This is a genomic window from Methylobacterium sp. Leaf111 (assembly GCF_001423285.1).
In the GTDB taxonomy this organism is placed as follows: Bacteria; Pseudomonadota; Alphaproteobacteria; order Rhizobiales; family Beijerinckiaceae; genus Methylobacterium.
This window is the reverse complement of the sequence record NZ_LMNE01000045.1, coordinates 210,585-267,830: the sequence shown is the minus strand read 5'-3', so window position 1 is coordinate 267,830 and position 57,246 is coordinate 210,585. Positions and strand designations below refer to the sequence as shown.

Genomic DNA, 57,246 nt, shown 5'->3' with positions numbered 1-57,246 from the left:
CCGGCCAGCCTTCGAGCGCAGCGGCTACCTCAAGGGTTTCCCGAACCTCGCCGGGACCATTCACAGCTTCTGCGGCAACGAGGCGGAGCATGCCGAGCTTCTCGCCTGCGTCGAAGAGCGGAGCGACTGGACCGGTCACCAGCAGGCGACGGACATCGTGCTCACCCCCGCGGCCTGCTACCCCCTCTACCCGGCCGCCGCAGCGCGCGGCCGCCTGCCCGAAGAGGGCGGCCTGTTCGACCTGCAATCGTACTGCTTCCGGCGCGAGCCTAGCCTGGAGCCGACCCGGATGCAGCTCTTCCGGATGCGTGAATACGTGCGCATCGGCAGCCCGGAGCAGGTGCTGGCCTTCCGTGAATCCTGGCTCGCCCGCGGCACCGAGATGATCCGCAGCCTCCTGCTGCCGCTGGCGATCGACGTCGCCAACGACCCGTTCTTCGGCCGGGCCGGGCGGATGCTCGCCAACAACCAGCGCCAGCAGAACCTGAAGTTCGAGCTGAACGTGCCGGTGAACAGCGTCGAGAAGCCGACCGCCTGCCTCAGCTTCAACTACCATCAGGACCATTTCGGAACGACTTGGAACCTGTGCCAAGCCGACGGCAGCGTCGCGCACACTGCCTGCGTCGGCTTCGGCCTGGAACGGATCACCCTGGCGCTCCTGCGCCATCACGGCCTGGACCTTGCCGCCTGGCCGGATGCCGTGCGCATCACTCTGTGGGGCTGATCCGGTGACCGCCGCACGCCTCCGACCGGCGCAGGGGCTCGCCCCCGAGACGCCCTACGCGCCGCACCTGCTCCATGCGGCCGACCGCAACTGGCCGGAAACGAACTGCTACGTCGATCTCTGGATCGAACTCCTGCACGGGCGCGGCCTCGTGCCGGAGGCGATGCTGGGCTTCACCCTGCGGCAGGATTTCGAGGGCGACCAGTTCACGTTCTTCAAGCCGCCGGCGGCCGATCTCGAGCGGCTCTACGGGATCGAGGTGCTGGAGCTCGCGGTCTACGACACCCTCGAAGCGCAGGCCCTGATCCAGGTCCAACAGGGCCGCCCGGTGCTGGTGGAGGTGGACGCGATCCACCTGCCCGATACTTCCGGCACCACCTACGGCCGGGAGCACGGCAAGACCACGATCGGTATCCTGGCCCTCGACCCCGAAACCCGGGAGCTCGACTACCTTCACAATGCCGGTCGCTTCCGGCTCTCCGGCGACAATTACCACGGCATCTTCGGACCTGCCGTGCTGCCGCCCTACGCGGAGTTCGTGAAGGCGGTCGCGTCCCCCATGAGCCCGGCCGACCTGCCGGGCGCCGCCCTCGACCTGCTACGGCGCCACCGTACGCGGGCGCCGGCGCACAATCCGGTTTTGGCGTTCCGCGACGCCCTCGCGCGGACGGCGCCTGCCCTGGTCCAGCGCCCCCTCGGGGTCTTTCACGCCTACGCCTTCAACACCACGCGCCAGCTCGGAGCGAATTTCGAGATGCTCGCGAGCCATCTCGCCTGGCTCGAAGCGGCAGCTGCGGGGCCTTTCGCTCCAGCCTGGGACGCGGCCGCGCGCCTCGCCGTCGAGGCCAAGGCCTTCCAGTTCCAGCTTGCACGGGCCTTCCACCGCCGCAGTGCCGACGGTCTCGCGCCGCGTCTCGACCGGCTCGCGGCCACCTACGCGGACGTGTTCGCAGCCCTCGACCGCGCGCTCGATCGATAGGGGCGGAGCGTGGCCAGGATCCGGTCCATCGACGGTGTGGTACCGCAGGCCGTGGACGGCCCCTGGCGGCTCGCCCTGACGCCGCCCGGCGCCTGGGCCGGCCCGGGCGACCTGTCGGAGGCGGCGGACTGGATCCCCGCCCCGGTGCCCGGCACCGTCGCCGCGGCCCTGCGGGACGCCGGAGGCTGGTCGGAGTCGGCACCAACGCCGATTCATGACCAGGACGTCTGGTACCGGACCCGGCTGACCCAAAGCGGTGCCGTGCGCCTGCGCTTCGAGGGCTTGGCGACCCTCGCCGAGGTGTGGCTCGACGGCATGCCCGTGCTAGTCTCCCGCTCGATGTTCGAGGCCTACGCCATCGAGGCCGATCTCCGGCCGGGGGCCGAGCTCGGCCTCTGCTTCCGGTCGCTCAAGACGGAGCTCGACCGCCCGGGCAAACGCGGGCGCTGGCGCCCCCGCATGATCACGCCGGGCTCCCTGCGCCACGTCCGAACGAGCCTCCTCGGCTTCATGCCGGGCTGGTGCCCGGACATCGACCTCGTGGGTCCCTACCGCCCGATCACGGTGGAGCCCTTGCGCCGCGGCCTGGCGGAAGCCGACCTGCGGGCCACCTATGACGGCGACGTGGGCCGGCTGTCCGCGCGCCTGCGGATCGACGGCCATCCCGCATCGGTCACGCTGCATTGCGCCGGGCGCGCGGTCACCCTGACGGAATCCGAGCCCGATCTGTTCACCGGAACCCTGGCGCTGCCCGGCGTGGCGCCCTGGTGGCCCCATACCCACGGCACGCCCCACCTCCATCCCGTGCGCGTGGAAATCGACGGCACGACGGTCGATCTCGGCCGGACGGGCTTTCGCAGCCTGTCGCTGGCACGACCCTTCGCGGAGGGCCTGGCGCTCGCCGTCAACGGCGTGCCGGTGTTCTGTCGGGGTGCCAACTGGACCCCCCCGGACCTCGTCGGCCTCGGCACCGAGGATGGCGCCATCCTCGTCGACCTTGCGCGCGAGGCCGGCATGAACATGCTGCGCGTCGCCGGCGCCACCCTCTATCCCTCGCCCGAGTTCTACGACCTTTGCGACGCCGCCGGCATCCTCGTCTGGCAGGACCTGATGCTGGCGAATTTCGATTATCCGCACGACGCCGCCGGCTTTGCCGCCAGCCTCGACCGGGAAGTGTCGGGGATCCTCGAGCGGACTCAGCTCGCACCCTGCCTCGCCGTGATCTGCGGCGGCAGCGAAGTCTGGCAGCAGGCGGCCATGCTCGGGGCGCCGCGGACGGTTTGGGCCGACGCCTTCTGCACCGGGACGCTGCCGGGGCTCGTCGCCGGCACCCGTCCCGACCTCGTGGTGGTACCGAACTCGCCCTCGGGCGGCGACCTACCGTTCTCGCCGAGCGCGGGCTGTACCCACTATTACGGCGTCGGTGCCTATCGCCGCCCTCTGGAGGATGCGCGCCGGGCCGAGGTGGGCTTCGCCAGCGAATGCCTCGCTTTCGCCAACCCGTCTGAACCGGCGACGCTCGGGCAGATGGGGCCCGCCGATCCGCTCTGGGCTCGCGGCATCCCCCACGACCGGGGCGCCGACTGGGATTTCGAGCAGGTGCGCGACCACTATGTCGCCCTGCTCTACGGGGTCGATCCCGCCGCCCTGCGCGCCGCCGATCCCGAGCGCTACCTCGAACTCGGCCGCGCCGCCGTGGCCGAGGTGATGGAGGCGACCTTCGCCGAGTGGCGCCGGGCGCGCTCGCCGACTGCCGGCGGCCTCGTCTGGTTCCTGCGTGACCTCGGGCCGGGCACCGGCTGGGGCGTGATCGACTGGACCCAAACCCCGAAATCCGGCTGGTACGCCTTGAAGCGCGCCTTCCGCCCGGTGCAGGTCACCCTGTCGGACGAGGGCCTGAGCGGTCTCCACCTCCATGTCCACAACGAGACCGCCCGGCCGGTCGACCTACGCTTGGGGCTGATCTTCGCGGATCGCACCGGCAAAGTCGCGGCCCGGGCCGAACGCGGGATCACGGTCGACCCGCGCGCCTCGCTGACCCTCTCCTCCGCCGAGATGCTCGGCCGCTTCTTCGATGCCACCGACAGCTACCGCTTCGGCCCCCGCATCCACGACCTCGCGCATGCTCGTCTCACCGATGCGGACGGCGCGGTCGTCGCCGAAAGCTTTCACTTTCCGGGCCCCCGGCCGGTCACTCCCGAGGCGATCGGCCTGCAGGTCGAACCCGTGGCCGGTGCATCCGTGCCGACCCTGCGCATCGGAACCGGTCATCTCGCCCTCGGAGTGAGCGTGCGGAGCTCCGCGGCGCGGCCCTGCGACAGCGGCTTCCACCTGGCACCGGGGACAGAGCGGCTGGTTCGCTTCCCCGGGTGCCATCGGCTCCCGCAGGGCGCGGTCGCGGCCCTCAACAGCAGCGAAAGCGTGAGGTTCGGTCATGACGCGTGAGGTCCGCCCCGAGCACGAGACGCACGCGGCGCCCGACGCCGCCATGCCCGTGACCTTCGACGACCTGTTCGGATGGGTCCACCCGGCCGCGGGCCGGCGCGGCGTGCTCCTGTGCGGCGCCTGTGGGTTCGAGCAGATGGCCGCCCATCGCCCCTGGCGCGCCCTGGCGGATCGACTCGCCGCGGCCGGCTGCCCGACCCTGCGGTTCGACTATCCGGGGGAGGGCAACTCCGGCGATCCCGCCGAGGTGCGGGTTTCGGCCAACGTCGCGGCGATCCGCCGGGCGATGCGCTTCCTGCGCGAGACGACCGGCGTCACGGAGATCGCCCTCGTCGGCCTGCGCCTCGGCGCCAACCTGGCCCTGCTGGCAGCCCAGGAGGAGAGCGTCGACCGCCTGGTCCTGCTCGCACCGGCTGCGACTGGACGCGCCTATCTCCGCGAGATGCGGCTTCGCGCCCGGACGGTGGGCGGCGTCGCGGAGGGCGCGGTCCCGAAGGCGGATCCGGACGGCCTGTCGGTCGGGGGCTTTCGCATTGATGCAGCCTTCCTGACCGATGTCGGCGCCCTCGACGCCGGCGCGATCACCCGCGCGCCGGCCCCGCGAACCCTGCTTCTCGCACCGGAGACCCGGACGCTCGCGGGACGGCTGACGGCGCTCGGCAGCGCCGTCGAGACGGGGCCGCTGCCGGGCCTTCCGCTTCTCATCGGCGACCCGATCTTCGCCGAGGTCCCGGAGGCGGATTTCAATCGGATCACCGCCTTCGCAACGGACGGCGTCACAATCGCCGGTCCGGCCATTCCCCTGGATCTCAGCCCGGCGCACCTCGTCGGCCCCGGCTGGTCCGAGGCGCCCGCCCGGTTCCAGCCGGACCTGTTCGGCATCAGCTGTACGCCCCGGCGGCAGGATCCGGGTGCGCCGACGGTGGTGTTCGTCTCCACCGGCATGACCGTGCATTCGGGGTGGGGCCGGCAGACCACCACGCTCGCCCGCAGGCTCGCGGTGGACGGCATTCCGTCCTTCCGCTTCGACCTCGCGGGCATCGGCGACAGCGGCGGCCGGTCGGACGGTCGCAGGCCGCCCTACGCCCCCGACGGGTTCGCGGATGTGGGCCGTGCCCTCGATCACCTTGCCGAGGTCCGAGGCCCCATCGTCCTCATGGGCAACTGCAGCGGCGCCCATGCGGCGTTCCAGGCCCTCTGCCGCGACGCCCGGGTCGATGGGGCGCTCCTGATCAACCCCTACTGCTTCGACTGGGACCCGGATCAGGACGTCGACGCCGTGATCCGCCAGACGTTCGGCAGCACCGGCACCTATGCGGCGCTGCTCAAGCGGGGCGCGACCTGGCGGCGGCTCCTGCGCGGCGAGATCCACGTGCGGGCGATCGGCGCGACCCTGGCCAAGCGCGGCCTCGATGCGGCCGTCCGGCGGCTGCGGCGCCTCGTGAACCCGATCTCCCCCGGCGGCTCCGTCGCCCGACGGGTGGCGCGGCTGCGGCGACGGGGCGCCGAGATCCGCGTGGTCTACAGCGCCGGCGACCCCGGGCTCGCCGCCCTCCACCGCTATCTCGGCTGCGCGCCCGGTCGGGCCGACCGGCGCCTCGGCGCGCCGGTGGCGATCGTGCCCGAGGTCGACCACAACTTCAGCTCGGCCACGGCGCAGGCCCTGCTCGGGCATCACCTGCGCGACCTCCTGACGGCGGTTCAGGAGGCCCGGGCGACCCGCACGGAAGCGCACAAACCCGTCGAGACCGATTCCCGGGCCACCGTTCTGGCGAGCCTGGCGTGAGCGGGCTCACCCGCCGGGCGACCCTGGCCCTGGGGGCGGGGGCCTTCGCATCGCGGATCGAGGCCGCACCCGCGCCGGCGCACCGCTGCGAGGACCTGATCGACGCCATCGGCATCAACGTGCATCTCGGCCATGGCGGCTCGCCCTACGTCGCGCGCTTTTCCGACTGTGCCGCCGCCCTCGACGACCTCGGCGTGCGCCACCTGCGCGACGACATCGTCCTCGTCGGCACGGAGCCGGCCGGGCAGTTCGAGCGGATCGCGGGGCTCGCCCGCCGGGGCTACCGCTTCAGCCTGGTCTTCTACGACGGCCTGACCCCCGGTCCGCGCGTGCCGCCGGAGCGCTTCGCCGAGATCGCCGACTGGGCCGAGGACGGGCTCGTCGTCGTGGAGGGCGGCAATGAGCCGCCGGTGGCCGCGCGTCCGGGCCTTGCCCGCCTGTCCGCGGAGCATCAGGCGGCGCTGTTCCGCGCGGTGCGGGACGCCCCGCGGCACCGAACCGTCCGGGTGGCCGGGCCGAGCTACATCCAGGCCAACATCGCCGCCGCGGAGAACCTGTCCGCCTCGGTCGATCTCGCCAACGTCCACGCCTATCCGGGGCTGGAGCATCCCGAAACCCGAGGGGCGGGCAGTCTCGGCGGTTTCCTCGCGGCCGTTCGGCCGGTCTTCGGCACCGCGCCGGTCATCGTCACGGAGACCGGCTATCACACGGCGCTGGCCACCCGGAGCGCCCACCTGCCGGTCTCGGAAGCTCTCCGCGCCCGCTACCTGCCGCGCCTCCTCCTGTGGAGCTACCTGCAGGGCGTACGCCGGACCTATCTGTACGAGCTGATCTCCGCGTTCGATGGGGGCGATGCCGATCCGGAGAGCCGGTTCGGACTGATCGCCCATGACGGGACGCCGAGCGCGTCCTTCGCCGCCGTTCGGAGCCTGATCCGCCTGTTCGGCGGTCGCGCGGAGGACGCGACGGCGTCCCGAGACCGCATCGGGGTCGTGCTGCCGGTCGATGTGCCCGATCTGGTGGCGACGAGTTTCCAGCGGGCGGACGGCGCCCTGCTGGTGCCGGTCTGGCTCGGGCTCGACGGCTGGGACCGGAACGCCCGGGCGCCGCGCCCGGACAGCGCGCCGCGCCCCGTGGCGCTCCATCTTTCGAGCCCGCCCCGGCGGTTGCGCCTGCACCGCTTCGGCGACGACGGCGTCGTCAGCGTCACGGGACTGGCACCGATGCAGGTCCCCACGGTGGCGGCCACCGACCGCCTCGCCGTCCTCGAGATCTGGTAGCCCGCCGGTCCTAGAGGGCCGGTTCGTCGAGGAACTGGACGCCGATCTCACCCGGCTTGCGCCACGCGACCCGGGCCGGGCGGCGCTCGCCCTGCAGCTCCAGAAGCAGCGTGAAGCGGTCGGGAATGCCGACCACGCTGGCGACCCGGAGGCGGGCGCCGGACGCGGAGCGGTTGCGCAGCGTGCAGTCGATCACGCCGCCACCCTGCAACGCGATCTTGCCTGTCAGCAACGTGCGGGAGCGGGGCTCGGATCGTCTCTCTTCCATCGGGGGTGCCATGTGGTTGTGGTCGAGGCGAAGGTAGAGTCCCAGTGGTTACGACTCGGTATCCACGATCCGCCGGGCGGATCGTCAGCGGAATTGCACACCGATCATTTCGTCGGTGCGCCAGACGACGTGGCAGAGCTTGATCCCGTCCAGCGGTGGCGCCGTCAGCAGGAAGGGACTCGGCACCCGGGTGGCATCCGGAAGGGTGATCCTGACCCCGCCCAGGGAGACATCATGGACCAGGCAGGCGATCTCGGTGTGTTCGTCGAGAGTGATGCTGCCGGTCTCATCGGACAGGATCCGGGGTTCGGCGCGGCGGTCTTGCATGGGACGGATCTCGAGGCAGATCGGACAGCCCAGATTCGGCGGCCCGCGCCAAGGACGGCCTAACCGGGTCGCTCAAATTGCCCGCATTCCCGAGAAAAGTCGGAGCCGGAAACCGCGCAGCGTATACGCCGAGGGTCGCGACGAGGTCGCGCCCCGCGCCAACGCCCCCGGATGACAGCTGCGCGTGGGACACAACCCTCGGCTGGAACCGCCGGGTGCGGCATCCGGTTCGGCAGGGGGACAACCGGAGCCGAGCGCCATGAAGATCGTCACCGTCGCGGACCTCATCGTCGATACCCTGGACCAGGCGGGCGTCCAGCGGATCTACGGCATCGTCGGGGACAGCCTGAACGCGCTGACCGAGTCGCTGCGGGCCCGGGGCACCATCGACTGGGTCCATGTCCGCCACGAGGAGGTGGCGGCCTTCGCGGCGGGGGCCGACAGCCAGCTCTCGGGCAAGCTCGCGGTCTGCGCCGGGTCCTGCGGGCCGGGCCATGTCCACCTGATCAACGGCCTCTACGATTGCCACCGCACCCGCACCCCGGTGCTGGCCATCGCGGCCCATATCCCGTCGTCCGAGATCGGCTCGGGCTACTTCCAGGAGACGCATCCGGGCGAGCTGTTCCGCGAGTGCAGCCACTACTGCGAGATGGTGGGCGACGCCTCCCAGCTGCCGCAGGTGCTGGAGAACGCCATGCGGGCGGCGATCGGCCTCTCCGGCGTCGCCGTGGTCATCATCCCCGGCGACGTCGCCCTGATGGACGCGCCCACCCGCGGCGTCGCCCCCAATGCGGGGCTGATCCCGCCCAGGCCCGTGGTGCGCCCGGCCGAGCCCGAGCTCGACGCGCTCGCGGCGCTGCTGAACGGCTCGGAGCGGATCACCCTGCTGTGCGGACGCGGCTGCGCCGGGGCCCATGCCGAGCTGCTCCGACTGGCCGAGGCCCTAAAGAGTCCGATCGTGCATGCCCTCGGCGGCAAGGACGTGGTCGAGTACGACAACCCCTACGACGTCGGCATGACCGGGCTGATCGGCTTCTCGTCGGGCTATGCCGCGATGATGTCCTGCGACACCCTGCTGATGCTCGGGACCGACTTCCCCTACCGGCAGTTCTACCCGCAGGACGCGACGATCGCGCAGGTCGACATCCGCCCCGGCCAGCTCGGGCGCCGGTGCAAGCTCGACCTCGGCCTCGTCGGCCACGTGGACGACACCCTCCGGGCCCTCCTTCCGAAGCTCACCGTCAAGACCGAGCGCAAGCATCTCGACGCCGCCCTGAAGCACTACGCCAAGGCGCGCGAGGACCTCGACGACCTCGCCACCGGCGCGCCCGCCAAGGGCTGGTTCGGCTTGAAATCGGCAAAGCCGCCGATCCACCCGCAATACCTGACGAAGCTGGTGAGCGAGGCGGCCGATGACGATGCGGTGTTCACGGCCGATGTCGGCACCCCGACGATCTGGGCGGCGCGCTACCTGAAGATGAACGGCCGGCGCCGGCTGATCGGCTCCTGGGTCCACGGCTCGATGGCCAACGCCATGGCGCAGGGCATCGGCGCGCAATCGGCCTATCCCGACCGGCAGGTGGTGTCGCTCTCGGGCGACGGCGGCTTCACCATGCTGATGGGCGACCTCCTCACCCTGCGCCAGCAGAAGCTGCCCCTGAAGATCGTGGTCTACAACAACGGCACCCTCGGCTTCGTCGAGCTGGAGATGAAGGCCGCCGGCTACATCGAGACGGGCGTGTCCCTCGACAACCCGGACTTCGCCGCCATGGCCCGCGGCGCCGGCATCCATGCCGTCCGGGTCGAGGACCCGGCCGAACTCGAGGACGCCGTGCGCGCGGTGATGGCCCATCCGGGCCCGGCCCTCCTCGACTGCGTGGTGGCCCGCCAGGAACTCTCGATGCCCCCGAAGATCGACGGCAAGCAGGTGAAGGGCTTCAGCCTCTACGTCCTGCGGGCGGTGATGAGTGGGCGCGGGGATTCGGTCCTCGACCTGGCGAAGACGAACCTTTTGCGCTGAGGGCGGAGGGCCGCCCGGGCGGCCCGCCCTCACCGCAAGCGCCGCCCGGGCGGCCGGGGTCTCCCAGCCGCCCGAGGCCGTCAGCCCAGGGGGGATCGGCCCTCGAGCGCGCCGAACTGCAGGTAGTGCAGCATCGGGTCGATCTGCTCGGCCCGGACGTCCGGATTGGCCGCCTCGTAGGCGTCGGTGTGGAAGCCGGCGGACGGATCCCGCCCTTCCTTCCAGCCGAAGTCGTGATAGTGCGCCAGGGGATCCATGTTGGCGGCGGCGACGTCCTGGTAGGCCGCCAGATACCCCTGGGTGTCGAAGATCGCGTTCGGATCGCGGCCCTCGTGCCAGCCGTTGGTCTCGTAGTGCTGGTACGCGAAGGCGAAGCTGTCCCCGCCGGCCTTGAGCGCCGCCTGGGCGACGTCGAGGTTGGACAGCAGGTAGTATTCCGCGTCGAAGCCCGGATGCGTGTTCAGGTCGAGCGCGCGGCCCACGGCGGCATAGGTCTCGCGCCCCTCGGCCTGGCCGAAAGCGAGGTAATGGACCAGGGGATTCATGCCCGCCGCCTTCACGTCGGGATTCCGGGCGAGGTACAGCTCGTTGTCGAAGCCGAGCGACGGATCGCGGCCCTCGTTCCAGCCGTTGGTTTCGTAATGCGTCAGGGGATTCACCTTCGCGGCCGCGACGTCCGGATTGGCCGCCAGGTAGCCCGTCGTCGAGAATTCCGCGTTCGGATCGCGGCCCTCCAGCCAGCCGAACTGGGCGTAGTGCGTGTCGGCATCCATGCCGTCCCGCCAGACGTCCTTGTTGCTGCCATAGTAGAACAGGTCGTCGACCAGCGGGCTGGCATCGTTCTCGACGATGGTCCCGTCGGTGAACTTGATTTCGGAGATCCCGGTGACGTCGTGTGACAGTCCGCTCGGATCGATGACGAACGATCGCCCCTGCTCGATCCGGACCTGCGAGGCGTCGAAGGCGAACGCGAACGTGACGGCGTTGCGCGATCCCAGGTCCACGATCGCCCCGAGCGTCTGGGACGCGAGTCCCGGATGGTTCGCACCATCGGTGTAGGTCGCGTCGATGGCGAGCGCCTTGCCGCCATCCTGATAGCCGGGCGTATAGACGCCGGTGTTGTTCGTCTCGACGACGATCCCGTCGAGCTTGAAGTCGTAGGCGACGCTGCCGGCCGCCGGGTCGCCATCCGCATCCGTCACCCGGGCGGTCAGCCTCTGTCCCTCGACGGCCCGGCCATCGCTGAGGCCGGCCAGGAGCAGGCTGCCGGCCCGGTCCCCGTCCGCCACGCTGCCGCCCACGGCCGAGGCGACGTCCGCGTGGCCCTGCGCATCGGTGTAGCTGGCAACCACCGAAAGCACCTTGCCGGCCTCGGCGTAGCCGAGGGTGTACTGGCCGGACGTGTTGGTCTCGACCGTACTGCCGTCGAGCTGGAACGCGTAGCTCACGCCCCCCGGCGCCGGGAGCCCGTCCGGGTCCGACAGGCTGGCGCTGACAGTCTGGCCTTCCGCCACCAGCCCCGACAGGAGGACGCTGCCGGCGCGGTCCACGTCCGTGACGCTCCCGCCCACGGCCGAGGCGATGTCCGCGTGGCCCTGGCCATCGGTGTAGCTCGCGACCACCGAGAGCACCTTGCCGGCATCGGCGTAGCCGAGCGTGTACKCGCCGGACGTGTTGGTCTCCACNCCCTGCGCATCGGTGTAGCTGGCAACCACCGAGAGCACCTTGCCGGCATCGGCGTAGCCGAGCGTGTACTGGCCGGAGGTGTTGGTCTCCACCGTGCTRCCGTCGAGCTGGAAGGCATAAGTCACGCCCCCCGGCGCCGGGACCCCGTCCGGGTCCGACAGGCTGGCGCTGACGGTCTGGCCCTCCGCCACCGAGCCGGACAGGAGGACGCTGCCGGCGCGATTCACGTCCGTGATGGTGCCGCCCGCAGCCGCCACCACACTGTCATGGCCCTGCGCATCGGTGTAGCTGGCAACCACCGAGAGCACCTTGCCGGCATCGGCGTAGCCGAGCGTGTACTGGCCGGAGGTGTTGGTCTCCACCGTGCTGACCGTGCTGCCGTCGAGCTGGAAGGCATAAGTCACGCCGCCCGGTGCCGGGACCCCGTCGGGATCCGACAGGCTGGCGCTGACGGTCTGGCCCTCCGCCACCGAGCCGGACAGGAGGACGCTGCCGGCGCGRTYCACGTCCGTGATGGTGCCGCCCGCAGCCGCCACCACACTGTCATGGCCCTGCGCATCGGTGTAGCTGGCAACCACCGAGAGCACCTTGCCGGCATCGGCGTAGCCGAGCGTGTACTGGCCGGAGGTGTTGGTCTCCACCGTGCTGCCGTCGAGCTGGAAGGCATAAGTCACGCCGCCGGCTGCCGGCACGCCATCGGGGTCCGACAGGCTGGCGCTGACGGTCTCGCCCTCCGCCACCGAGCCGGACAGGAGGACGCTGCCGGCGCGATCCACGTCCGCCACGCTGCCGCCCACGGCGGAGGCGATGGCGGCGTGTCCTTGCTCATCCGTGTAGCTCGCGACCACCGCGAGGACCTTGCCGGCATCGGCGTAGCCGAGGGTGAACTCGCCGGACGTGTTGGTCTCCACCGTACTGCCGTCGAGCTGGAAGGCGTAAGTCACGCCCCCCGGTGCCGGGCCCCCGTCCGGGTCCGACAGGCTGGCGCTGATCGTCTGGCCTTCCGTCACCAGGCCAGACAGCAGGACGCTGCCGGCGCGGTCCACGTCCGTGACGGTGCCACCCACAACCGAGACGATGCCGGCGTGGCCCTGGCCATCGGTGTAGCTCGCGACCACCGAGAGGACCTTGCCGGCATCGGCGTAGCCGAGGGTGTACTGGCCGGACGTATTCGTCTCGACCGTGCTGCCGTCGAGCTGGAAGGCGTAAGTCACGCCCCCCGGTGCCGGGACCCCGTCCGGGTCCGACAGGCTGGCGCTGACGGTCTCGCCTTCCGTCACCGAGCCCGACAGCAGGACGCTGCCGGCCTGGTTCGCGTCCGCCACGCTGCCGCCGGCGACCGAGGCGATGTCGGCGTGCCCTTGCGCATCCGTGTAGCTCGCGACCACCGAGAGCACCTTGCCCGCATCGCCGAAGCCGAGCGTGTACTGGCCGGAGGTGTTGGTCTCGACCGTGCTGCCGTCGAGCCGGAAGGCGTAAGTCACGCCGCCCGGCGCCGGGACCCCATCCGGGTCCGACAGGCTGGCGCTGACGGTTTGGCCCTCCGCCACCGAACCCGACAGGAGGACGCTGCCGGCGCGGTCCACGTCCGTGACGCTCCCGCCCACGGCCGAGGCGATGTCCGCGTGGCCCTGGCCATCGGTGTAGCTCGCNGTGCCGGGACCCCGTCGGGATCCGACAGGCTGGCGCTGATCGTCTGGCCTTCCGTCACCGAGCCCGACAGGAGGACGCTGCCGGCGCGGTCCACGTCCGTGACGCTCCCGCCCACGGCCGAGGCGATGTCCGCGTGGCCCTGGCCATCGGTGTAGCTCGCGACCACCGAGAGCACCTTGCCGGCATCGGCGTAGCCGAGCGTGTACGCGCCGGACGTGTTGGTCTCGACCGTGCTGCCGTCGAGCTGGAAGGCATAAGTCACGCCGCCCGGTGCCGGGACCCCGTCGGGATCCGACAGGCTGGCGCTGATCGTCTGGCCTTCCGTCACCGAGCCCGACAGGAGGACGCTGCCGGCGCGATCCACGTCCGCCACGCTGCCGCCCACGGCGGAGGCGATGCCGGCGTGCCCTTGCGCATCCGTGTAGCTCGCCACCACCGAGAGCACCTTGCCCGCATCGCCGTAGCCGAGGGTGAACTCGCCGGAGGTGTTGGTCTCGACCGTGCCGCCGTCGAGTTGGAAGGCGTAAGTCACGCCCCCCGGTGCCGGGAGACCGTCGGGGTCCGACAGGCTGGCGCTGATGGTCTGGCCTTCCGCCACCGAGCCCGACAGGAGGACGCTGCCGGCGCGGTCCACGTCCGTGACGCTGCCGGCCGAGGCCGAGGCCGAGTCGGCGTGCCCCAGGGCGTCGGTGTAGGTGACCGTGACGGCGATGATCTTGCCGCTGTCGCCGTAGGTCGGCGTGTAGCTGTTGGAATCGGTGGCCTGCAGCACCTGATTCGCGACGATATCCAGGAAGGTGTAGAGCGCCGGCCCACCGGGCACGAGGCCATCGGCATCGGTGAGGGTCGCCACGATGGGCGTGCCTTCGGACGCATTGCCGTCGGTCAGCCCGGACAGCGTCAGGTCTCCGGGCTGATTGGTCTCAGCGATCGTGTAGGGGCCGGCCGCATAATCGCCCGGAATGAAGACCGCGTTGTTGACGTCCGCGAAAACGTTCAGGCTGGTCGGCCCGCCGATCTGGGCCGTCGGGAGGCTGAGTTCCAGCACCGAGCGATCGGCGTTGTAGGCGTGGGTGAGGGGCGTGACCGAGACGAGTGTCCCCCCGTCGACGCCCGTATAGAGATACGGTTGCCCGTCCGGCGCGATGTTGATGTTGAAGTCGTAGCCGCCGTAGAGGTCAAAGATCTGGTATCCGGTCGCCGTGTTGGCATCGGTGTCGAGCCAGATCGTGGTGAAGGTTCCGATGGCGGTCCCGGCGGGTGCCGTGATGGCGAAGGTCGCCACGCCGCCCTCGATGTGCCCGTAGAGGCCGTAATCCATCGGCCCGCCGTCGATGGGATTCAGACGGTCGGAAGGCGCCCATTCCCCGAGATTACCGTCAATCGTATACATGGCGTCCCTGTCTCCCTACGACAGAAAAATACGAACAACGACGACCACAGCTTATCTATCGACGCGGACAGGGTCCGATGCGCGCTCCGGAGAAGCCAGACGAGCGTCAGTAAAGATCAGGCCGCCAGAACAACCGTTCGCCACTAGACGATAACACTGCCGTCTTTTCGTTCAATTTTACGTACCGCAGCGGGACAACGAGTAAAATCAAACCTTTGGTTCTTTGAATAACGAAAAATGATTAGATGCTTCGCGCGAATTCTGGCGGACAGGCGTCCGAGGCTGCGGACGCGGCGCACGGCCCTTCGGCCGCGCCGCCGACCGCGTCCGGTTGATCGCTTCGGTTGGCACGTGCGGAACGGCCCCCCTCCCGTGTGCGGGAGGGTTGGGGTGAGGGGCGCCGCAGGAACCAACCGGAGGGGGGACCCGGCCCATCCGTTCGATCCCTTCGGGAGACCGGATCTGGGCTTCGCTCAAGGGCCGCGCAGGCTTGCCGATCCGGGCACCGCCTCGATCGAGCGGAGCCCGGATCAGGTGCTCAGGTTCAGGCGGTAGCGGTAGGCGTCGCCGCGGAACAGGCCCTCGACATACTCGATCATGACGGTGTCGCGGTTGTAGCTGTGGCGCTTGATCAGCAGGCAGGGGAGGGGCTGGGCGAAGGCGAAGATCTCGCATTCGGCCGCATTCGGCATCGTCGCCTCCACGGTCTGCTCGCAACGCACGAGGCGGCCGCCCGGGTGCTCGGCCAGGAAGGCGTAGACCGAGCCGGAGAGGTCGCCGGTCTCCAGGCTGGGCACGGCCCGGATGTTGTACCAGGCCACCTCCCGGGACATCGGCACGCCGTCGCCGGAGCGCACGCGGGTCAGCCGCAGGAACGGGGCCGTGGAGGGCAGGCCGAAGATCGAGGCGATCGAGCGGTCCTCGGCGACCACCCGCTCCAGGATGCGGGAGGAGGGGATCTTGCCCAGCTCCCGCATCTCCTCGGTGAAGCCCTTGAGGCGGTCCATGCCCGGGCGCACCGGCTCGGGGCGGTGGCGCACGAGGAAGCCGGAGCGTCCGCGGGGAACGAGGAGCTCCTCGTCGCTGAGCTCGGCATAGGCGCGCTGGACCGTGACGCGGCTGACGCCGAGGCTGTCGGCCAGTTGCCGTTCGGCCGGCAGGATGACGCCCGGCGGCAGGGAGCCCGACAGGATCAGCTCGCGCAGCTGGCCCTCGATCTGCCGGTAGAGCGGCATGGCGGTGTCCGCGCGCAGCCGCAGGAGGGACAGCACCGAGGGGCGATCACCGGCCGCCGGATCCGGCGCGACATCGCCGTGTATCGTTGGATTTCTGGGGCGCACGTCCGTCCGACCTCCGGTACGAATACTTATATCGGATCGGGCCGGGGTGCTCCATGCGGGTCTTCGTCATCGGCAGCTTCGTGATCGCCTGCTCGGTCAAGGTCCCGCGGCTGCCGCAGGCGGGCGAATCCCTCGGGGGCTCGGCCTTCCGCGCGGAGCCCGGCGGCAAGGGCTTCAACCTCGCGCTGGCCGCGCACCGGCTCGGCGTCGGGGTGGACGGGCTCTTCGCCGTCGGCGCGGACGTGTTCTCCCCGGTGGTCCGCTCGACCTTCGCGCAGGTGGGCTTTCCCGAGACCATGCTGGTGCCGCATGCGGGCTCGACCGGCGCCGGCGTCGCCTTCGTCGATCCGGCGGGCGAGAACTGCCTCGCGGTCTGCCTCGGGGCCAACCTCGCCCTGACGGCGGCGGATGTCCGGGCGGCGGCCGACCGCGTCGCGGCCGCCGACCTCGTGGCGGCGACCTTCGAATCCCCGGATGCCCCCATCCGCGAGGCCTTCGCCCTGGCCCGGGCGCGGGGCCTGCCCACCCTGCTCAACCCGTCGCCGATGCGCCCCCTCGACCCCGCGATCCTGGCCGGCACCACGCTCCTCGTCGTCAACGGGATCGAGGCGGCCGCGCTCGGCCTCGGCCCGGCCGAGGCCCTGGCCGAGACGCGGCGCCCGACGCCCGCCATCGCCGCCCTCCTCGACGGGGGCCTCGACCACCTCGTGGTCACCCTGGGGGAGCGCGGCGCGGTCGCGTTCCGCCCCGGCCTGCCGCCCCTGCGCCAGCCGGCCTTCCCGGTGGCGTCCGTCGATACGGTCGGGGCGGGCGATGCCTTCGCGGCCGGCCTGATGGCGGCCCTGCTGGCGAAGGCGCCCCTCGGCGCGGCCCTGCGGCGGGCGGCGGCCTGCGGGGCGCTGGCCACCGCACAGTTCGGCGCCTTCGACGCCTTCCCCACCGCCGCCGTGCTGGAGGCCTTCCTGGACGGGGCCGGGCCGGACGCCGCCTCCGGCGACGCGGGCCTCAGCACGGGGCCGACGGCCCGCTGAACATCGAGAGCGAGGCCACGATGCTCAGGAGTTCCGCCTGCCGCTTGGTGCCCGTCTTGTTGAAGATCGAGGTGAGCTGGGTCCGCACCGTGCTGGTCTGGACGCCGACGCTCTCGGCATAGCTCTGCAGGCGCAGGCCCCCGGCCAGGGCCTGGAGCAGGCGCGCCTCCGCCGGGGTCAGGTCGAACAGCAGGTGGAGGAGGCCGTCATCCGGCGCCGCCCGGGCGCCGACCTGCACCAGGATGAGAAGCACCGCCGAGGCGTCGAAGACGTCGCCGGGGTGTCGGTCGAAGCGCAGGATGTGGGCGATGCGGGCGCGGCGGTCGGCGTAGCCGCGCACCGGCATGGTCTGGGCCGCGCGCCGGCCGGCGACCACGTCGGCGATCGCGTCCTGCAGGAGCTTGCTGTTGGCCAGGCTCTTGAACAGGAGGCCGCCATGCTGGCCCGAGGGCAGGATCTCGTCCTGCTCCTCCAGGCGGGCATTCATGGCCAGGACCCGCCCCGAGGCCGACAGGACCGCGGCCGGCAGCCCGATCCGGTTGAGGGCCGTGGTGGTGGTGCGGGCGCGCCCGGAGCCGAATCGCGCCCCGAGCCGGCAGGCGCGGACGAGATGCGGCCGCAGGGCATCGAGGCGCGGCAGGAGGCCGGCCTCGTGCGGACCGGCCTCGGCCCGGCGCTCGGCCGTGACGATCGCCACGTCGCCGGTGGGGAGGGGGATCGTCGTCCCCACCTGCCAGAACGGTTCGTCGACCCGGGAGGACCGGCCGTCATAGGAACCCGGCAGCAGGTCGACGTCGCGGACGAAGCTCCCCTGGGCGAGGGCGCGCCACTGCGCCGTGCGCCCGCTGCCCCGCCAGGACGCGGCGTCGGTGTGATGCCGCAGGCGGCGCTCGAGGGACGGGGAGGCGATCCAGCGCGGCGTGCCCGCGGGTGGCAGGACCATGAGCACGCCGCCATCCGAATGCGCCGTCTCTCCGAAGCATTGGAGGACGTCCGGCCAGAATTCGGGCGTGCCGGCCGCTTCATAGATCCGGTCGATCAGAGTTTCCCGCATCGGCCCGCCCCACTGATGATGTGTCTGATCTTGATAAGACCAATATCAGTCCAAAACCGGCGGCGGTATCCTCCGAATGGGGGATGTCGCCGGCCCGAGCCGGGCGCGGGGCCGGCGGCAGGTCCCTCCGCCCGCGGAGGGCGGTGCGGCGGGCGGTCCCCGGCCGGTCGCGCGGTACGCGGCAAACCCCTGGCGAGACGGTGCTTTTTCGACGGGGCCGGGGCACCGGCCGGAGCCGGCAGCGACCGGAACGGCCGCGGCCGTGCCTTCCGGACCTGCCGAGACTGTCCGCGTTTCGGAGGATCCCGCCATCAGGACCTTCTGCGCCAGCGCCGTCGTCGTCCTGTCCTGCACCGCGACGCGGGCCGACGAACGGAACGACGGGCCCGATCTCGCCTGAGCCCAGGCTTCCTCGGCCCTGAAGCGCGGGCCGATCGGCTCCCCGGAGGCGACCCTCGCGACGGTCGCGCCACGGGCGGGATTCGTCGCCCGCGACCGCACGGAGGTCGACGAGGCGCCCGTGGCGGGCGCCGTGAGCGTCATCGCCACGGCCCTGCCGGCCGGCGCGAGCCGGAGTCTGTCCATCGCCGCGCCCATCGGCCCGACGAGCCTTCTCTGCATCCGGCGCACCCTCGCGGGCGCCCTGCCCACCGGCCTCGCCACCGGGCTCGGCGTCGCAACGGTCCACCTGACCGACGGAACCCTGGCGGCCCGCTGACACGCCGGCCGGACCGCATCCACCCGGGCCGGGCGCCGTTTGTTAAGCGCTTTCGGCCTTACTGAAGCCGGGCGGACACAGCCTCCGGCCGCCCGGGTCGGGACCGTCGTCGCGGCCGCCCGTGCCCCGGAGCGTTCCTGGTGCGTGTGATCGGAATGGCCATGACGGGACGGCACGCAACCGCGCCTGCGCCGCGCGGCGCCTGGCGCGCCGCGTTCGCGGACCTGGTGGGCTCCGATGCGCGCCTCCTGGCCTTTGCCCGGCGCGCCGCCTGGATCCTCGTGCCCCTGACCCTCGGGGTGGTGGCGGTGCTGTACGGCACCGGCCCCGAGCCGCGGCGGAACTGGCGGGGCGACGTGCTCGGCGTGGATTTCAGCCAGATCTGGGTCGCGGGCCGGGCCGCGCTGGAGGGCCGCGCCGGCGAGCCCTACGACCTGCCGGTGCACCTCGCGAACCTGAAGGCCGCGTTCGGGCCGGATTGCCGCTTCGCCTGGCACTACCCGCCGGTGTTCCTGCTGCCGGCCGCCGCCCTGGCGGTGTGGGAGCCGCAGGCCGCCTTCTGGCTCTGGACCGCGCTGTCCGTCGGCCTGTTCGCCCTCGCGATGGGACTCGCGGCCGGGTGCCGCGACGGGGCCGGGATCGCGCTCGCGCATCCGCTCGTCTTCTGCACGCTCGTCTACGGCCAGAACGCCCTGTTCACCGCCGCGCTCCTGACCCTGGGCGCGACCCTGGTGGACCGGCGCCCCTGGCTCGCGGGGCTGTGCTTCGGGCTGCTCTGCTACAAGCCGCACTTCGCGGTGCTGGCGCCGCTCCTGCTCCTGGCCACCGGCCGCCGGGCCTGCCTGGGCGCCTGCCTCGCCACCATGCTCGCCCTCGCCGCCGCCGCCCTGGCGGCGTTCGGCCCGGCGCCCTGGATCGGCTTCCTCCGGACTCTCGGCACCACCAACCAGATCATCCTCCGGGACGCCGGGGCGGGCCTCGACGTCAACGCCAGCGCCTTCGGCGCGGTGCGGCTCGCGGGCGGCACGATGGCCGCCGCCTGGGCCTTCCAGGGCCTCGTCGCCCTGGCGGCGCTGGCGCTGGCGCTGCGCAGCTGGCGCGGGCCGACGCCCGCGCCCCTGCGCGCCGCCGCTCTCCTCGCCGCGGTGCCGCTGCTCTCGCCCTACCTGCCGGTCTACGACCTCGCGCCCCTGGTGCCCGCGACCCTGTTCCTCGTCCTGGCGGCCCGGGACGCCGGCGGCCTGCGCTGGCCGGAGCGGGCCCTCCTGTGCGCGACGCCCCTGTTCGCCCTGCCGCGCCTCGTCGCCGACCTGACGGGGGTGCCCCTCGGGCTCGGGCTGGCCCTGGCCGTGCTCGCCTGCGTCGCCCTCCGGGTGCTCCACCCCGGCGGGGCCCCGACGCGCCCCGGTCCGTCGACGGCCCCGCGGCCGGGCGGCCTGGGGCACCGGGAGTCCGCGCCGCGCGCGTGAGATCCGACCGGCCACCCCGTGCCCGGTCCAGGGGGGACCCCTGACGCACCGCCCGACCCTGGCCCTGCCGGCCGGCGGCGGGTTCGTCCCGGTCTTCGGGCTCGTGGTCACGGGGCCAGGTCGGATCGGGTCGGGACCGTCCGGGACACGGACGATCACGGAGGCGTCCCCCGCGCGCCGCGCCTGACCTTCCCGGGCGCCGGCGCGGACGTCGGCCGGGAGGCCTCCGGGGTTTCGCGGGGGGGGGCTTGAGCGGTTGGATTCGAGCGGCGGGGCGTGAGCGGAGGGCCGATCCCTGAGCCCGACATCCGTTCCGCGCCCGGCGCGGATTTCCGTTTTCCCGGCCCCTCAGCCGCAACGCGGGGGGCAGGGGGCCGCGAGCGATCCCGACGCCCCCTTTCGTGTCGCGCGGCTCCGGCCGGGATCGCCGAGGCAGGGCGCCGACTCGGGCCGGCGCCCGGGACGGACGGTAGCGCGGCGGCGTTCGGCCCCCGCCGTGGCGGGGGCGCCGTAGGGTCCGGCCCGGCCAGCGCCCGGAGGCCGGGCAAACCGGCCTCGCGGATGCCCCCCCCGAGCCCGGCCGCGACGCCTCAGGCGATGAGGAAGTCGCTCAACACGAGCTGGTCCTTGTGGACGCCGAGCAGCGTCACGGTGTCGTGGCTGATGGTGGTCAGCACCACGTCGTTGCCGACGTCCCGCGCCGACCAGATCGGGTTGTCGTGGAGGAAGGCCCCCGCATCGAACTGGAGGACGTCGTGGAGCGAGCTCGTGCCGGCGTTGAAGCCCGAGATCGTGTCGTGGCCGAACCCGCCCTTGAAGACGAAGGTGTCGGCGCCGGCACTGGTGAAGTGGTCGTCCGACGGGGAGGACCCGACCGTGACGCCGCGCGCCAGGACCGTCACGTCGTGGCTGCCGTCGCGGTGCAGCGCGTCGGTGTAGAGCGTGCGCCCGGCGGCGTCGAAGGCCGTGCCCAGCGAGGCGTGCGTCGCGTCCTGCGGCGTGAAGTCGAACACCATCTTGGCGATCGAGGCGCCGGCCGCGTACTTGACGATCTGCTCGTCCAGCACGCCGCCGATGTAGCTTTCCGTGGTCGTCGTGCCGTCCGCGCCGGTCTTCAGCGTCGAGACGAGATGTCCGTCGGCGTCGGTCCGCTCGATCGCGACGACCTTTCCGGCCGCATCGTAGGAGGTGTGGGTGGCCGTGTAGGCGAGGCCCTTGATGCCGGACTCGAAGACCTCCTTGCCGATGGCTTCGCCCGGAGCGTGCGTGACCGTCGTCGACTTGACCGCCGCGCCGTCATAGACCGTCGCGACCGCCGACTTGTCCGCGTGGACCTCGTTGACCGAGGTGACGTGGCCGGCGGCGTCGACCGTGACGGTCTTCGAACTGCCGTCGGTGCCGGCGACGGTGGTCGAGGCCAGGACACCCTTGGCGTCGAAGAAGCGCATCGTCGTCGTGCCGTCCGCCTCGCGCACCGCCTGGTAGTCCAGGCTGCCGTCGGCGTGTGCGGGTCGAGAGCACGAGGTTTCCGGCCGTGTCGTAGCCCTGATAGGTCTCGACGTAGCTTTTCCCGGTGAACCCGTACTGGTGGACCTCTCGGGCATAGGCCGCGTCGGCCTCGTTGTGGACCACCGTCTCCTTGACGAGGCGTCCATCCTTGTAGGAGCGCGTCACCACGTCCTGGAGGGTGCCGGCGGAATCGTAGGACGAGACGGTCTGGTTGTCGGGCGTGCCGCTCTTCACCGCGAAGCTGTAGCCATCGCCCTTGATCGCCTTGAGGGCGGCGCCGTAGCGCTCGACATACTGGGCCACGCGCCCGGCCGGCACGGTGAGGACGTTGCCGTCCGTGAGCCAGACGCCGGCCAGCCCCGCCGTGGCGCCGATCGCCCCGATCTGCTTCACGAATTCCGCGGAGGTCATGACGTAGGCGGCGACCGTGTCGGAGTTCTTGCTCAGGAGGCCGGCCTCGGTGAGCGTCGCGGCGCTGAGCACGTGCGGACCGGCACTGAGTCCGGCCGTCTTGAAGCTGTAGCTGCCGTTGGCCGCGGCCGTCGTCGTGCCGATGGGCTGACCGTTGTCGTAGATCATCACGGCCGAGCCCGCGAGCGCCTCGCCCTTCAGCACCGCCACGAGCGCCCCGCCGACCATCTGGGTCTCCGCCGTCGGCGCAGGGCCCATCACGGGGCCGATTCCCGCATGGGCGCCGCGGCCCTGCACCATGGCCAGGGTCGGCGCCGGCTCGGTGCCCAGCCCCAGGACCGGGGCGAACTTGGTGTCGACCCACTTCTCGGCCACGTATTCGAGCTTGGTCTGCTTGCCCGAGGCGTCGTACCAGCGGTGGATGCTGCCATAGGCCTTGCCGGAGATGCCGAAGTCCCAGGCCTCCTTCGTGCCGTCGGCGCGGGTGATGACCTCGCGGGTCTGCACGCCGGCGACGTAGGTCTTCACATCGGTCGACTTGTCGGCCAGCACGATCTTCTCGGAGGTGAGACGCTGGGCGACGTCGTAGATGCGCGTGCGGGTCGAGCCGTCGGTGGCCAGCCAGGTGATGGTGTCGTACGAGCCGTCCGCCCGGGTCTTGAATTCGGTCAGGAGCTGGTTGGCGGCCGAGTAGCTCTGGTGCAGGGCGACGTAGGACTGCCCCACGATGTTGTAGGTAAACGTCTCCTTCATGACCAGGCTGCCGGCGGCATGCGTCACGAACTCGTTCGTCAGGACACCGTTGGTGAAGATCTGCGTGTCGGTCGACTTGTCGGCGTAGGTCGTGGTCTTGTTCGCGAGGTCGCCGGCGGCGTTGTAGTTGGAAGCGACCGTGACGCCGTCGCTGCCGGCGAGATTCGTGGACTTGAGCTTGCCGGCGGCGTCGTAGACCTTGGTCAGCGTTCCGCTGGCATCCACCTTCGACCAGTAGTCCAGGGTGCCGTCCGCGTGGCTGCGGGTCGTGAGCACGACGTTGCCGGCCTTGTCGTAGGCCTGGTAGATGGTGGTGTAGCTCTTGCCGGTGATGCCGTACTGGTAGACTTCGCGTGCGTAGCTGGCCGCCTCGGTCGCATCGACGAAGGTTTCGCGGACGAGAACTCCGTCCTTGGTCAAGGCCGTGTAGCTGTTCACCAGCGTGCCGTCGGCGTCGTAGCGCGTCATGGTCCGATTGTCGGCCGTCCCGCTCCAGAACTGGAACTGGTATCCGCCGTCGATCTTGGCGAGCACCTCCTTGTCGAGGGCGTTCATGCTCTGCATCTGCGCGACCGAGGACACGGTGAACACGTGCTTGTCCGTCAGGTAGACGCCCGCCAGGTCCGTCTTCGCCGCGATGGCATCGATGCGCCCGAGGATGTCCGCCGCCGTGCCGACCTCGACGACGACCTCCGTCGACACCTTGCTCAGGTGGCCCGCGGCGTCGGTGGCCGTCGCGGTGAAGACATTGCTGCCCGCGGTGACGCCCGGGATCTTGAGGGCGTAGGCGCCGTCGGCGCCGCTCACAGCCTGCCCGACGAGCTGCGCACCGTCGTAGATCTTGACGATCGCACCGGCCGGCGCGCCACCCTTGAAGGTGGCGGTGAGGGTCCCGTCCTTGGCCAGGGTGCCGCTCGAAAGAGCCAGCGTCGGCGCCGCGGCCGCCGCCACATAGGCCGCGCCCGCCTTGGGGATCTCGACCATGTCGCCGATGTTGATCTGCAGGTCGGAATAGGTCGCGGCGATCGTCTCCGCGGCGGGCGAGCGGTAGATGCCCTCCTTCCAGTAGACGCCCTTGGTGTCGGCATAGCCCATCGGGCCGGTGTAGTCGGCGATCACCTGGCCGTCGCGCACGACGACGAGCCGGCCGTTGCCGGTGGGGTCGAACACCGCCTTGATGTCCATGTCGTAGGTGTGGCCGCGCTGGATGTCCTGCGTGTCGAGGAAGACCGCCTTCTCGACGATCGTTCCGTTCGCATCGCGATAGCGCACCATCACGGACATCTTCTCGCCGACCATGTTGATCGACATGCCGGGAGGCGCCCCGGCCTGGCCGTCGGAGGCGTCCTGGATCAGCTGGCCGAAGGCGAGCCAGCCCTTGGCGGTGTTCGCCGCGCCGGGCTCGAGCGTGAACTTGTAGGCAATCTCGGCCGGAACGCCCTGCTTGATGAGTTCGCGACTGGACACCTCGGAGCGCTCGGCGCCGTTCCGCTGCTTGTCGTACCAGTTGCTGTCGCCCGAGCGGACCTCGAAGCGCAGCGTGTTGTTGTCCGTGGAGGTCAGCGCGTAGGAGGCGTTGGTGTCGTAGGAGTAACCCGAGCCGGCATTGAGAACGTCGTAAACGTCATTGCCGAGCCCCATCAGATAATAGATCGGGCTGCCCGCCTTCCAATCCTTCGCGTCGACAATGACCGCGCCCATGCCGTCCTCGCACCGTGACCTGAATTGACCTGATGCGAACGTTGTATCGTCCAAGTTAATACATTCTATTCCTCTCAGTGGCGCAAATCTTGTGTTTGATTTGAAATTTCATTTACCTTTCCGAGGCGTATCAAAACCTTGCCGCGCCCGCATCCCACGCGGCGCGGCCGGAACGGCGCGGGCGCCGGGATCGGACAGCGGGACGGGGCCAGTAGGGCCGCCTCGACCGGCCCGCCCACCCCCTGCGGGGTGCGCCTCGCGGTACCCGTCGACACCCGCGCGCCCGAGAAACCGGTTTCCCCTTTCCGGTCCGATGCTCTAAACCCGACCCCAGAGTAGAACATTTCCAAAGGCGGCCGGCGGGGTGTCCCGGCGGGCGCGGGACCAGGGAACGCCATGCGCATCGGACTGTTCGTGCCGTGCTACGTCGACGCCTTCGAGCCGGAGGTGGGGGTGGCCACCCTGGAGCTGCTGGAGCGCTTCGGGCTCGACGTGGACTACCCCTTCGACCAGACCTGCTGCGGCCAGCCGATGACCAACACCGGCTGCCACGCCGAGGCCGTCGCCACCGAGGCCCTGTTCGTGAAGAACTTCGCCCCGTTCGACTACGTGGTGGCCCCGTCCGGCTCCTGCGTGCACCAGGTGCGCGAGCACCTCACGGCGATCCCGCAGACCGAGGAGGTCAAGGCGGTGCGGGCCAAGACCTTCGAGCTGGTCGAGTTCCTGCACGACATCCTCAAGGTCGATGAATTCCCCTGGGCCGAGTTCCCCCACAAGGTCGGCTACCACGGCAACTGCAACGCGCTCCGGGGCATCCACCACGCCCGCCCGTCCGAGCTGAACGCGCCGTTCTTCTCCAAGCCCCTGGATCTCCTGAAGAAGGTCAAGGGCATCGAGATCGTGGCCCCCGCCCGGCCCGACGAGTGCTGCGGCTTCGGCGGCACCTTCTCGGTGTTCGAGCCCGCCGTCTCGGCCAAGATGGGCTACGACAAGGTCGCGGACCACGCCCAGGCCGGGGCCGCCTACGTCGTCTCGGCCGATTCCTCCTGCCTGATGCACCAGAAGGGCTGCGCCGAGCGGCTCGGCGTGCCGCTCAAGTACATCCACATCGCCCGCATCCTGAATGGAGCGACCGCATGAGCGCCTCCGACGAACTCCGTCCCCGGGAGAACCTTCGACCCCGCGACGATGCCCGCCGCGACGGCGTGATCCATCCCGAGGTGCTGGCCGCGAACGACGAGAGCGAGCGGGGCCAGGACGGCCGGCGCCTGCAGCACGCGGAGGGCGCCTCGCGGCCGATCTCGGCCGAGGCCATCTCCCCGAAGGCGCCCCGCGAGCCGCAGCCGCGCGGCGCCAAGATCCGCGGCGACCGGCCCATCGACCAGGCCGAGGCCGCCGAGCGCTTCCTCGCCGCGCCGCTGCACCAGAAGGCGCACGACGCCCGGCTCTGGGACCTGCGCTCCAAGCGCGACACCGCCGCCTTCGGCATCCCCGAATGGGAGGAGCTGCGCGAGCTCGCCTCCCAGATCAAGACGCACACCCTGGCGAACCTCGACCGCTACCTCGAGCAGTTCGAGGCCCAGGCGAAGGCCAACGGCGTGCACGTGCACTGGGCCGCCGACGGGGCCGAGCACAACCGCATCGTGCACGGCATCCTCAAGGATCACGGCGCCAAGTCGCTGATCAAGTCGAAGTCGATGCTCACCGAGGAATGCGGCTTCCGGCACTACATGGCCGGCACCGGCATCGAAGTGATCGAGACCGATCTCGGCGAGCGCATCCAGCAGCTCGACAACGAGGAGCCGAGCCACGTGGTGGTGCCGGCCGTGCACAAGACCCGCTTCGACGTGGCCGAGGTCTTCTCCCGCACCATGGGAACCGACCCCGAGAACGACGACGCCCACTACCTCGCCGAGAGCCAGCGCATGCACACGCGCCCGCTGATCCTGGAGGCGGATGCGGGGCTCACCGGCTGCAACTTCGCCATCGCCGAGACCGGCACGGTGGTGACCTGCACCAACGAGGGCAATGCCGATCTCTCGGGCAACGTGCCGAAGCTCCAGATCCACTCCATCGGCATCGAGAAGCTGATCCCGCGCATCGAGCATCTCGGCGTGTTCCTGCGCCTGCTCTCGCGCTCGGCGCTGGGCTCGCCGATCACCCAGTACACCTCGCACTTCCGCGCGCCCCGCGCGGGCACCGAGATGCACATGGTGCTGGTCGACAACGGCCGCTCCGAGCGCCTCGGCATGGAGGAGTTCTGGACGTCCCTGAAATGCATCCGCTGCGGCGCCTGCATGAACACCTGCCCGGTCTACCGGCGCTCGGGGGGCCTGTCCTACGGCGCCACCTATTCGGGGCCGATCGGGCTGATCATCGACCCGACCTTCAACAAGCGGAAATACTCGACCCTGCCGTTCTCCTCGACGATGAACGGCTCCTGCACCAATGTCTGCCCGGTGAAGATCAACATCCACGAGCAGATCTTCGCGTGGCGGAAGGTCTTGGCCGAGGAGCACCAGATCCCGCTCCTGAAGCAGGGCATGATGAAGGCGGCGGGCCAGGTCCTGAGCCGCCCGGCCACCTACCGGGCGGCCATCGGCGCCGCCGATTCCGCCCTCAAGGTGCTGCCGCGCTTCGCCGTCTACAACCCGCTCAACACCTGGGGGAAGGGCCGCGAGATGCCCGAGGCCCCGCGCCAGACCTTCCACGCCTGGTACAAGCAGAACCGCATGGGCCAGGCGGGGGGCAGGAAGACCCTCGACACGACCAAGACCGGCGACACGACGAAGACCGACGGCACCACGAAGACCGGCGACACGACGAAGAGTGCGACATGAGCGTCCGCGAAACCACCCTGGCGCGCATCCGCCAGAACCGCCCGGCGGGCGATTACCCCCTGCCGGAGGTGCCGCTCTTCGCGCCGCTGGTCGGCGACGACCACGTGGCCGAGTTCGGCGAGCGCCTGAAGCGCATGGGCGGCCGGCTCGCCGAGGCCGACCCCGGCGGCGACCCCTTCGCCAGCGTGCGCGAGCGCCTGGCCGGCGCGTCGGTCATAGCCTCGGCCGTGCCGGAGATCGCGGGCAACCGCGATCTTGGCGCCGTGGCCCGGCCGCAGGACCTCGCCGACGTCGACGTCGCCGTCGTGCGGGCGGTGTTCGGGGTCGCCGAGACCGGCTCGGTGCTGTTCACGCAGGCCGAACTGCAGGTGAACGCCGTCGCCTACCTCGCCCAGCACCTGGTGGTGCTCCTCGACCCGGCCGACATCCTGGTGAACATCCAGGCGGCCTACCGCCGCCCGGACTTCGCCCGCGCCGATTACGCCGTGCTCCACACCGGCCCCTCGGCCACCGCCGACATCGAGGGCGTGCTGATCCACGGCGCGCAGGGCGTGCGCTCGCTCACGGTGATCCTGGTGCCGCGCCGGGGCTGAAGTCCGGTGCGCGACACCGCGCCCGGAGGCGCGATCCTTGCTATGCCGACCGCCACGACATGCATGCGAGACCTGTCAGCAAGGAGCGGATGGTGCGCTATCAACTGGGCTGCAACTTATCCTACAACATCCTCTCGGACACGACCTTCATCTTCAACCTCGAGGTCGCGCGCCTGCGTAGCGTCGAGATCCTCAGCGAAAGCCTGATCCTGTCGCCGAACCTGAAGCGCGACATCTACATCACGCCCGACCTCCAGAACCGCTACCTCGGCGTCAACGTGCCGGTGGGGCAGTTCGCCCTGGAATACAGCGCCGAGGTCGAGCTCACCGTGCACCGGGCCGACCCGGCGACGGTCAACGAGACGCCGATCTCCCAGCTGCCCCTCGACATCCTGCCGTTCCTGCTGCCGAGCCGCTTCGTCTCGTCCGACCGGCTGACGCCCTTCGCGCTGGCCGAGTTCGGCGCCCTGCCGAAGGGCCACCAGCGGGTCAACGCGATCTGCAACTGGATCCACGACCACCTGACCTACCAGCCCGGCACCAGCGACGGCGAGACCACCGCCGACGAGAGCCTGCTCAAGCGGGCCGGGGTCTGCCGCGACTTCGCCCATATCGGCACCGCCTTCTGCCGGGCGCTCGGCATCCCGGCCCGCTTCGTCAGCTGCTATGCCCACGGCCTCGTGCCGAGCGACTTCCACGCGGTGTTCGAGGCCTATCTCGACGGGCGCTGGTGGCTGTTCGACGCGACCCGCCAGGCCGACCTCGACGGCCTGGTGCGCATCGGCGTCGGGCGCGACGCCGCCGAGATCGCCTTCTCGACGCCCTGGGGCAACATGCAGCCGGTCAACCAGCAGATCCGCATCGTGCGCGCGGACGGGCAGGGCAGCCCGCCCCAGCGCACGGTCGACGCGATCTCCACCGAGGAGCCGGCCCCGCACGCAGGCGCGGCCTGAGACCCGGGGCGAGCGCGCCCCGATCATCCTAGCGCGCCGCGATCGCCGCGCCCTTGCCGAACCGGGCAGGCGTGCGATGTGAACGGTTCACGGAGGGCATCGCGCCATGGCCTATCGTCATACCGTCGGCCCCCGCACCCACGTCTTCGCCGATCTCGCGGCCCTGATGGCCAAGGCGACGCCGGTGCGCTCGGGCGACCGGCTCGCCGGCGTGGCGGCGGAATCCGCCGAGGAGGCGGTGGCGGCCCGCTGGTGCCTCGCCGAGGTGCCGCTCGGCGAGATCCTGGCCCGGCCCCTGATTCCCTACGAAGCCGACGACGTCACGCGCCTCATCCTCGACACCCACGACGCGGGGGCCTTCGCCGAGATCGCCCACCTCACCGTCGGCGACTTTCGCGAGTTCCTGCTGACGGCCTCGTCCGGGACCCTGGCGCGGATCGCCCCCGGCATCACGCCGGAGATCGCCGCGGCGGTCTCCAAGATCATGCGCAACCAGGACCTGATCCTGGTGGCGCGCAAGTGCCGGGTGGTCACGCGCTTTCGCAACACCATCGGGCTGCCGGGGCGCCTCGCCGTGCGGCTGCAGCCCAACCACCCCACCGACGATGCCGCCGGCATCACCGCCTCGATCCTCGACGGCCTGTCCTACGGCTGCGGCGACGCGGTGATCGGCCTCAACCCGGCCTCCGATTCCGTCTCGACCCTGAGCGGCCTGCTCCACCTCTTCGACGACCTGATCCGGCGCCTGGAGATCCCGACGCAAGGGTGCATCCTCACCCACGTCACCACCACGATCGAGGCCATGAACCGGGGCCTGCCGGTCGACCTCGTGTTCCAGTCGATCGCGGGCACGCAAGGGGCCAATGCCAGCTTCGGCGTCACCCTGCCGATCCTCCGGGAGGCGCACGAGGCGGCGCTGGCCCTCAAGCGCGGCACGGTCGGCGACAACTGCATGTACTTCGAGACCGGGCAGGGCTCGGCCCTCTCGGCGGGCCAGCACCACGGCATCGACCAGCAGACCCTGGAGGCCCGGGCCTACGCGGTGGCCCGGCCGTTCCGGCCCCTCCTCGTCAACACCGTGGTGGGCTTCATCGGGCCGGAATACCTCTACGACGGCAAGGAGATCATCCGGGCCGGGCTGGAGGACCACTTCTGCGGCAAGCTCATGGGCGTGCCGCTGGGCGTCGACGTCTGCTACACCAACCACGCCGAGGCCGACCAGAACGACATGGACACCCTGATGACCCTGCTGGGGGCGGCCGGCTGCACCTTCATCATGGGCATCCCCGGCGCCGACGACGTGATGCTGAATTACCAGTCCACATCGTTCCACGATTCCCTCTACCTGCGCGAGGTGCTCGGCCTGAAGCGCGCCCCGGAATTCGAGGCCTGGCTGGAGCGGATCGGGCTCACCGACGCGGAGGGCGCCCTGCTGCCGGAGGGGCCGAGCGCCCGCCTGATCGCCGCCGCGCCGGGGCTCGCCGATCCCGGGCTGGCCGCATGAGCACCGAGGCCGACTTCTGGGCCCGCCTCGCTCGGCTCACCCCCGCCCGCATCGGCCTCGGCCGGGCCGGCTCCGGCCTGCCGACCCGGGAGGTCCTGCGCTTCGGCCTCGCCCATGCCCAGGCCCGGGACGCCGTGCACACGCCCCTCGACGCCGAGGCGGTGAGCGCGGGCCTCGCGGCCCTCGGGTTCGAGACGCTCCGCGTGACCTCCGCCGCGCCGGACCGGGCGACCTACCTGCGGCGGCCGGATCTCGGCCGCACCCTGACGGAGGAGGGCGCCGCGGCGCTCGCCGCCCGCAGCGACGGCCCGGTGGACCTCGCCCTGGTGGTCGCCGACGGCCTCTCGGCCCGGGCCGTGCACGAGGGGGCGGCGGGCCTCCTCGCCGCCTTCCAGCCCCACATCGCGCGGGCCGGCTGGCGACTCGCACCCATCGTGGTGGCGACGCAGGCGCGGGTGGCCCTCGGCGACGGCATCGGCGCGGCGCTCCAGGCCCGCGCCGTGGTGGTGATCATCGGCGAGCGGCCCGGCCTGTCCTCGCCGGACAGCCTCGGGCTCTACCTCACCTTCGCCCCGCGGGTGGGGCGCTCGGATGCCGAGCGCAACTGCCTCTCGAACGTGCGCCCGGCCGGGCTCTCGCACGCGTTGGCCGCGTTCAAGCTCGACTGGCTCCTGACCCAGGCCTTCGCGCTGGGGCTCTCCGGCGTGACCCTCAAGGACGACAGCGGGCCCGCCCTCTCGGCCGCCCCGGGCCCGACCCTGCTGGGCGACGGGTCCGAGCCGGCCTGAGGTTGGCAAAGCCTTCGCGCGGGGACCCGGGACGAACCCCGCCGTCGCCTCAGGTTGTCCGAAAGAAATCCCACCCCAAAGCGTGGCTGTGGCGAGGTCGCAACACCCCGAAAGCATCCCGACTTTGCCTTGGGAGACCCCTCTCGCCGCCGCGATCCCGCCATAAACCGGGACCACCTCAGCAAGCGCGGTAAACGATAGTTCCCCCAACGCTTTACCGCGGAGTTCAGACGCTTTCCGAGAAACGGTCCGGTGGGCCGCGCGCCGTGGGTCCCCACGGAACGCACCCATCTGTTCGCGGTCGCGCCGAACCCACACATGCGTATCAGGCCGGGGCGGTGAGACACACGATGGACGCGAGCAAAACCGACAAGTCGAAGCTTCCGAGCCGCCATGTCACGGAGGGGCCCGAGCGCGCGCCCCACCGCTCGTACCTCTACGCCATGGGCCTGACCCGCGAGCAGATTCACCAGCCGCTGGTGGGCGTCGCCTCCTGCTGGAACGAGGCCGCCCCCTGCAACATCTCGCTGATGCGCCAGGCGCAGGCGGTGAAGAAGGGCGTCTCGGCCGCCAACGGCACCCCGCGCGAGTTCTGCACCATCACGGTGACGGACGGCATCGCCATGGGCCATGCCGGCATGCGCGCCTCGCTGCCCTCCCGCGAGGTCATCGCCGACTCGGTCGAGCTGACCATGCGCGGCCACGCCTACGACGCCCTCGTGGGCCTGGCCGGCTGCGACAAGTCCCTGCCCGGCATGATGATGTCGATGGTGCGCCTCAACGTGCCGTCGATCTTCATCTATGGCGGCTCGATCCTGCCCGGCTCGTTCCGGGGCCGTCCGGTGACGGTGCAGGACCTGTTCGAGGCCGTGGGCAAGGTCGCGGTGGGCGACATGTCCCTCGAGGATCTCGACGAGCTGGAGCAGGTCGCCTGCCCGTCGGCCGGCGCCTGCGGCGCGCAGTTCACCGCCAACACCATGGCCACCGTCTCCGAGGCCATCGGTCTGGCGCTGCCCTACTCGGCCGGCGCCCCGGCGCCCTACGAGATCCGCGACAGATTCTGCATGACCGCGGGCGAGAAGGTGATGGAGCTCATCGCCAAGAACATCCGCCCGCGCGACATCGTCACCCGCAAGAGCCTGGAGAACGCGGCGGCCGCCGTCGCGGCCTCGGGCGGCTCCACCAACGCGGCCCTGCACCTGCCGGCCATCGCCCACGAGTGCGGCATCAAGTTCGACCTGTTCGACGTCGCCGAGGTGTTCAAGCGGACGCCCTACATCGCCGACCTGAAGCCGGGCGGGCGCTACGTCGCCAAGGACATGTTCGAGGTCGGCGGCATCCCGCTCCTGCTCAAGACGCTGCTCGACCACGGCTTCCTGCACGGCGACTGCATGACCGTGACCGGCCGCACCATGGCCGAGAACATGGAGAAGGTTCACTGGAACCCGGACCAGGACGTGGTCCGCTCCGCGGCCACCCCCCTGACGCCCACCGGCGGCGTCGTCGGCCTGCGCGGCAACCTCGCCCCCGAGGGCGCCATCGTGAAGGTGGCCGGCATGTCGGAGGACAAGCAGGTCTTCACCGGCCCGGCCCGCGTGTTCGACGGCGAGGAGGCCTGCTTCGAGGCCGTCCAGAAGCGCACCTACAAGGAGGGCGAAGTCCTCGTCATCCGCTACGAGGGTCCGAAGGGCGGCCCCGGCATGCGCGAGATGCTCTCCACCACCGCGGCCCTCTACGGCCAGGGCATGGGCGACAAGGTCGCGCTCATCACCGACGGGCGCTTCTCGGGCGCCACCCGCGGCTTCTGCGTCGGCCATGTCGGGCCCGAAGCCGCCGTCGGCGGTCCGATCGGCCTGATCCGCGACGGCGACGTCATCACCCTCGACGCCATCAAGGGCACCCTCGACGTGGCGGTCTCCGACGCGGAGTTCGCGACGCGTCGCGCCGCCTGGAGGCCGCGCACCAACTCGGCCACCTCCGGCTACCTGTGGAAGTACCAGCAGACCGTCGGGCCGGCGGTGAACGGCGCGGTGACCCATCCGGGCGGCGCCGAGGAGACGCACACCTATGCGGACATCTAGGACAGCCCTCGGCCGCGCCCCGCGGCCGGTCCGGGCCGCCCGGGATCGGCCGCTCGCCCCGATGGGCCGGCGGCTCGCCGCGGCGGTCGGGCTCGTGCTCCTCGGCGCCCTGCCGGCGGCGGCCCTCGACGCCACCGCCCAGACACCGGTGCCCAGCGGCAATTACCGCAGCGCCCGCGAGGCCCTGCGCATGGGCGTGCGCGACTACAATGCCGGCGACAAGGAAGGTGCCGCCCGCGCCCTCGAATACGCCGCCGAGCAGGGCCATGCCCTGGCGCTGTGGAAGCTCGGCCGCATGTATGCCGAGGGCGACGGCGTGCCCCACGACGACCTCAAGGCCTTCGAGTTCTTCTCGCGCATCGCCGACGACACCACCGACGAGGGGCCGGACGCCCAGAACTCGGGCGTGGTCGCGAGCGCCTTCACGGCCCTGGGCGCCTACTTCCTCGACGGGATCAAGGGCACCTACGTGCGCCCGAACCCCGAGCGCGCCTACGACATGTTCAACTACGCCGCCTCGTATTTCGGCGACCCGAACGCGCAGTACAATCTCGGCCGGCTCTACCTCGACGGCACCGGCGTCGACACCGACGCGCGCCAGGCCGCGCGCTGGTTCAACCTCGCCGCCGAGAAGGGCCATGCCCCCGCACAGGCCCTGCTCGGCCAGCTCCTCGTCAACGGCCAGGGCGTGCCGGCCCAGCGCGCCCGCGGGCTGATGTGGCTCTCGATGGCCCGGGAAGCCGCCCAGGGGCGCAAGGACGACTGGATCGTCGCCCTCTACGAGAAGGCCTGGGCCTCGGCCAGCGAGGAGGACCGCGCCGCCGCGATGGCGCAGGCCTCCCAGACCACCGCCCAGGTCACCGGATCAGCGCGCCGCCGGCGCTGAACGCCGACGGTCGCACCGCTTCGGGTGACCAATTCGGGCGATCAGTTCGGCGACGTCCGGGCCGCCAGCGCCGTGACGAAGGACGGGCGCGCCAGGGTGGCGTCGACGTAGCCGGCAAGCTTGGGCCAGCGCCCGGCATCGACGGATTCGCCGGCCAGGTGCAGGTTGTGGAAGCCCGTGGCCACCGAGATGTCCGCAATGCTGAAGGCGTCGCCGACGAGGTAGGGCCCGTCGATCTGCCCCTCGAGGTAATCGTAGATCTTCGGGAGGTCCTCGTTGAGGGCCTTGGCGACGGCGCCCTCGTCGCCGGGCTGCCCGAGCATCTTCGGCTTCACCACCCGGTTGGCGAAGGGGGCGATGATGACGTCGAACATCTCGGTGTCGCCGTACTTGTCGAACCAGATCGCGCGGCCGCGGGCCTTGGCCTCGGACGGGTACAATGCCGGGCTCGGGAACTTCGCCTCCAGATAGGTCAGGATCGCGGAGGAATCGGCCAGCAGGAAGCCGTCATCGTCGAAGGCCGGGATCTTGCCCAGCGGGCTCGCCGCCTGGAAGGCCGGGTCCTTGTCGTGGAAGAACAGCGGGATGTGCTCCGCCTCCTGGCCCTTCTCGGCCAGGGCGACGAGCACCTTGCGGACGTAGGGCGAGTAGCTGGTGCCGTAGAGTTTCACGCGGGGGGTTGCTCCGTGTTGGGGGGATTCTGGTGGGAGATTGCCGGAGCCCAACCCCCGGGCGCCCGGATCGTTCGCTCACGCGTCCGTGAGATCCGCCGTCACGGGCACGTGGTCGGAGGGTTTTTCCAGGCCGCGCAGGTGCTTCCGCACCGAGGCCGAGGTCAGCCGGTCGGCGGCCTGCGGCGAGAGCAGGAGGTGGTCGATCCGGATGCCGGCGTTCCGGTTCCAGGCCCCCGCCTGGTAGTCCCAGAAGGTGTAGAGGCCGGCCCGCGGATCGCAGGCGCGCAGGGCATCGGTGTAGCCCTCGGCGAGGAGCGCCCGGAACGCCGCCCGGCTCCGGGGCAGGAACAGCGCGTCCCCGCGCCAGGCCTCGGGGTCGGCCGCATCCTCCGGCTCGGGAATCACGTTGTAGTCGCCAGCCAGCACCACCGCCTCCTCGGCCTCGCGCAGGCCCTGCGCATGGCGCCGCAGCCGCTCCAGGAAGCCGAGCTTGTAGGGGTATTTCGGGCTGTCGACCGGGTTGCCGTTGGGCAGGTAGATCGAGGCGACGCGGACCGGCCGCACGCCCTCGCCGGAGATCAGCGCCTCGATGTAGCGGGCCTGCTCGTCGGTGTCGTCGCCAGGCAGGCCGCGGCGGATTTCGGACATCGCCAGGGGCGCGCGCACCAGCAGGGCGACGCCGTTATAGGCTTTCTGCCCGAGGGTCTCGACGGCGTAGCCCGCCGCCTCGATCTCCGCCCGGGGAAAGCCCTCGTCCTGGCATTTCAGCTCCTGCAGGCAGACCACGTCGGGCTTGGCCTCGTCGAGGAAGCCGACGAGGTGACCGACGCGCTGCTTGATCGAATTGACGTTCCAGGTGGCGATCCGCATGGGCAGGGAGTCTCTGGGAGCTGGGGCGCGTGGATGCCCGTCATCGGGCCTTCGCCGCGGGCTGGCAAGGCTTCGACGGCGAGGCTCGGGTTGAGGCGTTGCGCTCCGCAGGCGCGACGGGCGATGACGGGGAGGTCCGGATGGACCGGGACTGGCTGACGCCGATCTGCGCCTATTGCGAGCGCAGCGATCCCGGCTTCTGGGCGGAGCCGGTCAACGCCCTGTCGAACGGCGCCTTCCTGATCGCCGCCGCCCTGGCGGCGGCGCGCGTGCGCCGCGCTCGCACGGGCGACAGGCCGGCCCTCCTGCTCAGCGCCCTGGTGGCGGTGGTGGGCGTCGGCTCGTTCCTGTTCCACACCCTGGCGGTGCGCTGGGCGCTGCTGGCCGACGTCATCCCGATCGCGCTCTTCATCTACGCCTACTTCCTCCTGGCGATGCGGCGCTACTTCGGCCTCGGGACCGGGGCGGCGCTGGCCGCCACCCTGGCCTTCGCGGCCGTCAATCTCGGCCTGGAGCCCGCCCTCGACGGGCTCACCGGCCGGTCGACGGACGCGCTCACCAACGGCTCGATCGCCTACGCCCCCGCGATCCTGGCGCTGGCGGGCGTCGCCGCCGGCCTGCTGGCGCCGCGGGGCGGTCCCCCGGATCCCGCCCGGCGCGAGGCCGGGCTCGGCCGCCATGATCCCGCCCGGCGCGAGGCCGGGCTCGGCCTCTTGGGAGTCGCCGCCCTGTTCGCCGTCTCGCTCGCCTTCCGCACCCTCGACCGGGCGGTGTGCCCGGTCTGGCCCCTGGCACCCACGCCCTCTGGCACATCCTCAATGCCGGGGTGCTCTGCGCGCTCATCGCCATCGCGGTCCGCTACCGTCGGCGCCGATCGTAACGCCGCGTCACCCCGACGGCCGGCCGTTTTGTTGCGCCCCCCGGCAAATCGTTGCAGAAGATCGGGCCGCGCCGAGCGCGGCATTCGCCTCCGCCGATCGACGCCGGGCCCGCACCGCCGCCGGACGCGGCAGGTCCCGGACCCGGCAGGTCCACGGCGCGACAGAGTGACGGAACACACCCATGACACAGAGCCTTCGCCTCGGCGTTGCCGGCCTCGGCACCGTCGGCGCCGCCGTCGTCCGGATGGTCGCCCGCCGGGCCGAGGACCTCGGCCAGACCAGCGGGCAGGCGATTCGCGTCACCGCCGTCTCCTCGCGTGACCGGAGCCGCGACCGCGGCCTCGACCTCGCCGGCGTGACTTGGTTCGACGATCCCGTCGCCCTGGCGACCTCCGGGGAGGTCGATTGCGTGGTCGAGCTCATCGGGGGCGCCGAGGGGCCGGCCCGGCAGACGGTGGAGGCGGCCCTGGCCGCCGGCAAGCACGTGGTCACCGCCAACAAGGCGCTGCTGGCCAAGCACGGCGCGGCCCTCGCCCGGCAGGCCGAGGCGGCGGGCGTGGCGCTCGCCTACGAGGCCTCGGTCGCCGGCGGCATCCCGGTGATCAAGGCCCTGCGGGAGGGCTTGACCGGCAACGCCGTGTCGCGCGTCTACGGAATCATGAACGGCACCTGCAACTACATCCTGACCCGGATGGAGCGCGAGGGCCTGACCTTCGAGGCCTGCCTCAAGGACGCCCAGGCCCTCGGCTATGCCGAGGCCGACCCGACCTTCGACGTCGAGGGCTTCGACACCGCCCACAAGCTCGCGATCCTGACGAGCCTCGCCTTCGGCACCGAGGTCGACGCCGAGGGCGTTTCGGTCGAGGGCATCTCGGCGATCCAGCCCCTCGACCTGACCATGGCCGAGGAACTCGGCTACCGGATCAAGCTCCTCGGCGTCGCACAGGCGGCGGCCGGGGGCATCGAGCAGCGGGTCCATCCGACCATGGTGCCGAGATCCTCCGCCATCGCCCAGGTGATGGGCGTGACCAACGCGGTCACCATCGACGCGGATGCGGTGGGCGAGCTCACCCTGATTGGTCCCGGTGCCGGCGGCGAGGCCACCGCCTCGGCCGTGGTCTCCGACATCACCGACATCGCCGCCGGCACCCGCCGCCCGACCTTCGGACGCCCCGCCGCCGCCCTGAGCCCGTCCCAGCGCGTCGCCATGCAGCGGCACGAGGGCGGCTACTACATCCGCCTCACCGTGCACGACCGCCCCGGCGTCGCCGCGGGCGTCGCCACCCGCATGGCCGAGCGCGACATCTCCATCGAGAGCATCCTGCAGCGCCGCTCCGAGAGTGCGGCCTCGAAGGACCCGCATGGCCGCTCGGGCCAGCCGGTCCCCCTGGTGCTGATCACCTACGCCGCCACCGAGGGCACGATCCGGGACGCCCTCGACGCGATCGCGACCGACGGCCTGCTCGCCGAGGCCCCCCAGCTGATCCGGATCGAGCGCGAATAGGGGCCGTGCGCACGATCTGGGGATGAACGAAGAAAACTGCGCGCGCGGCGCGAAACTTCATGCCAAACGCGCATTTTAGTTCATAAGGAGCGCCCGAGAGAGGCGCAGGGGCGCGAGGCTCACATGTCTGGTGGCAATTTGGAATCGCGCGCGCCGGTGGCCCGGTCCCTGACGCTGGAGCTGGCGCGGGTCACGGAGCGGGCCGCCATCGCCGCGGCCCGCCTGCGCGGACAGGGCCGCGAGAAGGAGGCCGACCAGGCCGCCGTCGACGCGATGCGCCTGGAGCTCAACCTGCTGCCCATCGACGGCACCGTGGTGATCGGGGAGGGCGAGCGCGACAACGCCCCGATGCTCTACATCGGCGAGCGCCTGGGCACCGGCGACGGCCCGAAGGTCGACATCGCCGTCGATCCCCTCGAGGGTACCACCCTCTGCGCCAAGGACATGCCCGGCGCCATCGCGGTGACGGCCCTGGCGGAAGCCGGCTCCCTGCTCGCCGCCCCCGACGTCTACATGCAGAAGATCGCCATCGGGCCCGGCTACCCGGCCGGCCTCGTCGATCTCGATGCCAGCCCGGCCGACAACATCGCTGCGCTCGCCCGTCACAAGGGCGTCGACCCGGCCCAGATCACCGCCATCATCCTCGACCGACCCCGCCACATGCAGCTCGTCGCCGCCGTGCGGGCGACGGGGGCGGGCATCCGCCTGATCTCGGACGGCGACATCGCGGGCATCATCCACACCGCCAATGCCGAGGCGACCGGAGCGGACATCTATCTCGGCATCGGCGCGGCTCCCGAGGGCGTGATCGCGGCCGGCGTGCTCCGCTGCATCGGCGGGCACATGCAGGGTCGCCTGATCCTCGACAGCTACGACAAGCGCGAGCGCGCCGCCCGGATGGGCATCAGCGACCCGAACCGGAAGTACGAGCTGCACGACATGGCCCGCGGCGACGTCATCGTCGCCGCCACCGGCGTCACCGACGGCGCCCTGCTGCGGGGCGTCCGCTTCCGGCCGGGCCTGATCGAGACCGAGACCGTGGTCTACCGCTCGGCCAGCGGCACCGTCCGGCGCATGCTCTGCGAGCACCGCCTGCTGGGCGACGCCTGAGCGGGACACGTCCGGGGTCGGATCGGCGGGGACGCTCTTCGAGCGCAGCCCTGCAGATCGCCGCAGGATCGCGGGAAGATCGCGCGCAGCCGCGACGACTCCGTCCCATCGCGTGCGAGCGATCTTCGCTTCGGCCATTACCGGGCGAACCCGTTCGGCGGAGGATCGATGCCGCTCTGGTGGACCCGGCATCCGCATCCGCTGGCATCTCCGCGATCGGAAACCACCGCTTTCGGGACAGGTCGCTGTGGATCCAGGATGCCGCTATCCTGCGCCGGGAATCTCCAAGTCTACGCTGGACGAATGGACGGATCGGTCGCGCCCGCCCACGACCGACCCGCATCGTCTGCGCCGACGACTATTGGCTCTCTCGAAACCGTGATGGAACCAAAGAGAGTAACTCTGAAAATGCTGTGGTTGTCTCGCAAGAGCTTCACGAAGATTTTTACGGACACGCCAAAGCATTCGGATTGGAAATAAAGCGACCTTTCATCACTTCGCCGGAGAAGCTCGGTGCAGAAATCCCGAGCCTCCCGCCGAACCGATGGGAGATCGGACACCCGACTCTCCCATCCGGCAGATCACCGCATGCGCACCACCATCAAAGGCCGCTTGGTCACGCTGCTCGGCGTGATGGGCTTTCTCCTGCTCCTCTCCACGGGGATCGGCACCTTCGCCCTGTCGGAAAATCATCGGAGCTTCAATTCCGTCTTCGGCGACCGCATCGTCCCGCTGCGGCAGTTCAGCCTGATCCGTGATGCCTACGACGACCTGCTGGCGACGTCGCGCGCGCTTCGGAACCGGCAAGGGGAAGCCGGCCGGGCGACCGCGAAGATCGAGGCGGATCTGGGCAACATCCAGACCCAGTGGTCGGCCTACCTGGCGACCTACCTGACCCCGGAGGAGAAGGAGATCGCCGCCGAGATGCAGCGGCGCATCGACCACAACGCCGCGGTCGCGGCCGACATCCTCCGTCGCCTCGCCGCCGGCGGCACCCCCGACTTCGACGCGACCCACGCGGCTCTGGTGAAGGGCATGGAGGAGGCCAACGTCGTCCTGAGCCAGCTCACCGCCCTGCAGGTCCGGGAGGCGCAGGCCGAGTTCGACCGGGCCGAGACCCATTCGGGCTGGTCGCGCCTGGCGCTCCTGGCCCTGGTCGCCCTGGCCGCCGCCGCCATCGGCTTCGGGCTCTACACCGTGCTGGCCCTGGTCGTGCGCCCGCTCGGCGGCATGACCGACACCATGGCCAAGCTGGCCGGCGGCGACGTCATGACCGAGGTGGCGGGCGCGCACCGCCGGGACGAGATCGGCGCGATGGCCCGGGCCGTCCAGGTCTTCAAGGACGCCATGATCGCCAAGCGCGACGCCGACGCCGCCGCCGCGATCGAGAGCGCCGCCAAGATGCGCCGGGCCGAGATCCTGGATGCCGCCACGCGGGGGTTCCAGGCGCAGGTCGCACGCCTGACCCACGGCCTGTCCTCCGCCGCCACCGAAATGGAGGCCACGGCGCGGGCGATGAGCCGCACCGCCGACCAGACGGCCGGGCAATCCCTGAGCGTCGCCTCGGCCGCCGAGCAGACCTCGGCCAATGTCCAGACCGTGGCGGCCGCGAGCGAGGAGATGGCCGCCTCCATCGGCGAGATCGCCGCCCAGGTCGCCCGCTCGGCGGCGATGGCCGAGCGGGCCTCCGAGAACGCGGCGGCCACGGACACGATCATCCTCGGCCTCGCCGAGGGGGCCGAGCGGATCGGCACGGTGGTGGGCCTGATCTCGGGGATCGCGGCCCAGACCAACCTGCTGGCGCTCAACGCCACCATCGAGGCGGCCCGCGCCGGCGAGGCGGGCCGGGGGTTCGCGGTGGTCGCGGGCGAGGTCAAGGAGCTGGCCTCCCAGACCGCGCGCGCCACGGCGACCATCTCGGACCAGATCACCACGATCCAGGGCGAGACCCGCCAGGCGGTCACGTCGATCCGGACCATCGGCGCGACCATCGCCGAGCTGCGCAGCATCGCGGTCGGCGTCGCGGCGGCCATGGAGGAGCAGGGAGCGGCCACCCAGGAGATCGTCCGCAACGTGACCCAGGCCGCCCAGGGCACGCAGTCGGTGACCGTCAGCATCGGCAGCGTGACCCAGGCCGCCGGCGAGACCGGGGCGGCCTCGTCCCAGGTCCTGGCCGCCGCCTCTGAACTCGCGCGCCAGTCCGAACAGCTGAGCGCCGAGGTCTCGGGCTTCCTCGCCACCGTCCAGGCCGCCTGAGCGGGCTTGCCCAACGGCCGGCTTTCGGGGCTGATGCCGGACGCCCCGAAAGCCGGGGCCGGCATCGGGGGAACGGATGAGCGGCTCCGACGACGACCGCCCGCGATCCGGGCCGTGGACCCGGCGCGGCCTGCTCGCCGGGGGCGTCGGAGCGGCGGCGCTCGGAATTGTGGGGCTGGGGGCCGGCGGGATCCTCGCGCCGCCGGACGCGGTTCGGCACGATCGCCAGATCGCCGAGGCCCACCTCGCCGCGCGTCTGCCGGCGATCCGGGCGGCGCTCGCGGCGGCGCGGCCGGGCTTCGTGTTCCTGGCGGGCAACTCGCAGGCCGAGCTTCTCGGAGCCGCCATGGCGCGGCGGCCGGACGTGGTGAATGGCGGGATCGGCGGCACCTCGGCCCGCCGCTATGCCGGCGCGATCGACGGACTGGCCTTCCCCGTCCGGGCCGGAGTCGCGGTGCTGTTCGTCGGCACGAACGACATCCTGCGGCGGGCCGACCCCCTGTCGGCGCGCATGGCGGGCGGGTTCGCGGCGGCGACGGGCCGCATCGTGACGTGGCTGGCGGCGAATGCGGATCGGGTGCTGGTGGCGGCCGTGCCGCCGATCGGGCCGGAGGCCGGGGCGGAGCGCGATCCGGCGGCGGTGGCCGGCTACACGGCGCTCCTGCGTGATCTGTGCGCGCGGCAGGGCTGCCGGGTCTTCGACCCCTTCGCGGACCTGCGTGACGGTCCACCGGGCCTGACCACCCGGGCGGTGCCGCCGGACGGCGTGCACCTGCGCGACTACGACATTCTGGCGGCCGGGCTCGAGACGCACCTGCGCGCGCTGCGGGACGGAGCGCCGCCGGACTGAGCGGCCGGCGGGGTCACGAAGCCTGCGGAGGCGCGGACGAACCCCCGCGCGGGGTCCGTCAGTTGAACAGCGAGCCGACGCCGCCCTGGACGCGGCCGAGACCCTGCTTGGCCACCGGGTTGCCGGGCTCGATCTGCGCGGCGCGCTGGTAGCTCTCCACCGCCTCCTTCCTGCGGTTGGACTTCTCGTAGGCGAGGCCGCGATAGGCCCAGGAGGTGGCGTCCTTGTTGTTGACGTTGAGCGCCGCGTTGTAGTCCTCGATCGCCTTGTCGTACTGGTTGGTGGCGATCAGGCTCTGGCCGCGCGCCGCATAGGGCGCCGCCACGAAGGGATTGCGGTCGATGGCGGCGTCGAAATCCGCGATGGCCTGGGTGTTCTGCCCCTGTTTCTGCCGGACGAGGCCGCGCGCGTGGTAGGCCTCGGCCGATTCCGGCGCGAGGCGGATCGCCTGGTTGAGGTCGGTGGTGGCGCCCTCGAGGTCGCCCTGGGCGCGCAGCACGTTGGCGCGGCCGATATAGGCCGGGGCGTAGTTCGGATCGGCCGAGATCGACTTCGAGAAGTCCTGCAGCGCGGCGTCGTTGCGGCCGATCTGGCGGTTGGCGAGCGCGCGGTTGTTGTAGGCCGAGGCCGAATTCGGGTCGATCTGCACCGCCTTGGTGAAGTCCCCGATGGCGTCGTTGAACTGGCCGGCCCGGGCATAGGCCGCGCCGCGGGTGACGTAGGCCGCCGCGTCGTTGGGATTGCGCTGGATCACGTCGGTGAGCGAGGTGATGTTGACCGTGGTGGCGCCCGTCTGGTCGGATTCGAGCACGGCGAACTGGCGCGTCGCGGTGGCGCCGCCGCCATAGGTCTCGCAACCGGCCAGCGCGACCGCCGCGAGCGCCGTGGCTCCGATCAGCCCCGCCTTCGATGCCCGCAGCTTCAAAACCGTCATGGTCCTCGCTCCCCCCGGCGTCGCGCGCGACGCCGCCCTCGATTCGATTGCGTCCCGTGCCGAGCCCCGCATGGACGGGGCCGGTTGCGCCCGCACCCTCCCGCATCGCGGTGAATGCGCGCTTAAAGTCGGCGACGGGTTCCGCTCAAGCGGTCGGATGTGGCGAAGGTATGGCTTGCCGCGCGCGCCTGCACGAAACGGCTCCAAACGGCCGGCGGGACCGTCGGTTGCCGGGTGGGTGTCGCAATCGGGCCGCGGTTCGGGCGGCGTCTCAGGGTTTCGGCAGCAACTGGGTGACGTGGCCCATCTTGCGGCCCGGCCGGGCCTCGCCCTTGCCGTAGAGGTGGAGCTGGCTCCCCGGCCGGGCGAGGATCGCGGCCCAGTCGTCCACGTCGCCGCCGATCAGGTTGTGCATCTCCACCGCCATGCCGCCGACCCGGGCCGAATCGCCGAGCGGCCAGCCGCAGACCGCCCGGACGTGCTGGGCGAACTGCGAGGTCGTCGCGCCCTCGATGGTCCAGTGGCCGGAATTGTGGACCCGCGGGGCGATCTCGTTGACCACGACCCGGGCCGGGCCGTCCGCCTGGGGCACTAGGAACATCTCGACGGCGAGCACGCCGACATAGTCCAGCGCCTCGGCGATGCGGCGGGCGATGCCGATGGCGGCGGCCTCGGTCTGCGGCGCGATGCCGGGGGCGGGCACGCGGGTGACGGCGAGGATGTGGTCGCGGTGCTCGTTGGCGCAGGGGTCGTAGGCCGCGAAGGCCCCGTCGGCGCCGCGGGCGGCCACCACCGACACCTCCGCCTCGAACGGCACGAAGCCTTCCAGGATGCAGGGCGCGCCGTTGAACTCGGCCAGGATGGCGGCGGCGTCGACCGGCCCCTCGGCCCGGATCATGCGCTGGCCCTTGCCGTCATAGCCGAAGCGGCGGGTCTTCAGCACCGCCGGGCGGCCGATCTCTTCGAGCGCCCGGGTCAGGTCCTCGGCCGTGTCGACGGCCCGGAACGGCGCGGTCTCGATGCCGAGGTCGTTGATGAAGCGCTTCTCGGTCAGCCGGTCCTGGGTCGTGGCGAGTGCTGCGGCGTTCGGGTGCAACGGCGCCTTCGCGGCCAGGGCCTCGGCGGCCTGCGCCGGGATGTTCTCGAACTCGTAGGTGACCACGTCGACGCTCGCTGCGAAGCGCGCCAGGGCCGCGACGTCGTCGTAGGCCGCGATGGTGGCCTCGGCCGAGACGTCGAAGGCCGGGCTGTCGGCATCGGGCGCGAAGACGTGGACCCGCAGGCCGTAACCGGCGGCCGCGAGGGCGATCATGCGGCCGAGCTGGCCGCCGCCCACGATGCCGAGGGTCGCGCCGGGGCGGATGTCGGGGAGGGCGGTCACGGCGATTCGCTTTTCAAGGCAGGTTCCGGTTCACGGCAGATGGGAGTTTACGGCTGGTCGCTCTGCGGGGTTTCGGCGACGCTCGCGGTCTGTGCGGCGCGCCAGGCTTCGAGACGCGCGGCGAGGCCCGCATCGGTGAGGGCGAGGATGGCGGCGGCGAGCAGCGCCGCGTTGACGGCGCCCGCCCGGCCGATCGCCAGGGTGCCCACCGGGATGCCGGCGGGCATCTGCACGATGGAGAGCAGGCTGTCCTGTCCCGACAAGGCCTTCGATTCCACCGGCACGCCGAGGACGGGAAGGGGGGTCATCGCCGCGGTCATGCCCGGCAGGTGGGCCGCGCCGCCGGCGCCCGCGATCACCACCTGGAATCCTTCGGCCTTGGCGCCCTTGGCGAAGGCGACGAGGCGGTCGGGCGTGCGATGGGCCGAGACGATGCGGTCGTCATGGGCGACGCCGAGCGCATCCAGCGTCTCGGCGGCATGCCGCATGGTCGCCCAGTCCGACTGGCTGCCCATGATGATCGCGACCGGGGAGGCTCCCGCCATGGTCGTCAGATCCCTTCGCGATCAGGTGGTAAGACGGGCCGTGCGACGCGACGCGGCCCTTGGGAACGCCGAATACAAAAGCGGTGGCGTGCCCGCAAGGCGGCACCCGCCCGGACACCCGCCCGCCGGGGGCCCGGTCAGGCGATGATGTCGGGGGTGATCTGGTCCTCGAGATACGAGATCCGGTCGCGCAGGAAGAGCTTGCGCTTCTTCAGGCGCTGGATCTGCAGCTGGTCGGCCACCACCCCGACCTCGAGGGCATCGATCGCGCCGTCGAGGTCGCGGTGTTCCTGCTTCAGCCGCGCCAACTCGTCGGCGGGTTCCACCGACGCATCGTTATCGAACTGGACCGCCATCGCACCTGATGCCCCGGGACGCTTTCGCCGCAGACCATGCGACAGCCGCTCGGCCTGGGCAAGAACCCGCCGCGCCTCCTGCACAACCATCCGCCTGCACAAACATCCGTCAAGCCGAGCCGTCGATAGGCTTCGACAGCCGGCTGATCATATGCCAGTCTGGCCCCGTCGAAACGAGACAGGAGACACAGCTCATGTCACTGCAGACGCACCTGACCCAGCTCGCCCGCAAGCACGAAGCCCTCGAGCGGGAGATCCACGACGCCACCATCCGACCCTCGGCGAACGACCTGCGCATCGCAGAGCTCAAGAGACGCAAGCTCCACCTCAAGGACGAGATGAACCGCCTGCGAAGCGAAACCGACCAGCTGCATTAGCGGCCGTCTCACCCCCACCGCCTCATCTCTCGAGCGTTCGCCGCCGCCGCTGGTCCCCAGGGCGGCGGTTTTCGTGTCCGGTGTCTTCGCGCCGCTGGTCCCCAGGGCGGCGGTTTTCGTGTCCGCCGGCTTCGCGCCGCTGGTCCCCAGGGCGGCGGTTTTCGTGTCCACCGGCTTCGCGCCGCCGGTCCCCGGGGCGGCGGTTTTCAAGTCCGCCGGCTTCGTCTCGCGAAGCGCGGAAGCAAAAGCCTGCGCCTCGATCCGTTCGGCAGGATGGCGCAGCAGTCCGGCGGCGTAAATTCCGGTAGAGTGCCGAGAAACCGGCAGCACGACCGGTTCCGCGAGGACACGCCATGGACGCCACGCCCCACGCCCCGAATCCGCGGCCCGGCCGCTATGCCGAGACCCACGCCGCCTCGCTGGCCGACCCGGAGGCCTTCTGGCTCGAGGCGGCCCGGGCGATCGACTGGGCGAGCCCGCCGACCCGGGCCTTCGACGCGACGCTCGGCGCCTATGGCCGCTGGTTTCCCGACGCGACCCTGAACGCCTGCCACAACGCCGTGGACCGGCACGTCACGGCCGGGCGCGGCGACCAGGCCGCGATCCTGTACGATTCGCCCGTCACCGGCACCCAGCGCCGAATCACCTACGCGGACCTGCGCGATGCGGTGGCCGTGCTCGCCGGGGTGCTCCGCGACCTCGGGGTCGGCCGGGGCGACCGCGTCGTGATCTACATGCCGATGGTGCCCGAGGCCCTGTTCGGCATGCTCGCCTGCGCCCGCCTCGGCGCCGTCCATTCCGTGGTCTTCGGCGGCTTCGCCGCCAACGAACTGGCGATCCGCATCGAGGACGCCGCACCGAAGGTGGTGCTCGCCGCCTCCTGCGGCATCGAGCCGAGCCGCGTCGTCGCCTACAAGCCGCTCCTCGACGCCGCCCTCGCCGCCTCGGCGCACAAGCCGGCGGCCTGCCTGATCCTGCAGCGCCCGCAGGCGGCGGCCGACCTCGTGCCGGGGCGCGACCACGACTGGGCCGATACGGTGGCACGGGCGGAGACCGACGGCCGGCGGGCGGCCTGCGTGGACGTGGCGGCCACCGACCCGCTCTACATCCTCTACACCTCCGGCACGACGGGAAAACCCAAGGGCGTGGTGCGGGACACCGGCGGGTACTGCGTGGCGCTGGCCTGGTCGATGCCCAACCTCTACGCCGTGGCGCCGGGCGAGACCTACTTCTGCGCCTCCGACATCGGCTGGGTGGTGGGCCATTCCTACATCGTCTACGCGCCCCTCCTGCACGGCTGCACCACGGTGCTGTACGAGGGCAAGCCGGTGGGCACGCCCGATGCCGGAGCCCTCTGGCGGGTGGTTTCGGAGTCCGGCGCCGCCTGCCTGTTCACGGCCCCGACGGCGCTGCGGGCGATCAAGAAGGAGGACCCGCGCGCCGAGCGGGTGGGCGCCTACGACCTCTCGGGCTTCCGCTCCCTGTTCCTGGCCGGCGAGCGGGCCGACCCCGATTCCGTGGCCTGGGCCGAGCGCGCCCTCGGCCGCCCGGTGATCGACCACTGGTGGCAGACCGAGACCGGCTGGGCCATCGCGGGCAATCCCGTCGGCCTCGGCCGGCTGCCGGTCAAGCACGGCAGCGCCGGCGTGCCGATGCCGGGCTACGACCTCGCGGTGCTGGACGAGGCCGGCAAGCCGGTGCCCGCCGGCACGATGGGCACCATCGTCCTGCGGCTACCCCTGCCGCCGGGCTGTCTGCCGACCCTCTGGGGCTCGGAGGCACGCTTCCGCGCGAGCTACCTCGCCACGTATCCGGGCTGGTACGACACCTCGGATGCCGGCATCGTCGATGCCGACGGCTACGTCACGGTGCTCGGCCGCACCGACGACATCATCAACGTCGCCGGGCACCGGCTCTCCACCGGCGGCATGGAGGCGGTACTGGCGAGCCACCCGGACGTGGCCGAATGCGCGGTGATCGGCATCCGCGACGCCCTGAAGGGCGAGCAGCCCTGCGGCTTCGTCGTGCTGAAATCGGGCGTCGCGCGCCCGACCCAGGCGATCGAGGGCGAGCTCGTGGCCCTGGTCCGCGCACAGATCGGCCCCGTCGCGGCCTTCAAGCTGGCGCTCACCGTGCAGCGGCTGCCCAAGACCCGCTCGGGCAAGATCCTGCGCGGGACCATGAAGCGCATCGCCGACGGCGAGCCCTGGACCACCCCGCCGACCATCGACGATGCCGGCGTGCTCGACGAGATCGGCGCCAGCCTGAAGGACCGGGGGATCGGGGCCGGGTAGTCGGGCGGGCGGGTAGCCAAGCGCGCGCCGGCGCGCCACCTATGCGGGGATGCAGCCAAGCCGGAGCCCCGCATGACCGCCCGCCTGTTCGAGCCCCTGCGCCTCGACAACCTCACCCTCGAGAACCGGATCATCGTCGCTCCGATGTGCCAGTACTCGGCCCATGCGGGCCAGGCCGGCGACTGGCACCTGATGCATCTCGCTCAGATGGCGATGTCGGGGGCGGGGCTCCTCACCCTGGAGGCGACCGCGATCTCGCCGGAGGCCCGGATCTCGCCCACCGACCTCGGGCTCTATTCCGACGAGACCGAGCGGGCGCTGGGCCGCGTCCTCGACGCGGTGCGAGGCTACGCGCCGGTGCCGATCGCCATCCAGATCAACCATGCGGGCCGCAAGGCCTCCAGCCGCGCCCCCTGGGACGGCGGCGCGCAGATCGACCCCGAGGCACCGGATGGCTGGCGCACGGAAGCCCCCTCGGCCCTGGCGCACGGGGAAGGCGAGGTGGCGCCGCACGCCCTCGATTCGGAAGGGCTGAAGCGCATCCGCGACGGCTTCGTCGCCACCGCGCGCCGGGCCCTGCGCCTGGGTATCGAAGGCTTCGAGCTTCACGGGGCGCACGGCTACCTGCTGCACCAGTTCCTGTCGCCGCTCTCCAACCAGCGCACCGACCAGTATGGCGGCCCCCTCGCCAACCGGATGCGGTTCCCGCTCGAATGCTTCGAGGCGGTGCGGGAGGCCGTGCCGGCGGGCAAGCCGGTCTGGATGCGGGTCTCGGCCACCGACTGGGTCGAGGAGGGCTGGACCCTTGAGGAGACGGTGGAACTCGCCCACGCCTTGAAGCGCCGGGGTGCGGCCGCGATCCACGTCTCCACCGGGGGCCTCTCCACGCAGCAGAAGATCCCGCTCTCGGCCGGCTACCAGGTTCCGTTCGCCGAGCGGATCAAGACCGAGACCGGCCTCACCACCATCGCGGTTGGGCTCATCACCGAGGCCGCCCACGCGGAATCGATCCTGGCCGAGGGCCGGGCCGACGCGGTCTCCCTGGCGCGCGCCCTGCTCTACAACCCGCGCTGGCCCTGGCACGCGGCGGCCGAACTCGGCGCGCAGGTGCGCGCGCCGCGGCAGTACTGGCGTTCGCAGCCGCGCCAGTTCAAGGACCTCTTCACCGATACCCAGCACGGACAGCGCTGAGCGGGCCCCCGCGAAACCTCAAAGGCCCCGACCGCTTTCCTTCAGTCACCCCGCCGAAGCGGGCGTTTCCCGAGAGATCACGCAGCATGGACGACGACGACGTCACGACCTTCGCGGTGGAACGAGTCCGCCTCGACATCGAGAACGGCATCACCCTGATCTCGGGGGCCGACGACGAGGAGGAGCCGGCGGGCTACTTCATCATTCAAATCGAGAAGGGCGATCCCGACGGGCCGCTGATCGAGGTCTTCGGCGAGGACCTGACCCAGTCGGACGGCGTCACCCGGCTCGAACTCGGCCTGCGCCACCTGCAGTTCGCTTTCGACCCGCGCAGCACCATCGGGGCCGAGATGCCGTCCGTCCGCATCGAGTCCCGCACGGAGATCCCGGAGGGCGTACGCGCCCGCCTGTCCGTGGCGTTCGGCAAGCGCGCGAAACGCGCCTGAGACCCGGGCTTGCGCGAAGCGCGCCTGAGACCCAGGCCAGCCCGCGTCAGGTTCAGCAGCAGCGAGGCGAAGAGGCAGTCCGTGGCGATCAAGGTCGGCGACTACGTCGCATCCGAGGACAACGAGGCCACCATGACGGTGGTGGCCCTGGAAGGGGACCGGGCGCTCTGCCGCTGGTTCGTCGACGGCGACGTCGACGGCGACGAGAGGCAAGCCTGGATCGACCTGGCGGCGCTGACCGTTCTGTAGACGGGGCGGCACCGGACCCGGAGGGAACATGTCCGAGATCGAGGAGAAGCGGCGCGAGATCGCCGAGCTGATCGCGCTGGAACTCGGCCTCGGCGACCTCGAAGCCCTGAGCGCGGCCGACCGCGCCGCCGTGGACCGGCAGACGGCCGAGACCATCGCGGGCTGCGGGGCGGACAGCCCGGAGCCCGCCGACTGCACCGAGGCCAACATCCGCCTGCGCGGCCTGCTCCAGCAGTACCGCGCCCTGCAGATCCTCCGCAGCGACGAGGCCGATGCGCGGCTGGCGGAGGAGGGCGAGGTCTTCGGCCGCGAGGACGATGCCTGATATCGGCTCCGCTCGATCGAAGCGGCGCCCGGATCGGCAGGCCTGCGCGGCGCTCGAGCGAAGCCCCGATCCGCCATCCCGAAGGGATCGGACGGATTGGGTCTGTGCGGTCCCTCAGCGCGCCACCGCCCCGACCATCGGGCCGAGGGGGCGGCTGAGGTCCGAGCGGTTCATCGACGGGGCGTAGAGGCTCGACACGCTGCCGTCGAGGAAGAGCGCGTTGCGGCAGCCGAGGGTGTCCTTGTACAGGCGCGCGAAGGCGCCGAAGCTCACCGGCCGCTCCGAGATCGCGAACACGGCGGTGCGGCCGTCGTCGCGGACCCCGACCCCGTTGCGGATCTTCTGGCTCGGGCCGTCCGCGGAGATCTTGGGGTGGATATGCCCGTCCACGACGAGCATCGGCCCCGACTGCGTGGCGAAATCCGGCTTCGGGGCGCTGCGCAGGTAGCGGCCCGTCTCCATCACGCCGGCACGCTCGCCCTTCACCCAGAAGATGCCGTTCGGCTTCAGGTGAAAGTTGCCCGGCCCGTTGGCGGTGGAAACGCCCTTCAGCTCGCGCCCGTCCTCGATGTAGAGCCCGACCGGGGCCTGGCCCTTGTCGTACATGCCGGCATTCATGGCAAAGCGCAGGGACGCCCCCTGCTTCTCCGCCAGGGTCGAGAGCGAGGAATAGGGCAGGCCATCGGCCCCGAGCCAGAACAGCCGCACCCGCTCGCGGCGCAGGTCGACCGTGCAGACGGTGTAGGCCTCGCCCTCCGCCTGGACGGCCCGGCAGGGCGCCGGGACAGGGGCGGCCGCCGGCGCGGCCCTGGCCGGACCGCCGAGGGCGAGGCAGGCGGCGCTCAGGAGGGCGGCGCGCAGAAGGGCGGGGACCGGGAAACGGCGTATCCGAACGCGAGCCCGCACGACATCCTGCACCATGGTCACCCGCATCCCCCTCGACCGCGCCCGCCGGAGGATCGTGGCGGCCGGCCCCGCTTCCTCGCCCGAAACCCCGGGCGATTTCAAGGGCGGCCCGATGTCCGGGGCGACCACCGGGGCCGGGCAGGGCTCGGCGCGCTTCACGATGACGGGAGAGTCGAAACGCGCATGAACCCTTCCGGGTGCCACCGCGTTTGTGCGTCCAAGGGGACGTTTCGGCTTCTTTCGGAGACGATGTGATGAAACGAGTTGTTCTGGCCTCGGCGGCCATGATCGGCGCGCTCGCGATGATTCCCGCCACCGCGGAAGCGCGCGGCGGGTTCGGTGGCGGCGGTTTCCACGGTGGCGGCTTCCACGGCGGCGGATTCGGAGGCGGCGGCTTCCGGGGCGGCTTCGGTGGCGGTGGATTCCGGGGTGGCTTCGGCGGCGGCGGCTTCCGCCATGCCGGCTTCGGCTATCGCGGCGGCTTCGGCGGCTATCGCGGTGGCTTCGGTGGCTACCGCGGCGGATATTACGGGCGCGGCTACGGGCGCGGCTACGGCTACGGGCTCGGCGGCCTGGGTCTCGGCGTCGGCCTCGGCCTGGCGGCGGGAGGTCTCTACGGAGGCTACGGCCCGGGCTACGGCTACGGCTACGCCCCGGTGGGCTACGGCGCCTACGATTACGGCTACGGCGGCGGCTGCTACACGGTCCCGCGCGTGCGCTGGACCCCCTACGGCTACCGCCGGGTGCTGGTCGAGCGCTGCTACTGATCGGATCGCCTGATCGGCGTTTTTCGAGGGGCCGCCGCGTGCGGCCCCTTTTCGTTGGCCGCTGGTCCGCGCCTCAGCGACGCCTCTCCTCCCGGCGCATCGGCATCGCGTCGATGGTCTCGAACAGCGCGTCCGCCGGGATCGGCGCCGTCGCGGTCCGCTTGGCCTCGCCGTCCTTGCCCACCAGCACCACGCGAAACCCGTCCGCGGGGAGCCCGAGGACCGCCCGCAGGCGCCGTGCCTCGCTCGTGTCGCCGAACGCCTCGCGGATCACGAGATCGCGCTCCATCATGCCGGCTCGGGCTGTCTCGAGCGCGGCACGCTGGGCCGTGACCCGGGGATCGCCGGGCTCGGGCGCGGAGATCACCAGAACCCGGGACGTCCAGCGCTCGCGCGCCAGCGGGTTCTCCGCCGCCTGGGCCGCCGTGACGCCGAGCAGCATCGCCCCGATCGTTCGCCATCCGCGCGCCATCCCGATGTCTCCCGTGCCCGTCGCCGTTCCGGGACAACGCGCGGAGGGGCCGCCGGACCCGTCGCCCGACCTGCACGGAATTGTCATCGGCTGCCGCCGTCCCATCTGTCGGGAGATCTCCCGACGGGCGCGTCCACGGCGCGCCCGTCGCCTCTCGCGAACCCCATCGCGAAAACCCTGGAGCCGCCCCATGACCCACGTGAATCGCCGCATCGTCCTCGCCGCCCGTCCGCACGGTGAGCCGAACGCCTCGCATTTTCGGCTCGAGGAGGCGCGGATGCCGGTGGCGAAGGCGGGCGAAGTGCTGCTCGCCAACCGCTGGCTCTCCCTCGACCCCTACATGCGCGGACGCATGAGCGCGGCGAAATCCTACGCCGAGCCGGTGGCGATCGGCGATACCATGGTGGGCGCCACCGTTGCGGAGGTGATCGAGTCCCAGCACCCCGACTACCGCGTCGGCGAGACGGTGGTGGGCTTCGGCGGCTGGCAGGACTTCGCCGTCTCCGACGGCCGTGGCCTGCGCCGCCTCGATCCGGACGCCGCCCCCGTCACCACCGCCCTGGGCATCCTCGGCATGCCCGGCATGACGGCCTATACGGGGCTCCTCAACATCGGCAAGCCCAAGGCCGGCGAAACCGTGGTGGTGGCCGCGGCCACCGGGCCGGTGGGCTCCCTCGTCGGGCAGATCGCCAAGCGCAGGGGCGCGCGGGCGGTGGGCATCGCGGGCGGCCCCGAGAAATGCGCCTTCCTGCGCGACACCCTCGGCTTCGACGCGGCCATCGACCACCGCGCCGAGAACTTCCCCGACGCGCTGGCCGCCGCCTGCCCCGACGGCATCGACGTCTATTTCGAGAATGTCGGCGGCGCGGTGTTCGACGCGGTGCTGCCGCTCCTGAACAACTTCGCCCGCATCCCGGTCTGCGGCCTGGTCTCGGGCTACAACGCCACCGAGCTGCCGCCCGGCCCCGACCGGGTGCCGGTGCTGATGCGCGCGATCCTGTCGAAGCGCCTGCACCTCCAGGGCTTCATCGTCTGGGACTTCGCCGCGCAGGAAACGGCGTTCCTGGAGGAAGTCGGGGGCTGGCTGCGCGACGGCCTCGTGGTCCATCGCGAGGACATCGTCGACGGGCTGGAGAACGCGCCGGAGGCCTTCGCGGGCCTGCTGCAGGGTCGGAATTTCGGCAAGCTCATCGTCCGCATCCGCTGAGCGAAGGGCAAGGCGCGCTTCCGAGGCGCCCTGCCCCCTAAACAGAACAAAAATAGAACATACAGATCCCCCCGATTCCCTGAGAGTCTCGGGGACAGCCCGCCGACCGCGATTGCCGCCGGGGCCCGAGAGGCCCATGACAGGGCGGCGACCCGGTCGTTCGGGGCCGCAGCGCGCAGTGAGATCGATCGGTAGGAGAGAGCGGCATGGCCGGCAGCGTGAACAAGGTGATCCTGGTGGGCAATCTCGGGCGCGACCCCGAGACACGGCGCCTCGCCTCCGGTGATCCCGTGGTCAACCTGCGCATCGCCACATCGGAGTCCTGGAAGGACAAGATGTCGGGCGAACGCAAGGAGAAGACCGAGTGGCACTCGGTGGTGATCTACAACGAGAACCTCGCCCGCGTGGCGGAGCAGTACCTGCGCAAGGGCTCGAAGGTCTACATCGAGGGTCAGCTCCAGACCCGCAAATGGGCGGACCAGTCCGGCGTCGAGAAGTACACCACCGAGGTGGTGCTCCAGCGCTTCCGGGGCGAACTGACCCTTCTCGACGGCCGCAGTGGCGGCGGTGAAATGGGCATGGACGAGGAGAGCGGCGGTCAGATCAGCCGTGGCGGCGATTTCGGCGGCGGCGGCGGTGGTGGCGGACGCGGCGGCGACCGCGGCGGGGATTACGGCGGCGGTCGCCCCTCGGGCGGCGGCGAGCGCCGGCCCGCCTCGGGTGGCGGTGGCGGCGGCTCGAAGCCGAACTTCGACCTCGACGACGACATTCCGTTCTAGGGTCGACCCCGCGTCGTTGATCGCGCGGGACGCCAGGTCCCGACGGTCATCGGCGCGGCTCCGGGATCAAATCGCCGCCTCGTTCGTCTCCTGTAAAGGCCAAGCTCGCCGCGCCATCCGGCGCGGGGACTGTGGCCGGCTAGGCAGGGGTTCCCGTGAGCATCGGACTGATCGCGCTTCTCGATGACGTCGCGGGTCTCGCCAAGGTGGCGGCGGCCTCCCTCGACGATGTCGCCGCCCAGGCGGGCCGCGCCGGCGTGAAGGCGGCCGGCGTCGTCATCGACGATGCCGCCGTGACGCCCCGCTACGTGGTGGGCTTCGCCGCCGAGCGCGAATTGCCCATCGTCGGCCGCATCGCGCTGGGCTCCCTGCGCAACAAGCTGCTGTTCCTGCTGCCCGCCGCCCTGGCGCTCGGCGCCTTCGCGCCCTGGGCGATCACGCCCCTGCTGATGCTCGGGGGGGCCTATCTCTGCTACGAGGGCACCGAGAAGGTCTACGAGGCGCTGTTCCCGCACAAGGCCCATGCCCACGCGGCGAAGCGCGACGAAGCGGCCGGCGATGCCCAGGCCCTGGAGGATCGGAAGGTCTCCAGCGCGATCAAGACGGACTTCATCCTCTCGGCCGAGATCATGGCCATCACCCTCGCGGCCCTGCCCGAGGGCTCGATCTGGATGCGCGCGGCGGTCCTCGCCGTGGTGGCGGTGGGGATCACCGTCGCGGTCTATGGCGGCGTCGCCCTGATCGTGAAGGCGGACGATGCCGGGGTCGCGATGGCCGCCAACGGGTCGCGCTCGGCCTTCGGCAGCCTCGTGCGCGGCCTCGGCCGCGCCCTGGTCAAGGGCATGCCGGGCTTTCTCAAGATCCTGGCCATCGTCGGCACCGCCGCGATGATCTGGGTCGGCGGCGGCATCCTGGTACACGGCCTCGAGGGCTACGGCCTGCCCCAGATCGGCCACGCCATCCACGCCGTGGCGGCCGGGGCGGCGGGCGTCGCCGGTCCCCTCGCCGGGACGGTCGAGTGGCTCGTCACCGCGGCGGGCTCCGGCCTCGTCGGTCTCGTAGTCGGCGCGGCCCTGATCCCGGTGACGAGCTTCCTCCTGGCACCGGCCTGGAACAGCCTGGCCCGGCTGCGGACCCGGGCCGCCTGAAATCTAGGAGGCACCGCGCAGGTGGGCGATGTGCCGAACCGCGAGTTCGTAGCCATGGGTGCCGAAGCCCGCCATCACGGCGGTCGCGGCGAGTGAGACGTAGGAGTGCTGGCGGAAGGCCTCGCGCCGATGCACGTTCGAGATGTGGCACTCGATGATCGGCACCTCGCAGGCGTTCAGGGCATCGAGGATCGCGATCGAGGTGTGCGTGTAGGCACCCGGATTGATCACGATCCCGGCCGAGCCCACCCGGTAGGCCTGGATCCAGTCGATGAGCTGGTGCTCGGCATTGCTCTGGTGACAGGCGACCGCGAGGCCGAAGCCGGCGGCCAGGGTTCGACACCGGGCTTCCACATCCGCCAGCGTCTCGTGCCCGTAGATGTGGGGTTCGCGCTGGCCGAGAAGGTTGAGGTTCGGGCCGTTCAGGATCAGGATCGTGTCGTGCATGGACGCCAGTCTTAAGGCGGGTGGACGGGCCCGGAAAGGGTCCTGTCGCGCTCGGCGCGGTGCGCTTGCGGTCTCCGCCCGCGCGGGCCATGCCGGGCGGGGAGGGGCGCCCATCGCCGCATCCGCACAGGAGGACGTTTCATGAACGAGCCCGTCGTCATCGCCGTCGCGATCACCGGCTCGGTGCCCCGCAAATCCGACAACCCGGCGCTGCCGGTCACGGTGGCGGAGCAGATCGCCTCGACACAGGCCGCCTACGCCGCCGGGGCCACCCTCGCGCATATCCATGTGCGCAACGACGACGAGACGCCGTCCTCGGATCCCGATCGCTTTGCCGCCGTCCAGGAAGGCTTGCGCCGGGCCTGCCCGGGTATTGTGGTCCAGTTCTCCACGGGCGGGCGGGGGCGCGACCCGGCGAGCCGGGGCCTGTCCCTGTCGCATCGTCCCGACATGGCCTCGCTCTCCACGGGGTCGGTGAACTTTCCGACCATCGTCTACGAGAACCCCACGACCCTCGTGACGGACCTCGCGGGTCAGATGAAGCGGTTCGGCGTGCGTCCCGAGATCGAGATCTTCGACCTGTCGCATCTTCACGGCGCCCTGCGTCTCGTGGAGGCCGGGCTGATCGATGATCGCCCGCACGTCCAGTTCGTCATGGGCGTGAAAGACGCCATGCCGGCGGACCCGCACCTCCTCGACCTCATGCTCGGCGAGATGCGCCGCATCCTGCCCCGGGCGACCTGGACGGCGGCCGGGATCGGGCGGCATCAGGCGAAGGTGATGGATTGGGCGCTCGCCCGCGGGGTGCATGCCGTGCGGACCGGCCTCGAGGACAACATCCGGATCACCCGGGAGCGCCTCGCCAGCGGAAATGCCGAACTCGTCGCCCTGGCGGCGGAGACCGTACGGCGGCACGGCCGTCGGGTTGCCACGCCGGCGGAGGCCCGCGCCTTCCTGGGCCTGGGGCAGGCGTGAACGTCGAAAGCCCGCCCTGGATTTCACCGGGGCGGGCTTTTTGTTGAGTTTGGTTGCGGGGACAGGATTTGAACCTGTGACCTTCAGGTTATGAGCCCGAACTCGTTCGG

General features: G+C 71.3%; 47 protein-coding genes and 1 pseudogene (1 of these 48 cut by a window edge). 34 read left to right on the top strand and 14 right to left on the bottom strand.

The window, feature by feature from the left end:
* The 5 genes in view from ASF41_RS18055 to ASF41_RS18035 are tightly spaced (at most 9 nt apart) and all read left to right on the top strand, a layout consistent with a single transcriptional unit that may run on beyond the window.
* Positions 1 to 724, top strand: the 3' portion of a protein-coding gene (locus ASF41_RS18055; RefSeq protein ID WP_082504663.1) for an amino acid--[acyl-carrier-protein] ligase. It extends 245 nt beyond the left edge of the window; 724 of the gene's 969 nt are visible here — the last part of the coding sequence; the start codon falls outside the window, past its left edge; the stop codon is at positions 722 to 724.
* Between the two features lie 4 nt (positions 725 to 728).
* Entirely contained in the window at positions 729 to 1,703 is a 975-nt protein-coding gene (locus tag ASF41_RS18050) for a DUF1839 family protein (RefSeq protein ID WP_056495583.1), read from the top strand.
* A 9-nt stretch (positions 1,704 to 1,712) separates the two neighbouring features.
* Positions 1,713 to 4,148, top strand: a complete 2,436-nt coding sequence (locus ASF41_RS18045; RefSeq protein WP_056495578.1) for a glycosyl hydrolase 2 galactose-binding domain-containing protein — start codon at positions 1,713 to 1,715, stop codon at positions 4,146 to 4,148.
* On the top strand, positions 4,138 to 5,934 hold the full coding sequence (locus ASF41_RS18040; protein ID WP_056495574.1) for an alpha/beta fold hydrolase: 1,797 nt from the start codon (positions 4,138 to 4,140) through the stop codon (positions 5,932 to 5,934). The genes ASF41_RS18045 and ASF41_RS18040 overlap by 11 nt, the downstream gene beginning before the upstream one ends.
* Positions 5,931 to 7,214 carry a hypothetical protein gene (locus tag ASF41_RS18035; protein ID WP_056495571.1) on the top strand — a complete coding sequence of 428 codons (1,284 nt, stop codon included), beginning with the start codon at positions 5,931 to 5,933 and terminating at the stop codon, positions 7,212 to 7,214. The genes ASF41_RS18040 and ASF41_RS18035 overlap by 4 nt, the downstream gene beginning before the upstream one ends.
* Before the next feature lie 10 nt (positions 7,215 to 7,224).
* Here the strand turns inward: ASF41_RS18035 and ASF41_RS18030 are convergent, their stop codons facing one another.
* Both ASF41_RS18030 and ASF41_RS18025 read right to left on the bottom strand, forming a co-directional pair.
* Positions 7,225 to 7,482, bottom strand: a complete 258-nt coding sequence (locus ASF41_RS18030) for a PilZ domain-containing protein (protein ID WP_056221625.1) — start codon at positions 7,480 to 7,482, stop codon at positions 7,225 to 7,227.
* Positions 7,483 to 7,566: 84 nt separating this feature from the next.
* Positions 7,567 to 7,809, bottom strand: a complete 243-nt coding sequence (locus tag ASF41_RS18025) for a PilZ domain-containing protein (protein WP_056495567.1) — start codon at positions 7,807 to 7,809, stop codon at positions 7,567 to 7,569.
* A 259-nt stretch (positions 7,810 to 8,068) separates the two neighbouring features.
* Between ASF41_RS18025 and poxB the strand changes: the two genes are divergently transcribed.
* Positions 8,069 to 9,829, top strand: coding sequence for a ubiquinone-dependent pyruvate dehydrogenase (gene poxB, locus ASF41_RS18020; protein WP_056495564.1), 1,761 nt, complete (start codon positions 8,069 to 8,071; stop codon positions 9,827 to 9,829).
* Between the two features lie 5,262 nt (positions 9,830 to 15,091).
* On the opposite strand, the gene ASF41_RS18010 is transcribed toward poxB, so the two are convergent.
* The gene (locus ASF41_RS18010) at positions 15,092 to 15,796 is read right to left on the bottom strand and encodes a GntR family transcriptional regulator (protein ID WP_244479714.1); all 705 of its coding nucleotides are present in this window, start codon (positions 15,794 to 15,796) and stop codon (positions 15,092 to 15,094) included.
* A 158-nt stretch (positions 15,797 to 15,954) separates the two neighbouring features.
* Here ASF41_RS18010 and ASF41_RS18005 point away from each other — a divergent pair, with 158 nt between their 5' ends.
* Entirely contained in the window at positions 15,955 to 16,932 is a 978-nt protein-coding gene (locus ASF41_RS18005; RefSeq protein WP_056495559.1) for a PfkB family carbohydrate kinase, read from the top strand.
* Here ASF41_RS18005 and ASF41_RS18000 read toward each other — a convergent pair.
* On the bottom strand, positions 16,907 to 17,986 hold the full coding sequence (locus ASF41_RS18000) for a helix-turn-helix transcriptional regulator (protein ID WP_056221640.1): 1,080 nt from the start codon (positions 17,984 to 17,986) through the stop codon (positions 16,907 to 16,909). The two genes, ASF41_RS18005 and ASF41_RS18000, sit on opposite strands and share 26 nt — an antisense overlap.
* A gap of 520 nt (positions 17,987 to 18,506) precedes the next feature.
* On the opposite strand from ASF41_RS18000, the gene ASF41_RS25715 reads away from it, so the two are divergent.
* Both ASF41_RS25715 and ASF41_RS17990 read left to right on the top strand, forming a co-directional pair.
* The gene (locus tag ASF41_RS25715) at positions 18,507 to 18,704 is read left to right on the top strand and encodes a hypothetical protein (protein WP_056495556.1); all 198 of its coding nucleotides are present in this window, start codon (positions 18,507 to 18,509) and stop codon (positions 18,702 to 18,704) included.
* Positions 18,705 to 18,865: 161 nt separating this feature from the next.
* Positions 18,866 to 20,173, top strand: a complete 1,308-nt coding sequence (locus ASF41_RS17990; protein ID WP_244479699.1) for a glycosyltransferase family 87 protein — start codon at positions 18,866 to 18,868, stop codon at positions 20,171 to 20,173.
* A 1,296-nt stretch (positions 20,174 to 21,469) separates the two neighbouring features.
* Here ASF41_RS17990 and ASF41_RS17985 read toward each other — a convergent pair.
* Complete coding sequence (locus ASF41_RS17985) at positions 21,470 to 24,547, bottom strand: heparin lyase I family protein (RefSeq protein ID WP_056495554.1); 3,078 nt, start codon at positions 24,545 to 24,547, stop codon at positions 21,470 to 21,472.
* 396 nt (positions 24,548 to 24,943) lie between these two features.
* On the opposite strand from ASF41_RS17985, the gene ASF41_RS17980 reads away from it, so the two are divergent.
* From ASF41_RS17980 to ASF41_RS17945, 8 genes are all read left to right on the top strand, one after another.
* On the top strand, positions 24,944 to 25,687 hold the full coding sequence (locus ASF41_RS17980; protein WP_056495550.1) for a (Fe-S)-binding protein: 744 nt from the start codon (positions 24,944 to 24,946) through the stop codon (positions 25,685 to 25,687).
* The gene (locus ASF41_RS17975; protein ID WP_244479698.1) at positions 25,684 to 27,387 is read left to right on the top strand and encodes a lactate utilization protein B; all 1,704 of its coding nucleotides are present in this window, start codon (positions 25,684 to 25,686) and stop codon (positions 27,385 to 27,387) included. Before ASF41_RS17980 ends, ASF41_RS17975 begins: the two co-directional genes overlap by 4 nt.
* The gene (locus ASF41_RS17970) at positions 27,384 to 27,980 is read left to right on the top strand and encodes an LUD domain-containing protein (RefSeq protein ID WP_056495547.1); all 597 of its coding nucleotides are present in this window, start codon (positions 27,384 to 27,386) and stop codon (positions 27,978 to 27,980) included. The genes ASF41_RS17975 and ASF41_RS17970 overlap by 4 nt, the downstream gene beginning before the upstream one ends.
* Positions 27,981 to 28,072: 92 nt before the next feature.
* Positions 28,073 to 28,933 carry a transglutaminase family protein gene (locus ASF41_RS17965; RefSeq protein WP_056221813.1) on the top strand — a complete coding sequence of 287 codons (861 nt, stop codon included), beginning with the start codon at positions 28,073 to 28,075 and terminating at the stop codon, positions 28,931 to 28,933.
* Between the two features lie 106 nt (positions 28,934 to 29,039).
* Positions 29,040 to 30,437 (top strand): ethanolamine ammonia-lyase subunit EutB, encoded by a 1,398-nt coding sequence (locus tag ASF41_RS17960; RefSeq protein ID WP_056495544.1) that lies wholly within the window; start codon positions 29,040 to 29,042, stop codon positions 30,435 to 30,437.
* Positions 30,434 to 31,225: an ethanolamine ammonia-lyase subunit EutC gene (gene eutC, locus ASF41_RS17955; protein ID WP_056495541.1), complete on the top strand. Its 792-nt coding sequence runs from the start codon at positions 30,434 to 30,436 to the stop codon at positions 31,223 to 31,225. Before ASF41_RS17960 ends, eutC begins: the two co-directional genes overlap by 4 nt.
* Before the next feature lie 350 nt (positions 31,226 to 31,575).
* Positions 31,576 to 33,306: a dihydroxy-acid dehydratase gene (gene ilvD / locus ASF41_RS17950; protein WP_056495539.1), complete on the top strand. Its 1,731-nt coding sequence runs from the start codon at positions 31,576 to 31,578 to the stop codon at positions 33,304 to 33,306.
* Positions 33,293 to 34,192, top strand: a complete 900-nt coding sequence (locus ASF41_RS17945) for a tetratricopeptide repeat protein (RefSeq protein ID WP_056495537.1) — start codon at positions 33,293 to 33,295, stop codon at positions 34,190 to 34,192. The genes ilvD and ASF41_RS17945 overlap by 14 nt, the downstream gene beginning before the upstream one ends.
* Before the next feature lie 41 nt (positions 34,193 to 34,233).
* Here the strand turns inward: ASF41_RS17945 and ASF41_RS17940 are convergent, their stop codons facing one another.
* Positions 34,234 to 34,863, bottom strand: coding sequence for a glutathione S-transferase family protein (locus ASF41_RS17940; RefSeq protein ID WP_056495533.1), 630 nt, complete (start codon positions 34,861 to 34,863; stop codon positions 34,234 to 34,236).
* A 78-nt stretch (positions 34,864 to 34,941) separates the two neighbouring features.
* On the bottom strand, positions 34,942 to 35,736 hold the full coding sequence (xth, locus tag ASF41_RS17935; protein WP_056495529.1) for an exodeoxyribonuclease III: 795 nt from the start codon (positions 35,734 to 35,736) through the stop codon (positions 34,942 to 34,944).
* 140 nt (positions 35,737 to 35,876) lie between these two features.
* Between xth and ASF41_RS17930 the strand changes: the two are divergent.
* The 5 genes and pseudogenes from ASF41_RS17930 (at position 35,877) to ASF41_RS17910 (ending at position 42,337) form a co-directional block, all read left to right on the top strand.
* Positions 35,877 to 36,616, top strand: a pseudogene (locus tag ASF41_RS17930) (ceramidase domain-containing protein).
* A gap of 182 nt (positions 36,617 to 36,798) precedes the next feature.
* On the top strand, positions 36,799 to 38,121 hold the full coding sequence (locus tag ASF41_RS17925; RefSeq protein ID WP_056495525.1) for a homoserine dehydrogenase: 1,323 nt from the start codon (positions 36,799 to 36,801) through the stop codon (positions 38,119 to 38,121).
* A gap of 123 nt (positions 38,122 to 38,244) precedes the next feature.
* Positions 38,245 to 39,231 carry a class II fructose-bisphosphatase gene (gene glpX, locus ASF41_RS17920; RefSeq protein ID WP_056273940.1) on the top strand — a complete coding sequence of 329 codons (987 nt, stop codon included), beginning with the start codon at positions 38,245 to 38,247 and terminating at the stop codon, positions 39,229 to 39,231.
* Positions 39,232 to 39,819: 588 nt separating this feature from the next.
* Entirely contained in the window at positions 39,820 to 41,487 is a 1,668-nt protein-coding gene (locus tag ASF41_RS17915; protein ID WP_056495521.1) for a methyl-accepting chemotaxis protein, read from the top strand.
* 76 nt (positions 41,488 to 41,563) lie between these two features.
* Positions 41,564 to 42,337, top strand: coding sequence for an SGNH/GDSL hydrolase family protein (locus ASF41_RS17910; RefSeq protein ID WP_056495519.1), 774 nt, complete (start codon positions 41,564 to 41,566; stop codon positions 42,335 to 42,337).
* 58 nt (positions 42,338 to 42,395) lie between these two features.
* On the opposite strand, the gene ASF41_RS17905 is transcribed toward ASF41_RS17910, so the two are convergent.
* The 4 genes from ASF41_RS17905 to ASF41_RS17890 all read right to left on the bottom strand — a co-directional run bounded on the left by ASF41_RS17905 (position 42,396) and on the right by ASF41_RS17890 (position 45,553).
* A complete protein-coding gene (locus ASF41_RS17905; RefSeq protein ID WP_056495516.1) occupies positions 42,396 to 43,271 on the bottom strand; it encodes a tetratricopeptide repeat protein in 876 nt (291 codons plus the stop codon).
* Positions 43,272 to 43,542: 271 nt separating this feature from the next.
* Positions 43,543 to 44,652, bottom strand: coding sequence for a 5-(carboxyamino)imidazole ribonucleotide synthase (locus ASF41_RS17900; RefSeq protein WP_082504660.1), 1,110 nt, complete (start codon positions 44,650 to 44,652; stop codon positions 43,543 to 43,545).
* Positions 44,653 to 44,699: 47 nt separating this feature from the next.
* Complete coding sequence (purE, locus tag ASF41_RS17895; RefSeq protein WP_056221704.1) at positions 44,700 to 45,197, bottom strand: 5-(carboxyamino)imidazole ribonucleotide mutase; 498 nt, start codon at positions 45,195 to 45,197, stop codon at positions 44,700 to 44,702.
* Between the two features lie 137 nt (positions 45,198 to 45,334).
* Entirely contained in the window at positions 45,335 to 45,553 is a 219-nt protein-coding gene (locus tag ASF41_RS17890) for a YdcH family protein (protein WP_056221707.1), read from the bottom strand.
* A gap of 194 nt (positions 45,554 to 45,747) precedes the next feature.
* Between ASF41_RS17890 and ASF41_RS17885 the strand changes: the two genes are divergently transcribed.
* From ASF41_RS17885 to ASF41_RS17865, 6 genes are all read left to right on the top strand, one after another.
* A complete protein-coding gene (locus tag ASF41_RS17885) occupies positions 45,748 to 45,930 on the top strand; it encodes a YdcH family protein (protein ID WP_056221710.1) in 183 nt (60 codons plus the stop codon).
* 353 nt (positions 45,931 to 46,283) lie between these two features.
* Entirely contained in the window at positions 46,284 to 48,224 is a 1,941-nt protein-coding gene (locus tag ASF41_RS17880) for a propionyl-CoA synthetase (RefSeq protein WP_056350246.1), read from the top strand.
* A gap of 72 nt (positions 48,225 to 48,296) precedes the next feature.
* Entirely contained in the window at positions 48,297 to 49,415 is a 1,119-nt protein-coding gene (locus ASF41_RS17875) for an NADH:flavin oxidoreductase/NADH oxidase (protein ID WP_056273953.1), read from the top strand.
* Between the two features lie 86 nt (positions 49,416 to 49,501).
* Positions 49,502 to 49,861, top strand: a complete 360-nt coding sequence (locus ASF41_RS17870) for a hypothetical protein (protein ID WP_056221724.1) — start codon at positions 49,502 to 49,504, stop codon at positions 49,859 to 49,861.
* Between the two features lie 81 nt (positions 49,862 to 49,942).
* Positions 49,943 to 50,110, top strand: coding sequence for a hypothetical protein (locus ASF41_RS25710; protein WP_200917522.1), 168 nt, complete (start codon positions 49,943 to 49,945; stop codon positions 50,108 to 50,110).
* Positions 50,111 to 50,138: 28 nt separating this feature from the next.
* Positions 50,139 to 50,435 carry a hypothetical protein gene (locus tag ASF41_RS17865; protein ID WP_056221728.1) on the top strand — a complete coding sequence of 99 codons (297 nt, stop codon included), beginning with the start codon at positions 50,139 to 50,141 and terminating at the stop codon, positions 50,433 to 50,435.
* 114 nt (positions 50,436 to 50,549) lie between these two features.
* Here ASF41_RS17865 and ASF41_RS17860 read toward each other — a convergent pair whose 3' ends face one another.
* The gene (locus ASF41_RS17860; protein ID WP_056496024.1) at positions 50,550 to 51,356 is read right to left on the bottom strand and encodes a phosphodiester glycosidase family protein; all 807 of its coding nucleotides are present in this window, start codon (positions 51,354 to 51,356) and stop codon (positions 50,550 to 50,552) included.
* Here ASF41_RS17860 and ASF41_RS25145 point away from each other — a divergent pair.
* Positions 51,355 to 51,528, top strand: coding sequence for a hypothetical protein (locus tag ASF41_RS25145; RefSeq protein ID WP_156394304.1), 174 nt, complete (start codon positions 51,355 to 51,357; stop codon positions 51,526 to 51,528). The two genes, ASF41_RS17860 and ASF41_RS25145, sit on opposite strands and share 2 nt — an antisense overlap.
* A 67-nt stretch (positions 51,529 to 51,595) precedes the next feature.
* The gene (locus tag ASF41_RS17855; protein WP_056350251.1) at positions 51,596 to 52,108 is read left to right on the top strand and encodes a hypothetical protein; all 513 of its coding nucleotides are present in this window, start codon (positions 51,596 to 51,598) and stop codon (positions 52,106 to 52,108) included.
* A 73-nt stretch (positions 52,109 to 52,181) separates the two neighbouring features.
* Here ASF41_RS17855 and ASF41_RS17850 read toward each other — a convergent pair whose 3' ends face one another.
* Positions 52,182 to 52,580 (bottom strand): DUF4174 domain-containing protein, encoded by a 399-nt coding sequence (locus tag ASF41_RS17850; RefSeq protein WP_056495512.1) that lies wholly within the window; start codon positions 52,578 to 52,580, stop codon positions 52,182 to 52,184.
* Positions 52,581 to 52,770: 190 nt separating this feature from the next.
* On the opposite strand from ASF41_RS17850, the gene ASF41_RS17845 reads away from it, so the two are divergent.
* The 3 genes from ASF41_RS17845 (at position 52,771) to ASF41_RS17835 (ending at position 55,714) form a co-directional block, all read left to right on the top strand.
* Positions 52,771 to 53,787 (top strand): NADP-dependent oxidoreductase, encoded by a 1,017-nt coding sequence (locus ASF41_RS17845; protein WP_056495509.1) that lies wholly within the window; start codon positions 52,771 to 52,773, stop codon positions 53,785 to 53,787.
* A 206-nt stretch (positions 53,788 to 53,993) separates the two neighbouring features.
* Positions 53,994 to 54,566 (top strand): single-stranded DNA-binding protein, encoded by a 573-nt coding sequence (ssb, locus tag ASF41_RS17840; RefSeq protein WP_056380272.1) that lies wholly within the window; start codon positions 53,994 to 53,996, stop codon positions 54,564 to 54,566.
* 155 nt (positions 54,567 to 54,721) lie between these two features.
* Positions 54,722 to 55,714 carry a DUF808 domain-containing protein gene (locus ASF41_RS17835; protein ID WP_056273968.1) on the top strand — a complete coding sequence of 331 codons (993 nt, stop codon included), beginning with the start codon at positions 54,722 to 54,724 and terminating at the stop codon, positions 55,712 to 55,714.
* 3 nt (positions 55,715 to 55,717) lie between these two features.
* On the opposite strand, the gene aroQ is transcribed toward ASF41_RS17835, so the two are convergent.
* Positions 55,718 to 56,161: a type II 3-dehydroquinate dehydratase gene (gene aroQ, locus ASF41_RS17830; protein ID WP_056350260.1), complete on the bottom strand. Its 444-nt coding sequence runs from the start codon at positions 56,159 to 56,161 to the stop codon at positions 55,718 to 55,720.
* A gap of 141 nt (positions 56,162 to 56,302) precedes the next feature.
* On the opposite strand from aroQ, the gene ASF41_RS17825 reads away from it, so the two are divergent.
* Positions 56,303 to 57,136 (top strand): 3-keto-5-aminohexanoate cleavage protein, encoded by an 834-nt coding sequence (locus ASF41_RS17825; protein ID WP_056495506.1) that lies wholly within the window; start codon positions 56,303 to 56,305, stop codon positions 57,134 to 57,136.
* Positions 57,137 to 57,246 lie beyond the last annotated feature (110 nt).

Bases quoted from the DNA above. Each gene is read 5' to 3' on its own strand.
- ASF41_RS18040 (WP_056495574.1), top strand. From the start codon at position 4,138: ATGACGCGTGAGGTCCGCCCCGAGCACGAGACGCACGCGGCGCCCGAC.
- ASF41_RS18030 (WP_056221625.1), bottom strand. From the start codon at position 7,482: ATGGAAGAGAGACGATCCGAGCCCCGCTCCCGCACGTTGCTGACAGGC.
- ASF41_RS18025 (WP_056495567.1), bottom strand. From the start codon at position 7,809: ATGCAAGACCGCCGCGCCGAACCCCGGATCCTGTCCGATGAGACCGGC.
- poxB (WP_056495564.1), top strand. From the start codon at position 8,069: ATGAAGATCGTCACCGTCGCGGACCTCATCGTCGATACCCTGGACCAG.
- ASF41_RS18010 (WP_244479714.1), bottom strand. From the start codon at position 15,796: ATGCCGCTCTACCGGCAGATCGAGGGCCAGCTGCGCGAGCTGATCCTG.
- ASF41_RS18005 (WP_056495559.1), top strand. From the start codon at position 15,955: ATGCGGGTCTTCGTCATCGGCAGCTTCGTGATCGCCTGCTCGGTCAAG.
- ASF41_RS18000 (WP_056221640.1), bottom strand. From the start codon at position 17,986: ATGCGGGAAACTCTGATCGACCGGATCTATGAAGCGGCCGGCACGCCC.
- ASF41_RS17990 (WP_244479699.1), top strand. From the start codon at position 18,866: ATGACGGGACGGCACGCAACCGCGCCTGCGCCGCGCGGCGCCTGGCGC.
- ASF41_RS17985 (WP_056495554.1), bottom strand. From the start codon at position 24,547: ATGGGCGCGGTCATTGTCGACGCGAAGGATTGGAAGGCGGGCAGCCCG.
- ASF41_RS17980 (WP_056495550.1), top strand. From the start codon at position 24,944: ATGCGCATCGGACTGTTCGTGCCGTGCTACGTCGACGCCTTCGAGCCG.
- ASF41_RS17975 (WP_244479698.1), top strand. From the start codon at position 25,684: ATGAGCGCCTCCGACGAACTCCGTCCCCGGGAGAACCTTCGACCCCGC.
- ASF41_RS17970 (WP_056495547.1), top strand. From the start codon at position 27,384: ATGAGCGTCCGCGAAACCACCCTGGCGCGCATCCGCCAGAACCGCCCG.
- ASF41_RS17960 (WP_056495544.1), top strand. From the start codon at position 29,040: ATGGCCTATCGTCATACCGTCGGCCCCCGCACCCACGTCTTCGCCGAT.
- eutC (WP_056495541.1), top strand. From the start codon at position 30,434: ATGAGCACCGAGGCCGACTTCTGGGCCCGCCTCGCTCGGCTCACCCCC.
- ilvD (WP_056495539.1), top strand. From the start codon at position 31,576: ATGGACGCGAGCAAAACCGACAAGTCGAAGCTTCCGAGCCGCCATGTC.
- ASF41_RS17945 (WP_056495537.1), top strand. From the start codon at position 33,293: ATGCGGACATCTAGGACAGCCCTCGGCCGCGCCCCGCGGCCGGTCCGG.
- xth (WP_056495529.1), bottom strand. From the start codon at position 35,736: ATGCGGATCGCCACCTGGAACGTCAATTCGATCAAGCAGCGCGTCGGT.
- ASF41_RS17925 (WP_056495525.1), top strand. From the start codon at position 36,799: ATGACACAGAGCCTTCGCCTCGGCGTTGCCGGCCTCGGCACCGTCGGC.
- glpX (WP_056273940.1), top strand. From the start codon at position 38,245: ATGTCTGGTGGCAATTTGGAATCGCGCGCGCCGGTGGCCCGGTCCCTG.
- ASF41_RS17915 (WP_056495521.1), top strand. From the start codon at position 39,820: ATGCGCACCACCATCAAAGGCCGCTTGGTCACGCTGCTCGGCGTGATG.
- ASF41_RS17910 (WP_056495519.1), top strand. From the start codon at position 41,564: ATGAGCGGCTCCGACGACGACCGCCCGCGATCCGGGCCGTGGACCCGG.
- ASF41_RS17905 (WP_056495516.1), bottom strand. From the start codon at position 43,271: ATGACGGTTTTGAAGCTGCGGGCATCGAAGGCGGGGCTGATCGGAGCC.
- purE (WP_056221704.1), bottom strand. From the start codon at position 45,197: ATGGCGGGAGCCTCCCCGGTCGCGATCATCATGGGCAGCCAGTCGGAC.
- ASF41_RS17890 (WP_056221707.1), bottom strand. From the start codon at position 45,553: ATGGCGGTCCAGTTCGATAACGATGCGTCGGTGGAACCCGCCGACGAG.
- ASF41_RS17885 (WP_056221710.1), top strand. From the start codon at position 45,748: ATGTCACTGCAGACGCACCTGACCCAGCTCGCCCGCAAGCACGAAGCC.
- ASF41_RS17880 (WP_056350246.1), top strand. From the start codon at position 46,284: ATGGACGCCACGCCCCACGCCCCGAATCCGCGGCCCGGCCGCTATGCC.
- ASF41_RS17875 (WP_056273953.1), top strand. From the start codon at position 48,297: ATGACCGCCCGCCTGTTCGAGCCCCTGCGCCTCGACAACCTCACCCTC.
- ASF41_RS17870 (WP_056221724.1), top strand. From the start codon at position 49,502: ATGGACGACGACGACGTCACGACCTTCGCGGTGGAACGAGTCCGCCTC.
- ASF41_RS17865 (WP_056221728.1), top strand. From the start codon at position 50,139: ATGTCCGAGATCGAGGAGAAGCGGCGCGAGATCGCCGAGCTGATCGCG.
- ASF41_RS25145 (WP_156394304.1), top strand. From the start codon at position 51,355: ATGGTCACCCGCATCCCCCTCGACCGCGCCCGCCGGAGGATCGTGGCG.
- ASF41_RS17860 (WP_056496024.1), bottom strand. From the start codon at position 51,356: ATGGTGCAGGATGTCGTGCGGGCTCGCGTTCGGATACGCCGTTTCCCG.
- ASF41_RS17855 (WP_056350251.1), top strand. From the start codon at position 51,596: ATGAAACGAGTTGTTCTGGCCTCGGCGGCCATGATCGGCGCGCTCGCG.
- ASF41_RS17850 (WP_056495512.1), bottom strand. From the start codon at position 52,580: ATGGCGCGCGGATGGCGAACGATCGGGGCGATGCTGCTCGGCGTCACG.
- ASF41_RS17845 (WP_056495509.1), top strand. From the start codon at position 52,771: ATGACCCACGTGAATCGCCGCATCGTCCTCGCCGCCCGTCCGCACGGT.
- ssb (WP_056380272.1), top strand. From the start codon at position 53,994: ATGGCCGGCAGCGTGAACAAGGTGATCCTGGTGGGCAATCTCGGGCGC.
- aroQ (WP_056350260.1), bottom strand. From the start codon at position 56,161: ATGCACGACACGATCCTGATCCTGAACGGCCCGAACCTCAACCTTCTC.
- ASF41_RS17825 (WP_056495506.1), top strand. From the start codon at position 56,303: ATGAACGAGCCCGTCGTCATCGCCGTCGCGATCACCGGCTCGGTGCCC.